This is a genomic window from Clostridium sp. 'White wine YQ' (assembly GCF_028728205.1).
Lineage (GTDB): Bacteria > Bacillota > Clostridia > Clostridiales > Clostridiaceae > Clostridium_T.
Window position 1 is genome coordinate 57,672 of the sequence record NZ_JAQYUU010000001.1, and the last position, 57,671, is coordinate 115,342.

The following is a 57,671-nucleotide window of genomic DNA, read 5'->3' on the forward strand; positions in this document are numbered from 1 at the left end:
ACAATATGTACATGCGGCAAAAAAGCTATATTCAATGGAAGAAAAGTAAATGGTAAATTTGTGTTTAAAGGTGAACAAATTGCTATAGATGAAGTTGATAATGTTCAATATCAGTCTTTATGCGGGGAATGTTATTTTAAATATAAAAAAGAAAATAATACTTAAAGGAATGATTATATGAAGAAAATAGATGTAGGTGGTCAAGCTGTAATTGAAGGCGTAATGATGAGAGGAACAAAAGGAATTGCAACTGCAGTAAGAACATCTGAAGGAAAAATAGAAGTAGATTTTTTAAATCAAGTTCCAATTACTAAAAAATATTCAATTTTAAATATTCCGTTTATTAGAGGATTCTTCGTTTTCTTGGATTCGCTAGTGTTAGGAATTAAATCTCTTAATTTTTCAGCTAGTTTTTTTGAGGATACAGAACCTTCAAAATTTGAGGCGTGGTTTGAAAAAAAATTCGGAGATAAAAGTAATGATATATTAATGTATATTAGTCTATTTATATCATTTATTTTTGCCATGGGTTTATTTGTATTATTACCTACATTTATTGCTTCATTATTTAGAGGAATTGTACAGTCTTCTGTTATATTAAATGTAATTGAGGCTATAATTAGGATAGTTGTTCTTTTAGCCTATATGATAGGGGTAGGGCAGCTTGAAGATATAAAAAGGTTATATCAATATCATGGAGCAGAGCACAAGACAATATTCTGTTATGAATGTGGAGAAGATTTAACTGTAGATAATGTAAGAAAATTTTCTAGATTTCATCCAAGATGCGGTACAAATTTTATTTTCTTAATTATGTTTACTAGTATTGCAGTATTTTCATTTACTTCTTTTGGTTCTGTTGGAGAAAGATTAATTATAAGATTGGTGCTATTACCTGTTATTACTGGAATAACATACGAATTAATCAAATGGTTAGGAAGAAATGAAGGGAATTTATCAAGGATAGTAGCAAGTCCAGGGTTGCAATTACAGAAACTTACAACCAAGGAACCTGATGATGATCAAATTGAAGTAGCGATAAGATCACTTAGAGAAGCAGAAGACATTAGAAAAAGTATCGGAAAATTATTAAAAGAAGCTACTGAGATATTTAAGAAAGCAGAGATTGATACAGCTGTACTTGATGCACAAATCTTACTTGCAAAAACATTGAATAAAGATAAACTTTATGTGATTACTAATAAAGAAGAACTTGTATCCTTTGAAAAAGAAGAAGAATTTTTTAAATATGTAAGGGAGAGAGAGTTAAAGAAACCAATAAGTTATATCACAGAAAATGTTGAATTTATGGGAATTGATTTTTATGTAAAAGAGGGCGTCCTAATTCCTAGAGGAGATACAGAAATCTTAGTTGAAGAGGTTCTAGATAATATAACTGAGGACTCAGAGATAGAAGTGTGTGATCTATGTACTGGTAGTGGAGCTATAGGACTTTCGCTTGCAAGTTTTAGAAAGAATATTCATGTGGATTGTATAGACATAGAACAGATTCCAGAAGAAGTTACAAAGGAAAATATAAGAAGATTAAACCTTCAAGATAGAGTTAATTTCTTAAAATCTAATTTACTTGAGAAACCTTTAGAGATTGAGAAAAAGTATAATGTAATAGTATCAAATCCACCATATATTAGAGAAGATATTATAGAAACATTAATGGAAGATGTAAAAAATTATGAACCACATGTTGCTTTAAGCGGTGGAGAGGATGGATTGTTATTCTATAGAAGAATAGTAGAGGAAAGTACTAAGGTTTTAGCTGAAAGAGGTATATTAGCGTTTGAAATAGGATACGACCAAGGAGATGAAGTAAAGGAAATTATGGAAGCAGCTGGTTTTAAAGATGTGAAAATTAAAAAGGATTTAGCAGGATTAGATAGAGTAGTTGTGGGTGGATTATAGCTATTTAGTATACAAATCACACATGAAAATGTTGATTGAGAAGAGTGTAATATGATATAATAATAAATCGTGAGAAAATATATATCATTTATTCATGAACAGAAGAAATAGTTGAAATTAAAGGTAGGTTGTTAAAATGTTATTAGATAGATTAGATTTTATAGAAAATAAGTATGATGAATTATCAATTAAAATTAGTGATCCATCCATTATGGCAAATCAAAATGAATGGAGAAAGCTTTGTAAAGAACATGCAGATTTAGAGGTAGTAGTAAATAAGTATAGAGAGTATAAGGATGTTAAGGAAGAAGTTGAAACTAATAAGGAAATGCTTTCTATAGAAGAAGATAAAGAAATGAAAGAAATGATCCAAGAAGAAATTAAAGAGTTAGGATTAAGGGAAGAGACATTAGAAGGAGAACTTCAAATATTACTTTTACCTAAGGATCCTAATGATGATAAAAACGTATTTGTTGAAATAAGAGCAGGTGCTGGTGGAGATGAAGCAGCGTTATTTGCTTACAATTTATTTAGAATGTATACAAGATACTCAGAAACTCAAAGATGGAAAGTTGAGCTTATGAGTGCCAATGAAACAGATATTGGCGGTTTCAAAGAAGTTGTATTTATGATTAAAGGAAATGGAGCTTACTCTAAGTTAAAGTATGAAAGTGGTGCTCACAGAGTTCAAAGAGTTCCAGATACAGAATCTTCAGGTAGAATTCATACATCTACTGCAACTGTTGCAGTTCTACCAGAAGTAGATGATGTTGAAATAGAAATAAACGAAAAAGACATAAGGATAGATGTATTTAGAGCATCAGGAAATGGTGGTCAGTGTGTAAATACTACTGACTCAGCTGTAAGAATAACACATATGCCATCAGGTCTTGTGGTTTCTTGCCAAGATGAAAAATCACAACTTAAGAATAAAGAAAAGGCTATGAAAATACTAAGATCAAGATTGTTTGAACAAGCTGAAGCAGAGAGAGCAGCAGGAATTGCAGAAGATAGAAAGAGCCAAGTTGGTACAGGAGATAGATCAGAAAGAATTAGAACTTACAACTATCCACAAGGAAGAATAACTGATCATAGAATAGGTCTTACACTATATAAACTTGAAACTTTTATGAATGGTGACATTGAAGAAGTTATTCAAGCATTAATAACAGCTGATCAAGCTGAAAAGATGAAGGCTATGGGGAATACCGATACTTTAAGTTAATATTCTTTTAAAAGAAAATAAAACTCAGCCTGGCTGAGTTTTATTTATAACTTATATATTTAAAATAAGAAATACAGCTTACATTACGGCAAGGAGGGGTTATATGCACATTTCAAAAGCCATAAAAAAGCAAAAAAGTGCTTATCGAACATTTAAGGCTATGATGATGATAATCGCTGTGCTACTTCCCATTATGACGCTTCTTTTCGGAATGACCGAAATATTTTATATTGCATATTTAGTTATTATTGAAATGATGATTTTCTTCTCATTAATATATAGAGTAAACTGGGAAAGACTTGAATTTTCTTGTTATAATAATAGATTAAAATATAAAGCAGGATTGTTTAGCAAAGAGGGTCTAATTTTTTGCGATAAAGTTGCACTAGTACATACGGAGAAACTTGGAGAGGAAATGGACATAATTGTTATATCATCTGTAAATTTTAAAAATAGAAGTTTTAAATTAGTGACTAAAACATTTTTAAAGAAATATCCATTAGTTGCACATGAATATTTAAAGATTAAAGAGTTTGATCCAGAAAATACTTACTATTTTTTAGTTATGAAGAAAGGTGCTCTAAAAAAATACTTACTATTAGATATAATATTTAAGAATTGTGTAAAAGCAATATACACAAGTAATGCTATTGAGAATATTAAGATTTCAAGAGGACAAAAAGAATTGGTGAAATTATAAGTGAAAGAAGGAATTTACATGGATACCAAAATAGCTAGGGTGGAGGATGTCCAAGAAAACATAGATATTATATTAGAAGCAGCAGAGACAATAAAAAATGGAGGGATTGTAGCATTTCCTACAGAAACAGTATATGGATTAGGTGCGGATGCTTTGAATCCAAAGGCTGTTGAAAAAATATTTAAGGCTAAAGGAAGGCCGCAAGATAATCCACTGATTATTCATGTTTTTGATAAAAAGATTGATTGGTTGGTTGAAAGTGTTCCAGAAATAGGAATGAAGTTAATAGATGCTTTTTGGCCAGGTCCAATAACTTTAATTATGAAAAAGAAACCTGTTATCCCTAATATTACATCTGCATCATTAGATACAATAGGAATTAGAATGCCTGACAATGATATAGCACTAAAGTTAATTGAGCTATCAGGAACCCCTATTGCTGCACCTTCAGCAAATATATCAGGGAAACCTAGCCCTACTGATATAGAGAGATGTATTGAAGATTTAAGTGGTAAAGTAGATTTTATTATAGGTGGTTCAAAAAGTAATGTGGGAGTTGAATCAACAATTATAGATATAACTGTTGATCCTCCATGCATTTTAAGACCTGGTGGGATTACATTAGAAATGCTAAGAGAATATGATGAAAGAATTTATATAGATCCTTCCATAATGGAAAAAGGTGATTTAAATTCAAGGCCAAAGGCTCCAGGAATGAAGTATAAACACTATGCACCTAAGGCAAAAGTAAAAATTATAAAAGGAAATCGAGAAAAAACTATTGAAAAAATTAATGATTTAGTGCAAAATTATATAGAAAATGGATTAAAAGTTGGAATTATGACCTGCCATGAGCGAGTAAAGTGTTATAATAATGGTGCAGAGATAATTTCAATTGGTTCAGAAAATAATATGCAAGAAGTGGCTAGAAATCTATTTGAAGCATTAAGGTCCTTTGATGATAGAAGTGTAGATATTATATTATCAGAAGCTTTTATAGAAAAAGGAGTAGGAATTGCAATAATGAATAGATTAAAGAAAGCAGCTGCATATGATATTTTAGAATTGTGATGGAGGTAAGTATGAAGAGAGTTCTTTTTGTTTGTACAGGAAATACATGTAGAAGCCCTATGGCAGAAGCTATATTAAATAGTTTTGCTAAAGATGATAGCTCAATAAGTGCCTCTTCAGCTGGGATAAGTATTTTCCCGGGAAGCAAAACATCACCTAATTCAAGAGCAGTAGTATTAAAAAGTATAGGAATTGATTTGAAAGATAGAAATGCTGTTCAATTAAAAGAGTCTCATTTAGAGGAACAGGATCTAATTTTAACAATGACAGAGTCAATAAAATTGGCATTAACAAGTGCCTTTCCTTTCTATTCCAATAAAATCTTTTCACTTAGTGAATACGTTGAAGAGAAAGGTGATGTTGTTGACCCTTTTGGAGGGGAATTATTTCTATATGAAAAAACTTACTCTCAATTAGAAAAATTAATAGGTAAGTTAATTTTAAAAATTAAAGGAGAAGGTATTCTTTAAATACTATTCTTCTTTTTTTTGGGACATTTAATAAAACGGAGGTGCGTTAAATGAAAATAGCAATTGGGTCAGATCATGGTGGATTTAATTTAAAAGGTGAAGTGATAAAGTACTTAGAGCAAAAATCTATAGAGTACAAAGATTTTGGAACAACAAGTACTGATTCATGCGATTACCCAGATTATGCTCTAAAAGTTGCAGAAGCAGTAGCTGAGAAAGAATTTGAATTTGGAATACTTATTTGCGGAACAGGAATTGGCATAAGTATAGCTGCAAACAAAGTTCCAGGAATAAGGGCAGCTCTTTGTCATGATACTTTTAGTGCACATGCAACTCGTGAACATAATAATGCGAATATTTTAGCAATGGGAGAAAGAGTCATTGGTCCAGGACTAGCAATTGAAATTGTTGAAACCTTTTTAAATGCTAAATTCCAAGGGGACAGACATCAAAATAGAATAGATAAAATTAAAGCTATTGAAGAAAAATATAATAGATAGTAATTTTAGGAGGAGATAACATGAGTAAAGTAACACAAATAAACCATCCATTAATTCAGCACAAGTTGGCATTGATTAGAAGTAAAGATACAGGCTCAAAGGATTTTAGAGAATTAGTAGAGGAAGTATCAATGCTTATGGCATATGAGGTTACAAGAGATCTTCAAACTGAATTTGTAGAAATTGAAACGCCTATATGTAAGACAAAACATCAAGTTTTATCTGGTAAGAAGTTAGCTGTAGTTCCAATATTAAGAGCAGGGTTAGGTATGGTTGACGGAATGTTAAAGCTTATACCAGCAGCAAAAGTAGGTCACATAGGATTATATAGGGACGAGGAAACTCTTAAACCGGTTGAATACTTCTGCAAACTTCCACAAGATATTGCAGAGAGAGATATTATGGTAGTTGATCCAATGTTAGCTACTGGTGGTTCTGCTGCAGATGCTCTTACACTTTTAAAGGAAAAAGGAGCAAGAAGTTTAAAATTAGTTTGTTTAATATCAGCACCAGAAGGAATAAAATATGTTCAAGAAGCACATCCAGATGTAGATATCTATGTAAGTTCAATAGATGAAAGATTAAATGAAAATGGATATATAGTACCAGGTCTTGGTGATGCTGGAGATAGATTATTTGGAACAAAATAAATTAGTAGGAATATAAAATATAGGGTGCTTCTTAAGTCACCCTATAACATTATTATAAATAGCATTGGTTTACATACCTAGATAATTAAATTATAATAAATATAATACAAGAATCGTATTACATATCATTGTTAGTGATATGTAAATTCTATAAAGCATTATATATAAATTAAAAACTCCTGAGGTGTTAATATGGAACGAAGAGATAAATATAACTATTATTTAGATATAGCTGAGACTGTGTTAGAAAGAGGAACATGTTTAAGAAGAAACTATGGTTCTATCATAGTGAAAAATGATGAGATAATTTCGACTGGATATACAGGTGCACCTAGGGGAAGAATAAATTGTATTGATAGAGGAAGTTGTATAAGAGAACAACTTAATGTTCCTAGGGGAACTCACTATGAGTTGTGTAGAAGTGTTCATAGTGAGGCCAATGCAATAATTAGTGCAGCAAGAAGAGATATGATAGGTGCAACTCTATATTTAGTTGGAAGAGATGCAGTTTCGAGGGCTTATGTAGAAGATGCTAATTCTTGTTCTATGTGTAAAAGACTAATTATCAATGCTGGTATAGAGAAAGTTGTAATTAGAAATTCAAAGAATGAGTATAAAATTATTTATGTTGAAGAATGGATAAATAATGATGAATCTTTAGAATACCAAAGTAAAGGGTATTAATAAGTGGAGGTAAGGGATGAAAAAAATAAAGGTAATGACAATCTTTGGAACAAGACCGGAAGCTATAAAGATGGCTCCATTAGTTAAAGAATTGGAAAAAAGAGAAGGAATTGATTCAAAAGTATGCGTGACGGCTCAACATAGAGAGATGCTTGATCAAGTATTAGATTATTTTGAAATCGATACAGATTATGATTTAAATATAATGAAAAACAAGCAAACATTAACAGGAATTACTAGTAGAGTACTTGAAGGATTGGATGCTGTTTTTGAAGAAGAAAAACCTGATATGATATTAGTTCATGGAGATACAACTACTACATTTGGTGGTGCATTAGCAGCATTTTATAAGCAAATTAAGGTAGGACATGTAGAAGCAGGACTAAGAACTTTTGATAAGTACTTTCCATTCCCTGAAGAAATGAATAGAAAATTAACTGGATCATTAGCTGATCTTCACTTTGCACCAACTATTGGTTCTAAAGAGAATCTATTAAGAGAAGGCGTAAACGAAAAAGACATATATATAACAGGTAATACTGTAATTGATGCAATGGAACACACAGTAAAAGAAGATTACAAATTCGAAACTGAAGAGTTAAATCATATTGACTTTGAGAAGAAAAAGGTAATAATGATAACAGCTCATAGAAGAGAAAATTGGGGAGAAGGAATAGAAAATATTTGTACTGCTCTAAAGAAGATTGTAGAAGAAAATAAAGATGCAGAATTAGTGTATTTAGTTCACTTAAATCCTGTAGTTAAAGATGTAGTATTCAAACATCTAAATGATAAAGAAAGAGTACATTTATTACCACCACAAGATACCAAAGAAACTCATAACTTAATGAAAAAGTCATTTATGGTAATGACTGATTCTGGTGGATTACAGGAGGAAGCTCCTCACTTAGGAAAACCTGTTTTGGTATTAAGGGATGTTACAGAAAGACCAGAAGCTGTTGCAGCAGGAACAGTTAAATTAGTTGGTACAGATGTTGAAAAAATTATTACTGAAGCAAATAAATTGCTTAATGATAAAGATGAATATGAAAAAATGAGTAAAGCTGTTAATCCTTATGGAGACGGAAAAGCTTCAACAAGAATAGTAGATGCAATTGAGAATTATTTCGGATTAAGTGATAAGAAAATTGAAGAATTTAAATAAAAAATAAGAGTAGAAGCCTCGCTTCTACTCTTATTTTTTATAGTAAACCAATAATAATATGTTAAAATTATAATTATACTCAAACAATGCTGAGGAGGTTATATGAAAACACAAAAAGTTTTGTTTTACATTCTAGCATACATCATGCTTATTGGGGGGATTATGGGTATTGTAAAGGGATTAATTCCACATATGACATGGTTCAATTTTCGTTATTTATTAGGAATGGGTAGCACGTTTAACAAAGATAATACTCCAATTTATTCTATTGTATATGGGGTTTTTATGGCTGTGTTTGAAATAATATCTTCAATGTTATTATTAACTAGAAAAAGAATTGGAATAAAGTTTGCCATAACGACACTTTCTATTAATGCTTTGGGGTGTATTATTTCAATTTTGCTTGGAGATATATTGGCTATGGGTAGCTTGTTAACTAGATTTTTCGCAATTTATATTTTGATAAAAGCAAAAAGTTTTTATTGTTAAGTTTAAGGGGGATTTCCTAGCGTTAATCTATACCATAGAAAAGATTGTTATTTTTTTATCAAAAAACCATTGATTATGTTAATGAAAGTAGATATAATAAAGAAGATGAAAGTGTTTTAAATTAACTTAAAATATATCCTAGGAGGTTACAAAATGAAAGAAGTTGTTATCGTAAGTGCTGTAAGAACTGCATTAGGATCCTTTGGTGGAGGTCTAAAAGATGTTTCAGCAGCTGATTTAGGAGCTACAGTAGTAAAGGAAGCTTTAAACAGAGCAGGATTAAAGGGTGAACAAGTAGATGAAGTTATTTTAGGAAATGTTATCCAAGCTGGTTTAGGACAAAATGTTGCTAGACAAGTAGTTGTTAAAGCTGGTTTACCTGTTGAAGTTCCAGCAACAACAATTAACATAGTTTGTGGTTCAGGATTAAAATCAGTAGCATTAGCTGCTCAAATGATAAAAGCAGGGGATGCTGATGTAGTAATAGCTGGTGGTATGGAAAATATGTCACAAGCACCTTACCTATTAAAGACTTCAAGATGGGGTCAAAGAATGGGCGATGGAAAAATGGTTGACTCAATGATAAATGATGCTTTATGGGATGCATTTAACAACTATCACATGGGAGTTACTGCTGAAAATATAGCAAAAGAATGGAACTTATCAAGAGAAGAATTAGATGCATTTTCTGCTTCATCTCAGCAAAAAGCAGAAGCTGCTATAAAAGCTGGTAAATTTAAGGACGAAATAGTTCCAGTTGTTATTCCTCAAAGAAAAGGTGAACCAAAAGTATTTGACACAGATGAATTCCCAAGATTTGGAACAACTACAGAATCATTAGGAAAATTAAAACCAGCATTTATTAAAGATGGTGTTGTTACTGCAGGTAATGCTTCTGGAATAAATGATGGAGCAGCTGCTATAATAGTTATGAGTGCTGATAAAGCTAAAGAATTAGGAATAAAACCATTAGCTAAGATACTTTCTTACGGAACTAAGGGATTAGATCCATCAATAATGGGATATGGTCCATTCCATGCTACTAAAAAAGCACTTGAAGGTACTGGTTTAACTGTAGCAGATTTAGATTTAATTGAATCAAATGAAGCTTTTGCAGCACAAAGTGTAGCTGTTGCTAAAGATTTAAATTTTGATATGGAAAAAGTAAATGTAAATGGTGGAGCTATAGCTCTTGGACATCCTGTTGGAGCATCAGGTGCAAGAATCCTTGTTACATTACTTCACGAAATGCAAAAAAGAGATGCTAAAAAAGGTTTAGCTACTTTATGTATTGGTGGAGGAATGGGTACAGCTCTTATAGTTGAAAGAGAATAGTATTAAATAGAGAATCCATATATATAAATACCAATTTTGAATATTATTCAAGATTGGTATTTTTTATTCTTTAGAAATAAATATTTTGCTCATAAAAATGCAAAACTTATGAATTTTTATGTTAAACTAAAGAAGTTTTTTAATAAAATAATTCGAAGGAATAATATTTATAAAAAAAAGTACAATAAACCATGAGGAAAAAGTACGAAATAACATAAAAATTATAGAAATATAGTGAATTTAAGGTGAATTTTTTATTAATATTATGCAATTTTTTAAAAAAATATGAAATATGTTAATGTGGGCTATTCAATTGTATTAAGATGATATTCTATTGCGAAATAAAATAAAAAAAATATTTTGTCAAATAGTTAAATAAATCTCAAAATATTACGAAATTAATATAAATGATACTTTTGAAAATGTTGACATTTTAACAAATGATTTTGAAGTTTAAAAATGAATTTTCAGACAATTGAATAGCTTGCAAAAAAATAGTTATTTTATAAGGAAATTAAAGAATCAGCAAGCTATGGGCATGGTGAGAATAATAAACTAATATATTGGAAGAATATCGATTAATAACGACATTTTTTAATGGATATAAGATTTTGTTAATTTTTTTATGAGTTATATAATAACTACATGAATTAAACTAAGGAGTCATTATAATGGAAAAATCCCTTAAGGAACTAATAGTTAAAAACTCCAAGTTGGATATAATAGTTATGAGTGTAATCACATTAAGCTTATTTATTTTTATAAATAGCAAAGTCGCTACTGTTTATTTCATAGGGGCAATGGTTAGTGTGATTAATTTTATTATAAGTGGCTATTTTATGTCAAAGTTTTTGACAAAGAACAGTCTGTTTTATGGAATAGCATATGCCCTAAGGATATTCCTAATATTACTAATTGGTATGGCATTTGCAAATGAATTTATTTTGCTTTCAGCGTATATAGGTGGGTATGCTACTCATCATGTATGTTTGATAATTTACTGGATTTTCATAAAGAAAGGAAGTGAGTAAGTTGATGGAGAAAGTAGAACCACTGGTATCTTTTTATTTGGGAAATTTTAAAGTAGACATTACTATTCAAGTAGTAATTGAATGGATTGTAATGATATTAATTATTGCTTTAGCTATTTGGTCTACTAATAGTCTAAAGAAAAAACCAAGTAAAAAGCAAACAGTGGTGGAAATGGCATATGAAGCTTTATCCGGAATGGTAAAAGACAATATGGGCGAAGGATATCAAGGATTTGTACCATTTATCGGTACATTAGGTGCATTCATATTATTAATGAATCTAACAGGTCTTGTTGGAATAGCGCCACCAACTTCAAACTATAGTGTTACAATTGCTTTTGCAGTAATGACATTTTTAATTGTTAATGCAAATGCTCTTAAAAAAGTTGGAGTAAAACACTATTTAGGTGGACTTTGTGAGCCTTTTCCAGTTATGTTACCCATAAATATCATAGAAAGATTGATGTTACCAGTATCTCTTTCACTGAGACTTTTTGGTAACATTCTAGCAGGAACAGTACTACTAGATCTAGTTTATATGGCACTAGGAAGTGTACTCGCAGGTGTATTCAAGCTGGGTGTTCCTGTATTCTTACATGCATATTTTGACTTGTTTGATGGGTTAATCCAAGCATTCATATTTATGATGCTTACAATGATAAATACAAAAATCACAGCAGAACATTAATCGATAAAAGGAGGATTTTAAAATGGATTTAGCATTAGCAATGAGAGCATTAGGTGCAGGTATCGCTGCAATAGCTGGTATAGGTGCCGGTGTAGGTATAGGTATAGCTACAGGTAAAGCAATAGAAGGAATTTCAAGACAACCAGAGTTAAGTGGTAGACTTACTACAACATTATTTATAGGTTGTGCTCTTGCAGAAACAACTGCATTATACGGTCTTCTAGTTTCCTTAATCTTAATATTCGTTGGAGTAAAATAGTAAGTAACAAAAATATTAAATTACTGACTCCAGAAGGGAGGCATGGGCTAACATATGGATATAAATGTTTCAACGATTATATTTACAATAATTAACTTTATCATTTTACTTTTAGTTTTAAGACATTTCTTTTTTGACAAGGTTAAAAACATAATTCAAGAAAGAAGAGTTGAAATTGAAGATAAGATGACTAAGGCTGATGAAGATCTTGAAAAAGCAAGATTATTTAAAGTTGAAAATGAAAGAATATTAAAATCAGCTAAGGATGAAGGAAAAGGAATTACTGAATCTTATAAACAAAAAGCTGATAAGATATACAATGAAATAGTACAGGACGCAAATAAAGAAGCTAGTATTATAATGGATAGAGCTAAACTTGAAGTGGAGAGAGAAAAGCAAAAAGCAGAAGCAGAAATAAAGAAACAAGTTGTTGATTTAGCTGTTATGCTTTCTGAGAAAGCTCTTGAAGAGAGCATAGATGAGGAGAAACATAGAAAACTTATCAATGATTTTATAGCTAAGGTAGGTATTTAATTATGTATGAATACTTAGATAGGCGTTATGCTCTAGCTCTTTACCAAATTGCTGAAGAAAAAGGCAAGGTTGATGAATATTTAGCTGATTTAAGAGAAATTTGCTCATATGTTTATAATGAGAGTAGCTTTTTCGAGGTTATTAAACATCCTCAAATAAGCACATCAAAGAAAAAAGAAGTGTTTACTAATATTTTTAAAGGTAAAGTTGATGAAGAACTATTATCATTCTTATTAATATTAGTTGAGAAAGACAGAATATCATATTTAAAAGAGAAACTTAATGAGATGGAAAAAATTCATCTTGAAAGAAATAATACTCTTATGGCAACAGTTCAAACTGTTATCCCTCTAGAGAGAGGACAATTTGATGAGCTAAAGGGAAACTTAGAAAAAAAATATGATAAGAAAATTATCCTTCGAGAAGAAATAAATGAGAGCATTATCGGAGGAGTTTATGTGAGAGTTGGAAATGAAATAATTGACGGTACAGTTAAATCCAAACTCGAGGAAATGAAGGCTCTTATGCTTAAGAGAGAATAGGGGTGAATCTATGAACATCAGACCAGAAGAAATTACTTCTATTATTAAAAATGAAATAGAAAAGTATGAAAAACACTTAAAAACTGAAGATTCTGGTACTATTATACAAATAGGTGACGGTGTTGCTAGAGTTTACGGCCTTGATGATTGTATGGAAGGTGAACTTTTAGAGTTCCCTAATAATGTATTCGGAATGGCATTAAACCTTGAGCAGGACAACGTTGGTTGTGTTCTTTTAGGATCTGAAGAAGGTATAAAAGAAGGCGACATTGTAAAAAGAACAGGAAAAATAGTTGAAGTTCCAGTAGGAGATGCTTTGGTAGGTAGAGTAGTTAATGCTCTTGGAGAAGCTATCGATGGAAAAGGACCTATAATTAATGATGGATATAGAGCAATTGAAGAACCAGCTCCAAGTATCATTGACAGAAGTTCAGTTAATGAACCTATGCAAACTGGTATAAAGGCTATTGACTCTATGATTCCAATAGGTAGAGGTCAAAGAGAACTTATAATAGGAGATAGACAAACAGGAAAAACTGCTATTGCTCTAGATGCTATTATTAATCAAAAAGGAAAAGATGTTATTTGTATATATGTAGCTATAGGACAAAAACAATCTACAGTAGCTCATATAGTTAATACATTAACAGAAATGGGTGCGATGGATTATACTACTATTGTTAGTTCATCAGCTTCTGATACAGCACCATTACAATATCTAGCTCCATATGCTGGATGTGCAATAGGTGAATATTTCATGCATAAAGGAAAAGATGTCTTAATTATATATGATGATTTGACTAAGCACGCGGTTGCTTATAGAACAATGTCACTATTACTTAGGAGACCACCAGGCAGAGAAGCATACCCAGGAGATGTATTCTATATACATTCAAGACTTCTTGAGAGAGCAGCTAAGCTTTCAAAAGAACTTGGAAGTGGTTCAATAACAGCACTTCCAATAATTGAAACATTGGCTGGTGACGTAACAGCATACATACCAACCAACGTTATTTCAATAACAGATGGTCAAATATTCCTTGAATCAGAATTATTCTTCTCAGGACAAAGACCAGCTGTTAATGCAGGTATATCAGTATCAAGAGTTGGTGGAAATGCGCAAATTAAAGCAATGAAACAAGTTTCTGGTACATTAAGATTAGAACTTGCTCAATATAGAGAACTTGCAGCTTTCGCTCAATTTGGTTCTGACTTAGATAAAGACTCAAAAATGAGACTAGAAAAAGGTAAGAGATTAGTTGAAGTACTTAAACAAGATCAATACACTCCTATGAATGTAGAAGAACAAGTAATGATCTTATATGCAGCAGTTAATGATTTCTTATCTGATATAAAAGTAAATGATATAATCAAATTTGAGAAAGAATTCTTAGAATTCATGGATACTCACCATAGAGAAGTAGGTAAAGCAATAGTTGAGAAAAAAGTACTTGATGACGAAGTGAAATCTCAATTAGAAGCATCTATTATTGAATTCAAGAAAATATTCTTACAAGGAGCATAGCTTTTAAAAGCTATGCCATCTTTTAGGAGGTGGATATATGGCAGGAGCAGGACTTCTTGATATAAAAAGAAGAATAAAGTCTGTTAACAACACCAGAAAAATAACAAAAGCCATGGGACTTGTTGCCACTTCTAAACTTAGAAAGACAAGACAACAACTTTCTCTTAATGATAGTTATTTAGAATCTGTGAATAAATTAACAGAAAGTTTGGTAGGTTCAGTAGAGGATATAAATAATAATATTTATTTTAATCCTAAAAGTGAAGGAGCCATTTTATACATTCTTATGACATCAGACTCAGGTTTGTGTGGAGGATATAATGGAAATACTGTATCTTTCTTTGCAAGTGAGGCTTCAAGAGTACCTGATGCAAAAGTTATGGTTGTAGGTCAAAAAGGCTTAGGCTATTTAAAGAAATACAGCTATGAGACAGTAGCAGAATACGTTGAAATACCTGATGTGCCAACTGTTAAGGAAGCTAAAATAGTATATGAACATGCTATAAAGCTTTATAGAGAAGGAAAAATATCAGGAATAAGAATGATATACACTGATTTCATTTCTCCGGTTAAGCAGGAATTAAAAAATATAAAGTTACTTCCATTGGAGAAAAGTAGCAAAGGCAATTTAACTTTATTGGCAGAACCTAGTATAGATGAAGTTTTAGAAGGAACTTTGGAAGTCTACTTAAAATCATTAATTCTTAATTGCATGCTTAATTCAAAAGCGAGTGAACAAAGCTTAAGAATGAGTGCAATGGATGGAGCAACTAAGAATGCAGATGATTTATTAGATGCACTAAATACAAAATATAATAGAATTAGACAAGGCGCTATAACTCAGGAAATATCCGAAATTGTTGGAGGAGCTGAAGCGCAAAAATAGTAAGGAGGTAATCTAATGCCTGGTACTATCGGGAAAGTGGTTCAAGTAATTGGACCAGTAGTAGATATAAAATTCGATACCGATGCCCTTCCGAACATATACAATGCAATTGAGATTGTAAGTGGGGATCATAAGGTAATAGCAGAAGTTGAACAACATACAGGCGACGATATCGTAAGAGCTATAGCTTTAGAAGCTACAGAAGGCTTAAGAAGAGGTATGGATGCTTATGATACTGGAAAGCCAATAAGCGTTCCTGTAGGTGAGAAAGTTTTAGGAAGACTATTTAACGTTTTAGGTAAAACAATCGATAATGAAGGTGATGTAAGTTCAGAGAATTTATACCCAATTCATAGACCAGCTCCAACATTCCAAGAACAATCTGTAGAACCAGAAATGTTTGAAACAGGAATAAAAGTAATAGATTTAATTGCTCCATATCAAAGAGGTGGAAAAATAGGTCTATTTGGAGGAGCTGGAGTTGGTAAAACAGTTCTAATCCAAGAACTTATAAACAACATAGCTAAACAACACGGTGGTTTATCTGTGTTTACAGGAGTTGGAGAAAGATCAAGAGAAGGTAATGACCTTTATCATGAAATGAAGGATTCAGGGGTTATTAATAAAACTGCATTAGTATTTGGACAAATGAATGAACCACCTGGTGCTAGAATGAGAGTTGCGTTAACAGGACTTACAATGGCAGAATACTTCAGAGATCAAGGCCAAGACGTTTTACTATTCATAGATAATATATTTAGATTTACACAAGCTGGATCAGAAGTTTCAGCGTTACTTGGAAGAATACCTTCAGCAGTTGGTTACCAACCAACATTAGCTACTGAAATGGGTGCTTTACAAGAAAGAATCACTTCAACAAAAAGTGGATCTATTACATCAGTTCAAGCAGTATATGTACCTGCAGATGATTTAACAGACCCAGCTCCAGCAACAACATTTACTCACTTGGATGCAACTACAGTTCTTTCAAGAAGTATATCAGAGCTTGGTATTTATCCAGCAGTTGATCCACTAGATTCAACATCAAGAATTCTTGATCCAAGAGTTGTTGGTAAAGAACATTACGAAGTATCTTCAAAAGTTAAACATATTCTTGAAAGATATAAAGAACTTCAAGATATTATAGCAATACTTGGAGTAGATGAACTTTCAGAAGAAGATAAACTTGTTGTTGGTAGAGCAAGAAAAGTTCAAAGATTCTTATCTCAACCATTTACAGTTGCTGAGCAATTTACTGGTATGGTAGGTAAATATGTTCCAGTATCTGAAACAGTTAGAGGCTTTAAAGAAATCTTAGAAGGAAAACATGATGATCTTCCTGAATCAGCATTCTTATTTGTTGGAACAATTGAAGAGGCAGTAGAAAAGGCTAAAGAGATTGCTAGCAAATAGTAATCTGTAAAGGGGCGAAGTATTATGTCAACTAATTATACTTTAAAAATAGTAACTCCTGATAAAATTATGTATGAGGGAGAAGCATCTAAAACTCTTATAGCAACTAGCAATGGTAGCTTAGAGATGTATGCTAATCATACCCCTATAGTGGTTGTTACTGTTCCAAGCAAAACTGTATTTTATGATGAATCAGGAAAAGAAAGAGAACTATTTACATCTAGTGGTGTTGTTTCATTCGAAAATAACCAACTGATTTTTTGCTGTGATGCAGCAGAATGGCCAGAAGATATAGATGTAGAAAGAGCTGAAAGAGCTAAAGAAAGAGCAGAAAACAGATTAGATGAATCTGAAGAATATGATAAACATAGAGCTGAGGTTTCATTACAAAGAGCGTTAATAAGATTAAGCATAAAAAAATAATTAGATGATACTTTATTCTAATTATTATATAGGACTTACTTATTTGTCTATAGTATTATAATTTGAAAATCTTGCAGGTTTTCTTTAGAAAAGATACCCCCAGAACAGGAATTGTTCTGGGGGTGTTTTTTTACTTTTTATTAATTTAATATTTTTACAGCATATATATGTGATGTTTATGGAAAATATTCACATATATTGAGAGTGTTAATATACTGTAATATATAATAAATTAATCTTTTTATTAATATACAAAAAAATTGAATAGGAAATGAATACCTTGACCATAATTTAGAAGAAAGGTAGGGGGTATCATGAAGTGCAAGAATAAAATAAAGTTATTGGTGCTTTTCCTAACTTCTCTCTTAACCTTTTTAAATTTTTATAATTTAAAATGTCAGGGTTTTCAAAGTTTACAAAATGTGTTTTTAGAGAGTCATAATGAAGTTGAGAGAAGCTTAGTGATTGAAGGAAAAAGCAATGAAAAGTATGAGACTTTAAGTGAGTATCTATTTAAAAATATCTCAAATGATTATAATGGTACATTAACAAGTGAAAAATCAGCTAATTCTAAGATTTTAAAAATCAATTCCCAAAACTTCGATATGGAAATACAAGTTTTTAATGAAAATAAAAGTAGTTTTAGAATAATATTTTCGACTAAGAATAAAAAGGAAAACTTAGAAGCAGTTAAAAAAAATATAAACTATCTCCTAAAGGAAAAAGCATTTGATTTGAGATATTTTCAAGAAATTAAGGGTAGAATAGAAATAGAAGAAGATATGAAAAAAACATTAAATATGCAGTTGAAATCTCTAGGAATCAAGGAATATTCGTTATTGAAAATTAATAATGGATATACAGGGGAAGCAGAATTAGGAAATAGTACTATAAACTTCGCTATTTGCACATATGAAAAAAAATCCTACATTATTATTGGTGAACCAATAATAATATCAACATATTAACAATAATTCATGGAGGATAATATGGAAAAAATCAGAGTAAAAGGTGGAAGTACTTTAGAAGGTGAAGTTGAAATAAGTTCTGCGAAGAATTCTGTTCTCCCAATAATTGTAGCATGTATACTATGTGGAGATAAAAATATAATAAAGGAAGCACCTTTATTAGAAGATGTTTATGTAATATGTGATGTTTTAAAAGAATTAAATGCATCAGTAGAAATAAATGAAGTAAAAAGAGAGTTAACTATTGATACAAAGAATCTTATACCAAATAGTGCAAATAGTGAACTAATAAAAAAGATGAGGGCATCCTTTCTAATAATGGGTCCAATGTTAACTAAGTTTGGTCATGCAAAATTATCACATCCAGGTGGATGTAATATAGGTACAAGACCAATAGACCTTCATTTAAAAGGGTTTAAGGCTTTAGGTGCTGATATTTCTATAGGACATGGATTTGTAGAGGCAAAAGCATCAAAATTAATAGGGAATAGAATATATTTGGATTTTCCATCTGTTGGAGCAACAGAAAATATAATGATGGCAGCAGTGTATGCAAAAGGCACTACAATAATTGAAAATGCTGCAGAAGAACCAGAAATATGGGATTTAGCGAATTTCTTAAATTCAATGGGTGCTAAAATATATGGTGCAGGTCAAGGAAAAATTACCATTGATGGGGTAGATGAATTACGACCAGTAGTGTATAGACCTATATATGATAGGATTGAAGCAGGAACATTTATGGTAGCAGCAGCAATAACTAAAAGTAAGATTAAAATCAATGGAGTAAATGAAGAACATTTACGACCTATAATAGAAAAATTAAAAGAGTGTGGAGTTAGTATAGACATTCTTGAAAATGAAAAAATGATAGTAGATGGAAGAGGAATACTAAAGCCAGTAGATATAAAAACTTTACCATATCCAGGATTCCCAACAGATATGCAGGCGCAAATGATGAGTTTGTTAACATTGATTAAAGGATCGAGTATTATATCAGAAACAGTTTTCGAAAATAGATTTATGCATGTACAAGAACTAATAAGAATGGGTGCAAGTATTAAAATTGATGGGAGAACAGCTATTATTGAAGGTGTAGAAAGATTAACCGGAGCAGAAGTTAAAGCAACAGATTTAAGAGCGGGCGCTGCAATGATTTTGGCAGGATTAGCTGCAGATGGCTATACAGATATAAGTGATATATATCATATTGATAGGGGCTATGTTAACATTGAAGAGAAGCTTAGAAAATTAGGGGCAAACATAGAAAGAATTAATATATAATTACTAAAGAGTATGTTTTTAAAATAGAATATAAAATTTATATAGACTTTTATTAATTATGAAATGAAAAAGTGGTATTTAATAAAAATCTTTAGAAATTTTAATCTTATAGAAAAGGCTGATTAGGCCTTTTTTATTTTCAATATGAAGAATTAATATTTGAATAAAAGTAGACTCTACCGCGTATATTTATTATGTAAAACAATATATAGGTGGGGGTTATGAGATTTAAAAAAATAAATATTGAAATATCAAAAAAAATAATGATTTTCCTTTTACCAATACTAGTTTTAATATTTGTTCCTAGTATAATTCTTGTATGGGGGAAGATTCCTTTAAATTCTTTAAATTTTGATAAGTTTGGCAAAGAAGAATATAAACAAGTTGAAGGTAAAGATTTCTCAAAAATAACTGTATATAAAACTAAGACAGGAACAACTGAAAAAGTTGATTTAGAGGACTATGTCTTAGGCGTTTTATCAGGAGAAATGCCAGCAGCATTCGATGAAGAAGCGTTAAAAGCTCAAGCTGTAGCGGCAAGAACTTTTGCGATGAAACGGATTTTATATCCTTGCACTGAAGCAAAAGGAGCAGATGTATGTGATACTGTTCATTGTCAAGTCTTTATGAGTAAAGAAGATAGAGTAAGTAAATGGGACAAAGATAAATCAGAAGAATACTGGAAGAAACTTCAGGATGCAGTTTCTGCTACAAAAGGAAAAGTGTTAACATACAATGGAGAGTTAGTACTATATCCACAATTTTTTTCTACAAGTTGGGGAAAGACTGAGGATGCTGAAGCAGTTCTCTCAACAGCTTTACCATATCTTCAATCGGTAGATTCTCCAGGGGAAGAAGTAGCACCAAAGTTTAAATCAAGTACTATTATTAACAGTAAAGAATTTGTGGAGAAAATTAATAACAAGTATAAAGATGCTAAACTAACTATTAATAATATAAAAGATGCAGTAAAAATTATTAGCAAAAATCCGGGAGGTTCGGTAAATGAAATAAAAGTAGGGGGAGTAACTATAAAGGGCACTGAGTTTAGAAGTTTGCTATCTTTAAATTCAGCCAATTTCACCATTTCATTTTCAAGTAAAGGAATAGAAATACAGAACTTTGGATATGGACATGGAGTCGGTATGAGTCAATGGGGTGCAAATGTGATGGCGAAGAGCGGAGTGAAATATGAAGAGATTTTAAAACATTATTATAAAGGAATAGAATTAAAGCACGTATCTGAAGTTAAAATAAGTAAATAAACGATAAGTAAGTTTATTCAATATAAAAAGTGTAAATAATTAGGTTGATAAGAGATTTAATTAAGCTCTATAAATTGAGTTTCGTTAAAGGTTTTATCAGCCTTTTTATTTTGGAGAAAAATGTAGAAAAAAGAGGAAAATATTTACTGGAATAAATGTATTTTTTTATGTATATAAGGACAGACTACGAAATGGAGGTGTTCATATTGGATAAACAAAGTAAATTTCAAAAATTAAAAAACCTACTTAGAAAGGAGAGTTTTTACGTAGTCCTTTTTGTGTGTTTATGTGTTATTGCTAGTGCAGCTGCAATATCAATTAGAAAAGCTAAGGAGAATACTAATCCTCCAGTAGCTGAAAATTCTCAAGATCTGCCTATTAACATAAATAATTCTGGTGGAACTAATAAAATTGATAATGCTGAACAAGTTAAGAATACTCAAGATACAAAAAGTCAAACCAATAAAGGTACTACAGGAAAAACTCAAAATGTATCATCTACAAGTAGTGTTCAGTTTGTTAAACCACTAGATGGAACTTTATTAAGAAAATTTACTTATGGAGTTTCACTAGTAAAGGTTGATACAAACAAATATGACAGCATTAAGGGAATAGATATTGCAGGAAAAGTTGGTAGTACTGTAGTTGCTGCAGCTGATGGTGTTGTAGATGAAATTGGAAATGAAGATGGAGATTTAAGTGGTTGGTATGTTGTGATTAAGCATTCAAATGGATTAAAGAGTAAATATGCTAACTTAGATTCTGATATTAAAGTTAAGAAAAATGATAAAGTCACTCAAGGAAGTGTAATTGGTAAAGTTGGCGATACAGCTAAAAAACTTACTAATAAAGAAGAGGGCGATCATTTACAATTTCAGATAATAGATTCAAAAGGTGAACAAGTGGATCCATTAAAGTATATAACTTTAAAAAGCTAGTAAAACTTTACCTAATGTGAAATCAGTCATTTTATCTATGAAAATGGCTGATTTCTAAGGAATTTAAAGAAAAAATAATGCATATTAATAAATATATCGAATTAAGGAGGAGCCTCGTTTTGAAAGACTACATTGAAGAAAGAGTACTAGAGGTGGCGCAATATATAATTGATTCAAAAGCGACAATTAGAAAAACAGCTAAGGTGTTTGGTGTGAGCAAAAGTACTATTCATAAGGATATGACAGAACGTTTGCCTAAAATAAATCCTACTATAGCGTTAGAAGCGAAAAATATTTTAGATTTAAATAAAGCAGAAAGACATATAAGAGGTGGAAAAGCTACAAAATTAAAGTACAAGGCTATTGAATAAAAACATAATTCCATATTATAATTAGAATGGGTATAAATTGTAGAAAAATAATACAAGTTATATAATCAAATCATTTTAGGAGTGAATATGGAATGTGGTTTTGGAGAATGGGAACTGATCTTGCTATTGACCTAGGTACAGCAACAGTTCTAGTTTATATGGCGGGAAAAGGAATAATATTAAAAGAGCCTTCAGTTGTGGCAGTAGATAAAAATACAAATAAAGTTTTAGCTGTAGGAGAAGATGCAAGAAAAATGATAGGTCGTACACCTGGTAATATAGTTGCAGTACGTCCACTAAGAAATGGTGTAATTTCTGATTATGATATTACTGAGAAAATGTTAAGACATTTTATTCAAAAGAGTTGTGGAAAAAGAAAAATCTCTGCTCCAAAGGTTATGGTGTGTATACCATCACAGGCAACAGAGGTAGAAAAGAGAGCTGTTATTGATGCAGCAAAAAATTCAGGAGCAAAATCTGTTTATCTAATAGAGGAACCACTTGCAGCTGCAGTAGGTGCAGGTTTGGATATTTCTGAACCAAGTGGCTCTATGGTTATAGATATAGGTGGAGGAACAACTGATATCGCTGTAATATCTCTAAAGGGAGTAGTTGTAAGAGCATCAATTAAAGTAGCTGGAGATAGATTTGATGAAGCTATTATTAGGTATATAAGAAATAAATTCAAATTAATGATTGGAGAAAAAACAGCAGAAGAAGTTAAAATCTTGGCAGCATCAGCTTTAAAAGGTGCTAGAAACGAAACAGCAACTGTAAGGGGTAGAAATCTTGTTACTGGATTACCAGATAACATAGAAGTTACAACTGAGGAGTTAGTTAGTGCACTTGAAGAGCCTGTCAGATTAATAGTTGATAAAATTCATGATGTTTTAGAAAAAACTCCACCAGAGTTGGCAGCAGATATTATTGACAAGGGAATATTAATGACCGGCGGAGGAGCTTTATTACATGGATTAGATAAGTTAATAGAGTTTGAGACTGGAGTTAGAGTATACATTGCAAATGATACTGTAGAATGTGTTGTATTAGGATCGGGAAAGGTTCTTGCAAGTATAAACAAGAATAATACAGAAGCTATCGAAAATGAAGTGCAAAGAGCATAGTAATATACTAAAATGAAAGATTAAGGATGATTAAAGGGTTTTAGCAATATCAGTACTATATTCTTTTTTGACGATTTTTTAACCATCCTTTAAGTTTTTTAAAATTTTTGAGGTTAATAGTTAAAGTAATAACTAATAATTTAGTACTTTAACTATTAACTTTTTTTACTTTTTAGACCATTTTTTATTTTGTGCTTGATGAAAGATAATAACTATGAACAATTCCTTTAACAATAACTTTACACATTTCAAATATAAGGGATAGTCGAATTGATCTATTTGAAAAAATTTCGGAATTATTACTTGTATCGACTATACCAATAATTGAGACGTCCCCTACTTTAGGAAGTTTTTTTCCTACGCCTTTCCCAGGATGAATCGGGTAATCTCTCACGTGTATTTCACCCACAGAATCAGTATCACCAAGACAGGCATCAATACCTATAATTAAGGCGTTAGGATGCTTTACATATATCTCCTGAAGCTTGTCGTCTATATTTAATGCATGAATAGGTGAGTTTAAGGTTCCGTATACAGGGATAGGAAGTAAGGTGTCAATTAATAGGGTTCCAACCATTGGGCCAAGGCAATCCCCAATACATTTATCTGTACCTATACATATTATTATGGTTTCATTATTAATATAATCTTTTAAAAAGTATGCCAGTTCATAATAGGACATAGGGTCTTTATATGAGACTTTAACCTTATTCAAAGAAATTCCCCTTTCTTAAAACTGAAATAAAAGTATAACCTAAGTAGAAATTTAAAAGGTACTATACTATATATGAAGGGAATATTAAATTTATTAAAAAAAGTATAAATACATAAAAAAGTGGCAATAAAACTAAATAGTGTGAGGTGATTAAATGAATAAAAAGATTCTAACTATAATTGTTATTATTGCTACAGCTGTTAGTGTGTATTTTATATTGAAGCCTTTAAATAACGAAAATGAAAAAGGTAGCAGTGTACAAGTGAATAAGCAAACTTCAGAAAAAAAGGTAGCAAATTCTGAAAAAAGTACTAAACAAGAAACAAAAAAGGAAGATGTTAAAACACAAGAGGAACCAGCTAAAAAAGCAGAAAAAGAGGACAAAGATGACAAAGATGACAAAGGGGAAGTAATACCTGAAAAAAGCTACACAGATAATAGTAAGAAAGTAAAAGATAATGAAGATGATGCTTTAACAGCAGCAATGATATTTAAAGTTGATAAGAGTACAATTGAAAGTAAGATGTCTTTGACAAGCAAAGCTAAATTATTATTTTATGCAAAACGCTTATCTAGCTTTGATTTTGCAAGGATTAAACAGATACTAGCATCTGACGATGAAGTTAATGGAGCAAAAGAAATTTTTAGGATACTTAAAAGTAGACTAAATTCTAATGAATATAACGAAGTTAAGGGGATTCTTAATCCATATATAAATACAGACAAGATTGAGCAATACATTGATACATAAAATGCTATTTTAATAGTTGGGTTTTATAATTTCTATGCTGAAGCTTGAACTTATTGTAGAAATGTGAGATTATTGATATAGTAGATATATTACAAGGATAATAAAGGATAATGAAGGAATAGAGAGTTAATTTTGCTATATGAGTAAATATAGGGGTTGAAACTTATTTGTTATCCCCTTATACTATTCATTGTCGGTCAACGTAGTTAGGTAAATAATGAATAGTATATAATTTGTAAATAGTATTCATAATAAAGTGTATAATGATTAATTAATAATATGCTGGCATGGCTCAACGGTAGAGCAGCTGACTTGTAATCAGCAGGTTGAATGTACGATTCCTATTGCCAGCTCCATTATATGGAGGAGTTCCCGAGTGGACCAAGGGGGCAGACTGTAAATCTGTTGCGTTATCGCTTCGATGTTTCGAATCCGTCCTCCTCCACCAAATAATTAATCATTTTTTACAAATAAGGGCGCATAGCTCAGCTGGGAGAGCACCTGCCTTACAAGCAGGGGGTCACAGGTTCGAACCCTGTTGTGCCCACCATTATAACTATAAAAAATTAATAATATGCTGGCATGGCTCAACGGTAGAGCAGCTGACTTGTAATCAGCAGGTTGTAGGTTCGATTCCTATTGCCAGCTCCATTATATGGAGGAGTTCCCGAGTGGCCAAAGGGGGCAGACTGTAAATCTGTTGCGTGATCGCTTCGATGGTTCGAATCCGTCCTCCTCCACCAAAAGTAGACATTTGTCTACTTTTTTTATTTAAAAGAATAATAAAATAAGTTATTAAAAATAATTTTTATATAGACTTATTTTATATTGACATACATAATATAAAGTGTTAGAATCATATAGCGTAAAAATAAATAACTCTTATCAAGAGAGGCGGAGGGAAAGGGCCCGATGAAACCCGGCAACCTGTGTGTACACAAGGTGCCAATTCCTGCAGGATTTATATTTCTGCGAGATAAGAGAGAGAATAGTATTATTAGTCTCTTCTTATCGAGGAGACTTTATTTTTTGGAAAAATAAAGTCTGAGTATTGTTTTAAATGAAAGGAGAAAAAAATGAAAAGATTATTTACTTCAGAATCAGTTACAGAAGGACATCCAGATAAAATCTGTGATCAAATTTCGGATTCAATATTAGACGACATTATCTCTAAAGATCCATATGCAAGAGTAGCTTGTGAAACTACTGTTACTACAGGTATGGTTATGGTAATGGGAGAAATATCTACATCATGTTATGTGGACATTCCTAAAATCGTAAGAAAAACAGTAAAAGAGATTGGATATGATAGAGCAAAATTTGGCTTTGACTGCGAAACATGTGCAGTATTAACTACAATAGACGAACAATCTTCAGATATAGCACAAGGTGTTGATGAGGCTCTTGAATCAAGAGAAGGGGATATGGACAAGATTGATGCAGTTGGTGCTGGAGACCAAGGTATGATGTTTGGATTTGCAACAAATGAAACTCCAGAATTTATGCCTGCACCGATAGCAATGGCTCATAGACTTTCAAGAAGATTATCAGAAGTAAGAAAGAATGGTACATTAGAATATTTAAGACCAGATGGAAAGACTCAAGTAACAGTTGAGTATGATGGAGATAAAGTTAAAAGAATTGATGCAATAGTTATTTCAACTCAACATGGACCAGAGGTAACTCAAGAACAAATAAAAACAGATATGATTGAACATGTAATTAAAGCTGTTATACCTGCTGAATTATTAGACGGTGAAACAAAATATTACATAAATCCAACTGGAAGATTTGTTATTGGAGGACCACAAGGAGATTCTGGGCTAACAGGAAGAAAAATTATTGTTGATACCTATGGTGGATACGGAAGACACGGTGGTGGAGCATTCTCTGGTAAAGATCCAACTAAGGTTGATAGAAGTGCTGCTTATGCTGCAAGATGGGTAGCTAAAAACTTAGTTGCTGCAGGTGTAGCAACTAAATTGGAAATAGAATTAGCATATGCGATTGGAGTTGCAAAACCAGTTTCTATAGAAGTTGATACTTTTGGCACTGGAAAAATAGCTGATGATAAGATAGTAGAAATCATAAATAAGGTTTTCGACTTAAGACCAGCTGCTATAATAAGAGATCTAGACTTAAGAAGACCAATATTTAAGCAAACTGCTGCTTATGGTCACTTTGGAAGAACAGATTTAAACCTTCCATGGGAAGAATTAAACAGAGTTGAAGAAATAAAAACTTTACTATAATAAAAAATTAAAGTAATAGTTTTTTACAATGAAATACCCCCAGGATGTCACTGACATTCTGGGGGTATTTGTTTGTTATGCTTTAAATATAATTTTTCCGTTTACAATTGAATATTTAATATTAATATTATCATCAAATAAAACTAAATCTGCATCAAAACCTTCTTTGATTAAGCCTTTTTTATTATCAACTTTGCAGTGTCTAGCTGGATTATAAGTAGCCATTTTAACAACTTCATACAAAGGATAATTAGAATTATCAAAAACATTCTTAACAGCTTTATCAAGAGTTAAGATTGAACCTGCTAATGCTCCATTTTCAAGTCTAGCAGCACCATCCTTTACAAAAACAGGCTGACCTCCTAAGGAATATTCTCCTTCAGGCATACAACAAGCTTCCATTGCATCAGTAATTAATAAAACCTTATCTGTAGTTTTAGTTTTGTAAGCCACTCTTAGAGATGGGTAAGCAATGTGAATTCCATCAGAGATAGTTTCTGTAGTAATATCCGTATCAAAAATTGCACCAATAGCTCCTGGTTCTCTATGATGTAGTCCAGTCATTGCATTGAATAAATGAGTTGAATGAGAAATTCCAGCCTTGATACCAGAAACCACTTCATTATAAGTTGCTTTTGTATGACCAACTGAAACTCTTACTCCTTTAGAATTTAAGTAAGATATCAATTCAAGAGCACCATCAACTTCTGGTGCAACTGTAATAGAAGTAACTGCATCTTCAAATCCACTAACCATATTGTTATATGTTTCAATTGATGGTTTTTGTAAGAAGTTAGGATTTTGTGCACCTATAGCTTGTGGGCTAATAAAAGGCCCTTCTAAGTGAGCACCTAAGACATTTGCTCCATCAGTACCATGAGTCTTAGCATATGATATTGCTTCCATTGATTTATGAATATCTTCAACTGCTACTGTCATTGTGGTTGGAGTAAAGGATGTTGTTCCATGCTTTACTATATTTTTAGCTATTTCATTTATAGCTTCAAAGGTGCCGTTCATTGTGTCATAACCACCAGCACCATGGATATGAACATCTATAAATCCAGCAGATAGATATAATCCTTCGCCATCGATTATTTCATTAGTATCATAGCTTGAGGGATTTAGTGATTTTATTTTTCCGTCTTCAATAAGAACAGAACCTTTTTCAATTTTATCTAAGTAAATTATATTGACATTTTTAATTAACATTAATGTCACCCCCTAAAAATAGAATAGCTTCAAATACTATTTCAGTCAACTATTAAAGAGCGATTTAAATAGTATAAATTGTGGTATAATCTTAGTATATATAATTCTTTGATAAATAATATATAAGTTAAATAGTTGAATTATATAGGGTTTTATGTTTAATTAATAAATTAAGTTTCTCATGAAAAACCCTATAGTTATACTTAAGCAGGAGAGATGTTATGGAAGAAGTAAGTGGAGTTGTGGAAAGTATAGTTTTTCATAACGAAGATAATGGATATATGGTTGCAAAGCTTTCAAATGGAACCACAACTTTTACAGCAGTAGGTGTTGTACCTTATATTAAGGAAGGACAAAACTTAAAGATAAAAGGAGAGTGGGTCTTGCACCCGAGCTTTGGAAGACAAATAAAGATAGAGGAATGTGAAGAAATAGTGCCTAATACAGTTGAAGGCATTGAAAAATACTTATCTTCAGGTGTAATATATGGAATTGGGCCAATTACATCAAAGAAAATTATTGCTAAATTTGGTGAAGAGTCTTTAGATATTTTAGACAAGAATATAGATAGATTAAGAGAAATTGAAGGAATTGGAGAGAAAAAGTTTCTTCTAATAAAAGAGTCATATGAAGAGCAAAAGGAACTAAAGAATATAATTATTTTTTTTCAAAGTCATGGAGTTACTACCAATCAGTGTATTAAAATATATAAAACACTTGGAAGTGATTCTATTGCAGCAGTTAAGGAGAACCCATACCTGCTTTGTGAAGAAATTTCAGGAATAGGATTTAAAACAGCAGACAAAATTGCTAGAAGTATTGGAATTGAGGCAGATTCTCCATTTAGAATAGAGAGTGGAATAAAGTATGTAATTAATGAATTTTGTGCAAATGGAAATACATATATGCCAAAAGAAAAGTTGATAAAAGAGGGAAGGGAAGTTTTGACTGTTTCTGAGGAAGTGATAACTCAGAATTTAATTAATTCTTGTGCAGCTCAAAAGTTAGTTTTAGAAAAAATACAGGATAAGGAATGTGTTTTTACTCTACCTTATTATTATTGCGAAATAGGTATAACTAAAAGAATATTGACCCTGTCAGTTGCAAACTTCCAAAAAATAAATACAGATATAGAATATGAAATATCAAGATTTGAAAGCGCTAATGATATTAAATTCGCACCATCACAAAAAAATGCCATAATGGGGGCATTTACAAATGGAATAGAAATAATTACAGGGGGGCCAGGAACAGGAAAAACTACTATTATTAAATGTATAATTAGTATTTTTGAAAAGTCAGCATATAAAGTAGTATTAGGTGCCCCAACTGGCAGAGCCGCTAAAAGAATGAGTGAGTCTACTGGAAAGGAAGCTAAAACTATTCACAGACTATTGGAAATGGGTATTTCTGATGAAGAAGAAAGGAGCTTTTTTGGCAGAGATGAATCTAGTCCACTTGAAGCTGATGTAGTAATTATAGATGAAGCATCTATGATTGATGTAATGGTAATGAATTTATTATTAAAGGCTATTAAAGTTGGAACTAGAGTAATATTTGTTGGAGACGTAGATCAATTGCCTTCAGTAGGCCCTGGAAATGTACTTAAGGATTTAATTGAAAGTGAATTTACGGAAGTAATAAGACTTAAAGAGATATTTAGACAAGGAAATGAGAGCATGATAATAGTAAATGCTCACAAAATAAATCAAGGCGAAATGCCACTATTAAATGATAGGGATAAGGATTTCTTTTTTATAAAAGAAGAATCCTTAGATAAAGTGTTATCAACTTTAATAGAGCTTGTAAATGTAAGATTACCTAAATTTAATAGCGAATGGGATAAGCTTAAGCATCTTCAAATTCTTTCACCAATGAAAAAAGGATTATTGGGTGTTAGTAATTTAAATACACAGTTACAGCAAATACTAAATCCACCTGCTTTTAATAAAAAGGAAAAGGCATTAAAAGAAGGGGTTTTTCGCGTTGGTGACAAGGTGATGCAAACAAAGAATAACTACACTTTAAAATGGAAGAGGATAGGTGGAGCTGGGGAACCAGAAGGAGTAGGCGTTTTTAATGGGGATATGGGATTTATTCATTCAATAGATGAGGAAGAAAAAACTTTGACAGTAGTATTTGAAGAAGAAAGAAAAGTTGTATATGATTTTATATTTCTAGATGAACTGGATTTAGCATATTCAATTACAATTCATAAAAGTCAAGGAAGTGAATTCCCTGTAATAATAATACCTTCATATATGGGATCTCCATTTTTAATGAATAGAAATTTATTATATACAGGTATTACAAGGGCCAAAGAATTAGTAGTTATAGTAGGATCAGTTAAGGCCTTAAAGTTTATGATTGAAAATACTAAATCTATGGAAAGATTCTCATCTTTAAAATATAGAATTAAAGATATAATTTCTCATGAGGCGTTTATTAATACGTAGAGTAACTCAACATTAGGGTTTTAAGTTCAACTAATAACTTGAATATATTCAAGAGAGGATAAATAAGATGGAAGAAGAAAAAAAGAATTTGAAAGAATTGAATTTTGCTAAAAATAAAATTAATTCATGGTATGCCAGAGAAGGAAATAAAATGCTAAATATTATTTCTCGACCATATAATAGCTCCATCCTATTTTCAGAGATAATATTTAGTTTGTTAAAAAAGAATAAAAAGGTTGTTTATATCATTAATGGGTATGACAATAATTGGGAGTTAATTGAATATATTAAAGAACACTTAGGCGATATAAGATATTCTTATGTAAAAAAATTGAATGGAACAATAGAAAATGGGGTGCTGTATTTTATAAATTCTTCCAATATAGATGTATTAAAAGAAGAAATTGAGTTAATAATTTATGATGATATAACTAGCTTTTCAAATTGTTCAAAATTACAAATAACAGAGAGAATCGAAAGAATATATAGATTTACTAATAAAATTATTATCTATTCAATAGAGAATGTATTTAATAATATACAAAAGCTTGAATTAGGAGGTATTCTTAATTCTTATCCAATGATTGAACCGAGATTCATTACTACTCGAATTAATCTTGAAGAAGATATTCCCTACTTATTATATGAATATTTTAAATGGTTTAAAGAGAACGGAAGAAGAGTTGTAATCCATACTCCTAGTAAAGATACAGCGGATAAAGTTTATGAGCTTTATAAAAATAAAATTTCTATTTTCTCAGATGTAACTGTAATCAGGTTTAGCGAACAAGATGAAATAAAAAAATTTGAAAAGAGAATAACTAATCCAAAAGAACCGGTAATGATAATTACCGAATATATTGGGGAATCATTAAAAACCTTTGGGAATATTGATGTAATAGTATTGAAAGCTCATGAAAGCAGGTTTGATTATAAAAAAATAGTTTTTCTTTGTGGAAAAGTTGGTTATAGAAATTGTGAATTTGGTGAGATAATTTTAGTGGCCAATGAAATTACATCGTCAATGGAAAAAGCAAAGGAGATAACAAGAGAGTTAAATAAATTAGTATGGGAAAAGCAATAAAAGCTATACTAAAATACCTTTTTGAATGTCTTCTAATAGTTATTTATCCTAAAAATGATAAATGCCCTATTTGTGGAAGACTAGAAGAAGAGGAAGTTATATGTGATGTATGCAAAAAGAAATTAATAAAAGTAACTAGTCCTGAGATAAGGGAATATAGACAAAATATATATACTATCCATTCATGTGTATATTACACCAAAGAGTTAAAAACATTAATAATAAATTTTAAAGAGAAGAGAGAATTTTATACTGGAAATTTTTTAATAGGTTTATTAATAGAAGGTATGAAAGAATGGAATATCAAGGGAGATGTCATAACCTATGTGCCACTAAGCAAAGATAAAGAGAAAAAAAGAAGGTTTAATCAGTGCTTATACTTGGCCAAAGGCTTAGGAAAGTATTATTCCATACCTATTTCTCCATTATTAGCTAAGAAGAAAAATATAGGAGAACAAAAAAAGCTTACAAAAAAGGAACGCTTTAAAAATGTAGAAGGTGCCTTTTATACCAATGGTATAGATAATATTAAAGGAAAGAAAATAATTCTTATTGATGATATTTTTACAACAGGAGCAACTGTAATATCATGCGCTAGAGAATTGAAAAAAAGTGGGGCTAAAGAAGTAAAAATATTGACTATTGCAAAAAGCAAGCTATAATAGAAAGAGAATAAAGCTAGGTTTGTGGTTGAAAGTCGATGCCAGTCGCAGGCAAAACGATCCACGTAAGTTAAACAAAGTTTTAATGAGCATGGTGCGGTATAGAAGTAAGTCCTGCCAATTTTGAAATTGAGAGAGCTAGTAGTGAGAGGTTAATTCCGGGTAGCAAAAGTTCCAGCAGGCGAGTGTGGGGTCAAAGACCAGGTCAGCTAGCTTTATTACAATATATAATGTTAGATAACAGCCTATTAAAGGCTGTTTTTTTATTTAGTGTAATATACGTAAATAAATGTCCTATAAAGGGGAAAAAGCAAGAAAAAAGGAGATTTCACAACCTAAACTCACCAAATATTCTGTAAATTCAGAAAATTTGTATTGATATTATGTAAAAATAATTGTAAAATAATATTAACAAACAAGTACTTAATTCTTAATATAAGAGTTAAAGTATAAGAGGGGGTTGACCTTATGAAAGTAACTGTAATTGCAAAAAATATTGAATTAACACAAGCCTTAAAAGACACTGTTGAAAAGAAAATTTCCAAATTAGGAAAGTATTTTAATCCAGATGTTGAAGCTAGAGCAACCTTAAGTGTACAAAAGAATAGACAAACTATCGAAGTAACCATTCCTTTTAATGGAATTATACTTAGAGGAGAAGAATCAACAGATGATTTATATAGGTCAATAGATTTAGTTGAAGAGAAACTAGAAAGACAAATTAGAAAACAAAGAACTAAAATTTCTAGAAGAGCTCATGGTGGAGCTGACTCACTAAGATATGTTAGCTTTGAATCAATTCCAGAAGAAGATGAACAAGAATTTAAAGTTGTTAAGACAAAAAGGTTTAATGTTAAGCCAATGTCAACTGAAGAAGCTATCTTACAGATGGAACTATTAGGACATAATTTCTTTGTATATCAAGATGGAGAGACAAATGATATGAATGTTGTATATAAGAGAAAAGATGGACAATATGGTTTAATTGAAGCAGAATTTTAAAACATATGTAAAAAATTATATTTATAATAAAACTCAGCGAAAGCTGAGTTTTTAAATTATGATATGAAAATTATAAAATAATTATTGGATTGACCAAAACCTTGCAAAATGTGTAGTCAATGCTATAATATATAGGTAGAATTATAAAATAAATAGAAGATTGTGAGGATAAATATGGGGATAATTAGTAAAGTCTTTGGAAGCTATAGCGATAGGGAAGTAAAAAGAATTAAACCTATAGTTGACAAGATAGATGCATTAGGACCTGAGATGGAAGCACTAAGTAATGAAGAACTTAGAGCAAAAACTGATGAATTTAAAAAGAGAGTACAAGAAGATGGAGAATCTTTAGATCATATTTTACCAGAAGCTTTTGCAGTTGTAAGAGAAGCAGCTTGGAGAACAATTGGACTTAAACATTATAGAGAACAATTAATTGGTGGTATTGTATTACACCAAGGAAGAATTTCAGAAATGAAAACTGGTGAAGGTAAAACATTAGTGGCAACCTTACCTGCTTATTTAAACGCTTTAACTGGAAAAGGGGTTCATATAGTTACAGTAAATGATTACCTTGCAAAAAGAGATAGAGACTGGATGAGTAATGTATATGAATTTCTTGGATTAACAACTGGGGTTATTGTTCATGAACTTAATAATGATCAAAGAAGAGAAGCATATAATTCAGATATAACTTATGGAACAAACAATGAGTTTGGTTTTGATTACTTAAGAGATAATATGGTAATTTACAAAGAAGAAAGAGTTCAAAGAAAGTTAAACTTTGCTATTGTGGATGAGGTTGACTCAATTTTAATAGATGAAGCTAGAACTCCACTTATTATTTCAGGGGCAGGAGAAAAGTCTACTGAATTTTATAAGATAGCAGATTTCTTTGTTAAAAAGCTAAAGCATGAAGAGCACTATACAATTGATGAAAAGGCAAATGCTGCGATGTTAACAGAAGAAGGCGTTAAGATGGCAGAAGGTGCATTTCAAGTGCAAAACTATGCTGATGCAGAGAATATGGAATTACAGCACTATATAACTCAAGCCCTTAAAGCTAACTATGTAATGAAAAGAGATAAAGATTACATGGTTAAAGATGGAGAAGTTATAATAGTAGATGAATTTACAGGAAGACTTATGGAAGGTAGAAGATATTCTGATGGTCTTCACCAAGCTATAGAAGCAAAAGAGGGAGTTAAAGTTGAAAGAGAATCTAAAACTCTTGCAACAATAACATTCCAAAACTACTTTAGAATATATGAAAAACTTTCTGGTATGACAGGTACTGCATTAACAGAAGAAATAGAATTTAGAGAAATCTATGGTTTAGATGTTATAGTAATACCTACACATATGCCAATAGCAAGAATGGATCATCCAGATTTAGTATATAAAAGTGAACTAGGTAAGTTTATGGCAGTAGTTGAAGAAATTGCTGAAACTTATGAAGCAGGTCAGCCAGTTCTAGTAGGTACTGTAAGTATTGAAAAATCTGAACTACTTTCATCTTTATTAAAGAAAAGAGGAATTCCTCATCAAGTTCTTAATGCTAAGTATCACGAGCAAGAAGCGGAAATCATTACTCATGCTGGTGAAAGAGGAATGGTTACTATAGCAACTAACATGGCTGGTAGAGGTACAGATATTAAACTTGGTGAAGGTGTAACAGAACTTGGCGGTTTAAAAATAATAGGTACTGAAAGACATGAATCAAGAAGAATAGATAACCAGTTAAGAGGTAGATCTGGACGTCAAGGAGATCCTGGATCTTCAAGATTCTATATTTCTCTTGAAGATGATTTAATGAGAATATTTGGATCAGAAAGAATTGCACCAATGGTTGACAAACTTGGTCTAAAAGAAGATGAAGCTATAGAAAGTAAAATGGTTTCAAAATCTATAGAAAATGCTCAAAAGAAAGTAGAAGGAAATAACTTTGACATAAGAAAAACATTACTTGGATATGATGATGTTATGAATATGCAAAGAGAAATTATCTACAAACAAAGAGCTGAAGTTTTAGAAGGTGAAAATGTTAAGACTGAAGTTGTGGATATGACTAGAGAACTTATTCATGCTTCTGTGGATGCACATTTAACTAATGTAGAAGACGATATAGATACACAAGTTAAGAACTTATTAACATATCTAGAGGAAATATGTATTCCGCATGGAACATTTACTGTAGAGGAATTAGCTAAACTTTCAAATGATGAAATAAAAGAAGCTCTATTATCTAAAGCTAATGAGATATATGCTGGAAAAGAACTTGAATTTGGCGAAGAGCAAATGAGAGAAGTTGAAAGAATTATTTTATTAAGAGCAGTAGATACAAAGTGGATGGATCATATTGATAGTATGGATCACTTAAAACAAGGTATAGGATTAAGAGCATATAAGCAACAAGATCCTACACAAGCATATCAATTTGAAGGTTCTAATATGTTCGATGAAATGATCGAAAATATCAAACTTGAAACTGTTAGAATGTTATTCCATGTAAGAGTAGAAAAAGCACCAGAAAGAGAAAGAGTAGCAGAAGTTACAGGAGCTTCTCATGGTGGTGAAGAGGAAGAAACAAAGAAACAACCAGTTAAAAAGGAAAAGAAAGTTGGAAGAAATGATCTTTGTCCATGTGGTTCAGGAAAGAAATATAAAAATTGTCATGGAAGAACAAGTATATAAGAATATATAATTAGTATAAGAGACTCAGCTAAGCTGAGTTTCTTTAAATTATGTTGGAAAGCGGTGATGTAGATGATTTTAGAGTTAGAAAATGCTGTTTCAAAATTTAAAGTCATAAAAGAAATATTAGAGGAAATGGGGGCTTCACTTTGACCTTTCAGGTTTAAGTAAGAAGCTTCAGGAATTAGAATTAAATATGCAAGAAAAGGGCTTTTGGGATGATATAGCAAAAGCGGGAGAAATAACTCAAGAAGCTAAAAGAGTTAAGGACAAAATAGAATATTTTAATTCACTTTTTTCTAAGGTAGAAGATATAGAAGTATTAATAGAGCTCGTAGAAGAAGATGACGAAGAAACTATAAAAGAGACTATAAATGAAATTAATATGCTTAACAATGAAGTGGAAAAGTTGAAAATAGAAATACTTTTATCAGGAGAATATGATAGAAATAATGCAATTTTAACTTTACATACAGGAGTAGGTGGAACTGACGCTAATGACTGGACAGAAATGTTATTAAGAATGTATACTCGTTACTGTGAAGGTAGGGGATATAAGCTAGAGACACTAGATTACTTACCAGGAGATGAAGCTGGAGTTAAAAGTGTTACCCTAAGAGTTGAAGGTGAATTTGCATATGGATATCTTAAGGCTGAGAAAGGAATTCATAGATTGGTAAGAATTTCACCATATAACGCCAATGGTAAACGCCAAACTTCTTTTGCATCAGTAGAAGTATTACCAGAACTTACGAAGGAACAAGATATAGAAATAAATCCAGCTGATCTTAAGACAGATACTTATAGAGCTAGTGGAGCAGGTGGGCAGCACGTAAATAAAACAGAATCAGCTGTTAGAATTACGCATATACCAACAGGAATAGTAGTACAGTGCCAGAATGAAAGAAGTCAAATACAAAACAGAGAAACAGCAATGAATATGCTTAAAGCAAAGTTAATTGAATTAAAAGAAAGAGCTCATAAAGAAAAGATTGAAGACTTAACTGGAGAGCTTAAAGACATGGGATGGGGAAGTCAAATAAGATCATATGTATTCCACCCATATTCTATGGTAAAGGATCATAGAACTAACTACGAGACATCGAACGTTAATAGTGTAATGGATGGAAATCTTCAAGATTTTATTAACGTATATTTAAGTCAAAATTAAAAATGATAAAGAGTAAAAACGCTAGATTTAAATTTTCTAGCGTTTTTTATATTTACTCATAAACTTTGAAGTAAATCTTTTATATGGTATTCTATATGTAAAGAAAACATAAAAGAGGGTAGTAATTATGGAAGTTAAAAACACAAAGGCTTATGAAGTGGTTATAGATAGTATAAAAGATATGGTATTTAAAAGAGAATTAAGAAAAGGAGATAAACTTCCAACAGAAAGAGAACTTGCTGAAAGTCTTAAGGTATCAAGAACCTCTGTAAGGGAGGCAATTAGATCATTAGAAATAATTGGACTAGTTGAAAGCAAACAAGGGGCCGGGAATTATATAAAAGACGACTTTGCTACATCGTTATTTGAACCTTTATCAGTAATGTTTATGCTTCAGGAAAGTAGTCCAAAGGATATATTTCAATTAAGAGAAGTTCTAGAATTAGAATGTTGTAGGTTGGCAGCTAAAAACATAAGAGACTATGAAATGGATAGGTTGCTATCAATAATAAGCGAAATGAAAGAAACTGATAGCGAGGAAAGAAGCAGCATTTTAGATAAAGAATTTCATAACCTTATTACAACTACAAGTAGAAACAAGTTAATAATAAATGTTTTAAATGTTGTCTCTAAATTAATAGAAATATCAATTAAGGAATATAGAAGTCAAATTATAGATTTATTTAAAAATGACAGAAAATTAGTAGAAATACATGAAAGTATATACTTAGCATTAAGAAGCAGAGATGAAGAAAAGATAATTAAAGCAATGGAAGAACATTATACACTAATAAAACAATCTGTCAAAATGTAGTTAATCTTTTAACAGTCACTTTGATAAATTATTTAAAAAATGTAGGTATTTTTACTAGAATAGTAATTTTATTTATAAAACAAGACTTTTTAATAAAAAAATTAAAAAGTCTTGTTTTATTTTTATTTATTATTCCATTCACAGCAGAAAAGGTTTACAATATAAATGTAAGAATTGGTCAGACCAATTTCAATATTGGTAGAACCAATATTAGGGGGAGGAGTATATGAATAATTACGTATTATTTTTAATAGCCTTATTACCAATAATATGGCTAATGGTATCCTTAGGTAAATTAAAAATTCCAGGATATAAAGCAATCCCTATAGCATTAGTTATAACAATATTATTAGCAGTTTTAGTTTGGAAAGTTTCAATTACAAATGTATTTGGTGCAACCTTAGAAGGGTTTGCCATGGGTTTATGGCCTATTATGATTGTAATAATAGCCGCAGTATTTACTTATAACCTTACACTCCATACGGGAGGAATGGATGTCATAAAAAAAATCATGACAAGTATAACTACAGACAAAAGAATATTGGTGCTTATACTTGCCTGGGGATTCGGAGGATTTTTAGAGGCAGTAGCAGGATTTGGAACAGCAGTTGCAATACCAGCAAGTATAATGGTTGCCTTAGGATTTGAACCTGTATTTGCAGCTGTAATATGCCTTATGGCAAATACAACACCAACAGCTTTTGGAGCAGTTGGACTACCAGTATCTACACTAGCAAATGTAACTGGAATTCAGGTAGCACCTTTATCTTATGCAGTTTCAATGCAACTATTTGTGCTAATTGTTGTAGTGCCAATTGCATTAGTTATGATAACTGGTAAGAGTGTAAAGGCCATTAATGGAGTTTTAGGAATTTCTATAGTATCTGGACTAGCTTTTGCAGTTCCGCAAGTGATAGTAGCTAAATATTTAGGAGCAGAACTTCCAGCAATATTAGGATCAGTTGTTTCTATGGGTGCAACAATTCTTTGGGCAAAAATGTTTCATAAGGATAAAGCTCAAAAGAATACTGAAGCCATTGGTTTTAAAAAAGGGTTAATGGCATGGTTACCATTTATATTGGTATTTTCGTTTATATTATTAGCTTCGCCGCTAATTTCAGCAATAAATGGACCTTTAGCATCAATTAAAACATCAATAAAGATTTATCATGGATTAGGAGGAAAACCTTACACATTCCAATGGATTACAGCTCCAGGTACTTTAATTATAATAGCTACATATATAGCAGGATTTATTCAAGGATTTTCATTTAAAGAAATTACAAAGGTGTTATTTAAGACAATAAAACAAATGAGCATTTCTTTTATAACAATATTATCAATAGTAGCATTAGCAAAAGTAATGCAGTATAGCGGAATGATTAAATCCATCGCAGTAGTATTAGTTGCTATTACAGGTCCGTTATATCCACTGATTGCACCTATTATAGGAGCTTTAGGAACTTTTGTTACAGGTTCAGATACATCAGCCAATGTTTTATTTGGAGGCTTGCAGGTTGAAGCAGCTAAAGGATTAAATCTTGATCCCTATTGGCTTGCAGCAGCAAATACAGTTGGAGCAACTGCAGGCAAGATGATTTCACCACAGAGTATTGCAGTAGCAACAGCAGCAACTGGACTTAGTGGTAAAGAAGGAACAATATTAAATTCAACTTTAAAGTTCTGTTTAGTTTATGTAGTCGTTTTGGGACTCATAGTTTTTCTAGGGGGAAGACTTATAGGAGTATAAATACTAATTATATGGAGGAGATATAGAATGAATATTATTGTTTGTATTAAGCAAGTTCCGGGCACATCAAAAGTAGAGGTAGATCCTGTTACAGGCGTATTAAAAAGAGATGGAATAGATACTAAAATGAACCCTTATGATTTATATGCCTTAGAAACAGCAATAAGATTAAAAGAAGAATTAGGTGGAGTAATAAAAGTAATTTCAATGGGGCCACCTCAAGCAATGGATGTAATAAAAGAGGCCTATGCAATGGGAGCTGATGAAGGAACCATAATATCAGATAGAAAATTTGCAGGAGCAGATGTGTTAGCAACCTCTTATACAATTTCTCAAGGAGTAAGAAAATTAGGAGAGTTTGATATTATAATCTGTGGAAAGCAAACTACTGATGGAGATACTGCACAAGTAGGGCCAGAGATGGCAGAATATCTTGGATTGCCACATATATCAAATGTTAGAAAGATAAAAGAGACAAGAGAAGATTCCTTAATAGTTGAAATGGATATGCCAAATACTATTGAAGTTGCGGAAATAAAATTCCCATGTCTAATAACAGTTGAAAAAGATATTAATGAACCAAGGTTACCATCCTTTAAAAGAAAAGTAGCAACAAGAGATAAAGAGATAGGTATGATTTCACTTAAGGAATTTGAGGATCAAGATGAGATGAAATATGGATTAAATGGATCACCTACTCAAGTAGAAAGAATATTTCCACCAGAAGTAAATAGTCATAGAGAAATGTGGAAAGATGAAAGTGGACAAATAGTTAAAAAGATGGCGCAAACTCTTAAGGAATTGAGATTTATATAGGGGGAATGTATTATGGCAAAGTTAGTAGTTCATAATGAAAAGATTAATGATAAAAATGAAGTAATAAAGATGTGTCCTTTTGGAGCGATGGAAATTGTAAATGATAAGGTTGAAATAAATGCAAATTGTAAAATGTGTAGATTGTGCGTGAAAAAAGGGCCTGAAGGTGCTTTTGAATATGTAGAAGGTGAGAAAAAACCTGAAGTTGACAAGAGTTTATGGAAAGGAATAGGAGTGTATGTTGATCATGTCGAAGGAGATATACATCCAGTAACTTTTGAATTAATAGGAAAGGCAAGAGAACTCGCAGAGAAGATTAAACAAGAAGTATACTGCGTATTTATAGGAAATAATGTTGAAGATAAAGCACAAGAATTATTACATTATGGAGTTGATAAGGTTTTTGTGTATGATCATGATAGCTTAAGGGAATTTAGAATTGAACCATATTCAGCTGCATTTGAAGACTTTATAAACAATGTTAAACCAGCAGCTATTTTGGTGGGAGCAACTACTGTAGGCAGAAGCTTGGCACCGAGAATAGCAGCTAGATTTAGAACAGGGTTAACTGCTGATTGCACAATTCTTGATATTAAAGAGAATACTGATCTTGTTCAAATAAGACCAGCCTTTGGTGGAAACATAATGGCTCAAATAGTGACTCCAAATTCAAGACCACAATTAGCAACAGTAAGATACAAGGTTATGGTTGCACCAGAAAGAAATGAAGAATGTACAGGAGAAATTATATCTTGCAAAATAGGAGAAGAAAAGTTAAAATCAGCAATTAATGTTTTAGAAGTATTTAAAAAGGAAGCAGAAATTGGAATTTCAGATGCAGAGGTGTTAGTTGTAGCTGGAAGAGGAGTTAAATCTCAAAAAGATTTAAGTATGATAAAAGAATTGGCAGAGCTTTTAGGAGGAGAAGTTGCAGTAACAAGACCACTAATAGAATCAGGTTGGGCAGATGCAAAAATGCAGGTAGGATTAAGTGGAAGAACTGTAAGACCAAAATTAATTATAACTTGTGGAGTCTCAGGGGCAGTACAATTTACTGCAGGTATGAATAAGTCAGACGTTATATTTTCAATAAATAAGGATGAAAAAGCACCTATTTTTCAAGTTGCTCACTATGGAATAGTTGGAGATATGTATGAAATAGTGCCAGCGCTTATTGAAAATATAAAATCAGCAAAGGAGGCTTAATATCATGGAATATAAAAAAGTTGAAAACCAAGACTATTTAGAAATAAAAAGAATAATAAATGATGATGAGAGGGTTTTATATAAAGAAAATATAGGTGAAGATTATTCTCACGATGAATTAGGTGCAGTTAAAAAAATGCCTGATTTGGTAGTTCAAGCTATAACTACAGAAGATGTATCCAATGTTATGAAATACGCATACGAAAATAATATTGCAGTTACCCCAAGGGGTTCTGGAACTGGATTAGTTGGGGCAGCAGTCCCAATACATGGGGGGATAGTAATTGACTTATCTAGAATGAATAAAATACTTGAGCTTGACGAAGAGAATTTGACGCTTACATTAGAAACAGGTGTTTTATTAATGGAAATATCAAAATATGTTGAGGAATTTGATTTATTTTATCCACCAGATCCAGGTGAAAAAACTGCTACTATCGGAGGTAATATAAGCACAAATGCAGGTGGGATGAGAGCAGTAAAATATGGAGTAACAAGAGATTTTGTAAGAGGGTTAGAAGTAGTACTTCCAAATGGAGAAGTAGTAAACTTAGGAGGAAAGGTAGTAAAAAATAGTTCTGGATATGCATTGAAAGATCTTATAGTGGGGTCAGAGGGAACACTTGGAATAGTTACAAAAGCTATATTAAGATTATTACCATTACCTAAAAAAGCAATATCTCTACTTATACCTTTTCCTGATTTAGATAGGGCAATAGAAACAGTACCAAAGATAATAAAATCTAAAACTATTCCTACAGCAATCGAATTTATGCAAAGAGCTGCAATAGTAGCTGCAGAAGAATTCTTAGGAAAGAAGTTTCCAGATTCTCAATCAGATGCTTATTTATTATTAACTTTTGATGGTAATTCAAAGCAAGAAATAGAAGCCAGTTATGAAAAAGTAGCTAATATATGTCTAGAAAATGGAGCTTTAGATGTATTAATATCAGATACAGAAGAAAGACAAGAATCTATTTGGTCAGCAAGAGGTGCATTCCTTGAAGCAATAAAAGCATCTACTACAGAAATGGATGAAGTAGATGTGGTAGTTCCAAGAAATAAGGTTGCTGAATTTATAAAATATACACATCAATTAGAAGAAAAACATGAGATAAGAATAAGAAGCTTTGGTCATGCCGGAGATGGTAATTTACACATATATATTCTGAAGGATGAACTTGACGAAGTAACATGGAATAAAAAACTTAAAGATGTTATGGAAGATATGTATGCTAAAGGAAGAGAATTAAAAGGACAAGTTTCTGGAGAGCATGGTATTGGTTTAGCTAAGAGACCATATCTTAAAAAAGCAATACCTGAAGAAAACTTAATTATAATGAGGGGAATTAAACAAGCTTTTGATCCTAAGAATATCTTAAATCCAGGTAAAGTTATTTAGTTTATTAGTGTTAAAAAATGGAGGTGATACCTCCATTTTTTTATGTTAGTTTATATATTTGAATCTATGATGTTGCCGGTTGGTTATTTCCTCTTTGGAAGTTCCCCATAACCTTTTGCAAAACCTTATCGGCTTGATCTTGAGTGATAACTCCATCAGATACTAATTTACTTAATGGGTTAAATCTTTGTCTGTTTTTATTACCTTCTTGGGAATTATTATTGTTGTTAGAGTTATTATTATTATTATTATTATTATTATTATTATTATTATTATTATTATTATTAGAATTTTGACTACTATTGGATTGCCCATTTTGATTTCTTGTGTTTGAAGTTAAGGCATCCATTATCTTAGTACTTTGATCTTTGGTTATGGTTCCATCAGCTACTAATGCATCAATATTTGTTTGCATTTGTTTTTTTCTTTCTTCTGGATCCATTCTTTGTCCACCTTGCTTAAAATACCCCTTGTTTGTAGCTTGATTATTATTGCTTGAATTATTTTTTGATTGACATCCAGTTAAAATACCGGCAGTAATTCCTAACACAAGAACAGGAATTATAGCTTTCTTTAATATACTTTTATTTTTCATTATAACACTCCTTAATTTTATGATAGAACAGTTACTGCTTATAAATATAGTGGGTTATTGTGACAATATCGTGTTAAGAGTTTGAATAATTTGTTACATTTAGCTAAAATAATATATGAATAGAATTTTAAGGAGGACATATGAGTACTATTAGAGAAACGTTAAGTAAAGAGTTAAGAATAAGTTTACCTCAAGTTGAGAGTGTAATTGAATTATTAGATGGAGGTAATACAGTACCTTTCATTGCTAGATATAGAAAAGAAAAAACTGGTGGATTAACAGATGAAGTATTAAGAAAATTTGAAGAGAGATTAATATACTTAAGAAATTTAGAAGAAAGAAAATCAGATGTAATTAGGTTAATAGATGAAGGTGGAAACTTAACAGAGGAACTAAAAAACAAGATATTAAAAGCGGAAACGCAATCAGAAGTTGAAGATATTTATAGACCGTTTAAACCTAAAAAAAGAACAAGAGCAACTATTGCCTTAGAAAAAGGATTAAAACCACTAGCAGATGTAATTTCTTCAGGAGAATTTAGTGGAGATATTTTAGGTGAAGCAAGTAAATATATAGATGAGGAAAAACAAGTAAATACCGTAGAGGAAGCATTGCAAGGAGCAATGGATATTATCGCAGAAGAAATTTCTGATAATGCAGATTATAGAAAGTGGCTTAGAGAATTTTTATTTAGAGAAGGTACTTTAGAAACAAAAGGCTCATCAGATAGTCCAACACCATATGAAATGTATTATGAATATTCTGAAGCAGTTAAATTCATACCTTCACATAGAATATTAGCTATTAATAGAGGAGAAAAAGAAAAGATTCTTAGTGTAAAGGTTGTATCACCAGAAGAAAAAATCATAACGTATTTCAAAAATAGAATTCTTAAAGGAAATAAAACTACTGATAAATATTTAGAAGATGCAATAAAGGATTCAATTAAGAGACTTATATATCCATCAATTGAAAGAGAAATAAGAAGTGAACTTACAGATAAAGGTGAAGAGGGAGCAATAAGAATATTCAAGGAAAATCTCAAAGCATTGCTTATGCAGCCACCTATAAAAGGCAAAGTAGTAATGGGTTATGACCCAGGTTTTAGAACGGGATGTAAAGTCGCAGTATTAGATGATACAGGAAAGTTCTTAGAGAAGGCTACCGTATATCCAACAGTTCCTAGAAGTGATATTGAGGGAACTATAAAAACGCTTAAAGGACTTATTAATAAATATGGGGTAGAAGTTATATCCTTAGGGAATGGAACTGCATCTAGGGAATCGGAAGAAGTTATAGCTAGAATGATAACTGAAATAAAGAATGAAACTGGTAGGGAGCTATTTTATTGTATAGTTTCAGAGGCAGGGGCGTCAGTTTACTCAGCTTCAGAGTTAGCACAAAAGGAGTATCCAGATCTTGATGTTACTATTAGAGGAGCTATTTCTATAGGAAGAAGGTTACAGGATCCTCTAGCAGAATTAGTTAAGATAGATACAAAATCAATAGGAGTAGGACAATATCAACATGATGTTACTCCAAAAAAATTAGATGAGTCATTAAAGGGTGTAGTTGAGGATTCAGTTAATAAAGTAGGAGTAGATTTAAATATTGCTACCCCATCATTATTAAGCTATATTTCAGGAATTAATTCAAGTATAGCAGGAAATATTGTGGCTTATAGAGAAGAAAATGGTAAGTTCAAGAGTAGAAATGAATTACTTAAGGTAAAAAGGTTAGGACAAAAGGCATATGAACAGTGTGCAGGATTCTTAAGAGTTATGGAGAGCAAAGAACCTTTAGACAATACTTCAGTGCATCCAGAATCTTATAAAATAGCTAATGAACTAATAGTAGAATTAGGCTACAATAAAAATGAACTAAGAAATGGCCAATTAGCTGATATAGATGAAAGAGCTGAGAAAGTGGGTATAAAGGCTTTAGCAGAAAAATTGGAGGTTGGAGAACCTACTTTAAGAGACATAATTAAAGAACTTAAAAAACCAGGAAGAGATCCTAGAGAAGAACTACCAAAGCCAATATTCAAATCAGGAATTATTGACCTTAAGGATTTAAAACCAGGAATGGAGCTAATGGGAACTGTAAGAAATGTTTCAGACTTTGGAGCTTTCGTTGATATCGGAGTTCATCAAGATGGATTAGTCCATAAATCACAAATGGCAAATAGAAGGATAAATCATCCATTGGACGTAGTAAAATTAGGAGATATTATTAAAGTCAAAATTTTAGAAGTTGATGAGAAAAGAAAGAGAATATCATTAACAATGAAAGATGTGGATCAATAATATAGGGTTTTTGATAGGAAACTTAACTTATACTTACATAAATAAGTTAATAGTTGAACTTAAAACCCTATATAAAAAGCTTGTCAAAAATGAAACAAAGTTATATAATAAAGTTAAGAAAAAAATTAATATCTTCAGGGCGGGGCGTAATTCCCCACCGGCGGTATAGCCCGCGACCCTTATAAATTTAAGGTTGATTCGGTGAAACTCCGAAGCCGACAGTATAGTCTGGATGGAAGAAGGTAATATTTAGGTAACTATGTTTATTTCGCCCTGAGTCATTTTGATTCAGGGTTTTTTAGTTTATCTTAATATTGCCCCGAAGAAATTTAGGAGGCGTATTATTAATGAATAATTCCAAATTAAACAAACAAATAAAAATAGCATTGTTAGCTGGATTGGCATTTGTACTAATGTATTTTGATTTTCCAATACCAGGATTTCCACCATTTCTAAAAATTGATTTATCAGATATTCCAGCATTAATAGGTTCATTTGCTTTAGGACCAATAGCAGGTGTAGTAATAGAATTAATTAAAAATATATTATATACACTAATAAAAGGAAGCCAATCTGCATTTATCGGAGAATTTGCTAATTTTGCAATTGGAGGAACTTGGGTATTAGTAGCAGGATTAATTTACAAATATAAGAGAACATTTAGTGGTGCTTTAATTGGACTAATTGTTTCAGTAATTTCAATGACAGTTGTAGCGATTTTACTAAACTATTTTATACTACTACCAATGTATGTTAATGTATTTAAAGTTCCAATAGGCGATTTAGGAGCATTTATAGCAACTGCAACATTGCCTTTTAACTTAATAAAAGGAGCAGCAGCTTCAGTTCCAACATTGCTTTTATATAAGCAAGTATCTGCTTTATTAAATAGTGAAGCTAGAAAAACAGAATACAGATAATATAGGGTTTTTATAGGAAACTTAATTTATTCTTGTTTGAAAATGTTGGTTTCTGGACATTTTCAGGCATGAATAAATTGTTAGTTGAACTTAAAACCCTAAAATAAAGGTCTAGATTTAAATGAAATCTAGACCTTCTTTTTATTATATTAATTAATCGATAATTTCTCTTTTCCACATGATAATTGCATCCTCACCATTATCCTGATAGTATTTTTTTCTAACGCCATCTTCTACAAAACCATATTTTTTATATAAATTTTGGGCAATGACATTAGATCTTCTAACTTCTAAGGTAATATCTTTTGCACCTTTGTCATAGGATTTTTTTATAAGTGCTTTCATCAAAATATCACCTATTCCTAAGCTGCGATGATCAGGATGAACAGCTATATTAGTTATATGAGATTCATCAAAGATAACCCATATGCCACCAAAGCCAACAACTTTTTCATTGTTTATTGCAACTACATAAGCTGCAAGTTTGTTATTTAATTCGTTGCTAAACGAGTCGTAACTCCAAGGTATTGGAAAAGAAAAAATTGCAATTTCGCAAACATCAGCTATATGTGTTGATTTCATTTCAATAATCTCAATATTTTCAGTTATATCCTCCATTAATCCAACCTCAATTTACTTTCATACTCTCTTTCAGCTTGGGATTTTCTTAGATATAAAGGGGTTGAGTTATTTATATCATCCTTTTCGCCGAGTAATAATTTTTCTAATCCAAGTTCACCTAAGGAAGATGCTCTTGTATAATTTAGATGCTTAGGTGGAAAATGAACATTTTTTCTTAAGTTTATTAGTTCTTTTTCATATTTATAAGTACCATCGCCTACAAATATAACTGATTCATCATATTTGTCTAGCAAATTGCCTAATTCCTCAAGAGATATTATAAGGTAATCACTTAACCTTTCTAGACTGCCGTTATTTGATTTATAAATTGCAGTATAAACATTTCCTCTTAATGCATCCATTATAGGACAAATTATTCCGCTATATGTAATTACATTGTATGCAAGACCATCTAAGTTTGATATTGAAACATAAGGCTTCTTAATTCCTTGGCTCATACCTTTTATAGTAGCAAGACCAATTCTAAGACCAGTAAATGAACCAGGTCCTTCTGAGATTACGAATCCATCTAGATCTTTTACAGAAAGTTCATTATCAGCTAATAATCTATCAATCATTGGTAGAAGTAGAACAGAATGCTGCTTTTTATCATTTAAACTATATTCTCCAATAACTTTAGTACTATCTAAAAGTGCGACAGTAGCAACAGAAGTGGAGGAATCAATACTTAAAATCTTCATAAAATTTTCTCCTCAAAATTTTTAAATCTTTGTCCAAAAGCTTTAATTCTAATCTTTCTAAAGTTTTCTCCAAGCTCAGGAACTTTTTTTATATTAATATGTACAAATTCTTCAGGAAGTATATCCTCTATGTAATTAGCCCATTCTATTAATGTAGCACCTTTCCCGAAAACATATTCATCAAACCCAATTGCCATAATTTCATCAGAATCACTTACTCTATATACATCAAAATGGAATAAAGGTATTCTACCACTATGATATTCATTTACTATATTAAAAGTAGGAGAGGTTATTTCCTCGCTTACTCCGAGTCCTTTTGCAAATCCTTTAGATATATGAGTTTTACCGGTACCTAAATCTCCAGTTAAACAAAAAACATCTCCAGCTTGAGCTAATTGACCTAATTTTTCGCCAAGGGATAGAGTTTTTTCTACAGAATCAATAATATATTCCATAATTGACTCCTTTCAAATATTTTATTTAATTATTATAGCTTATATTTTATCCAAATTATAGAGAAAATGAAAGGTAATATATTACATATTAGTTAAGAAAGTCTTACAACCAGTATATATCAATTGAAATTATACATATATTATTATAGAATATACTAGAAAACCATATGTTATAAGGAGGGAAAACAGTGAAAAAGGTAACTTTCGCCTTAATTATAGTAAACTTAATAATGTTTATAGGACTTTTTATTTTCCCGCAAACAGTGGTATCAAGTAAAGTTGATCATACAAGCAAGGAAAGAGCTCCTTATTTAAATATAATGGCGTCCAATAAACCAACTTATCTAATGATTAAAAAATTAGTCAAGGATAGACATAGTGTAGAATTTTTGCTAAAAAGTCAAGATGAGATAAAAAACTATACCATTAATGATGACATAGTAAATAATATTTCAAGAATGAATGTATTTGTTTATTCAGGTGATGCATTTGAACCATGGACTAAAGATCTTATTAGCAATCTTGATAAGGGGAAAACTGGAATAATTGATTTATCAAGAGGTACAAAGGGCTTGAAAGATTCAGACGGCAAACAAAATCCTTATTATTGGATGGATTTTGATAACTATAAAATAGCATTATTTAATGTAAAAAGTGAATTGCAGACTGATGATTTAGATAATAGAAATTATTATGAAGATAATTATAATAATATAGTAAGTAAATTTGAAAGTGACAATTCAAAGAATGTTGAAAGTATAAGAAAAATAAATGGTACAGATTTTTATTATGCTGATAATTCTTTGGAATACTATAGCAAGTATCTAAATTCTAAATCAAATATTTTGGACAGTGAAAAAGTAAGTAAGATTATTACCGAAAAAAAAGATATAAAACCATTTATAGTTTTTTATGAAAAAGATGAGACTATAGAAAGCTATAAAAATTCATTAATAACAAAAGGTGCGATGTTTATAAAAGTAAGCACATATAATGGAGATAAAGAATTTGCTGATCTTTTAACTGAAAACATTAATAACACCTATAATAGCTTAAAAACCTTAGAGATAAGTAATTAAATACAATACTTTATTTAATGTTGTATAAATTGATAATAGCAGAATATTAATTTCTGCTATTCAATATGTAAACAATTATAATTTTAAAACTCAAAAAAACTATTGCATCTTAAAAAAAAGTATGATAATATAAGTCTTGTGTTAAATATAGGGGTATGGCTCAACGGTAGAGTAGTGGTCTCCAAAACCATTGGTTGTGGGTTCAAATCCTACTGCCCCTGCCATAGAACAACAGAAATAGATTTCTGTTGTTCTTTTTTTTATGTCTAAAATTTATAAGGAAGCTTATATAATTGAAAAACAGAGTTCGATATAATATAATTTAAGTATTAGAGATTCATTAGAATTCAGAGATGAGGGATATTATGAGAAAGTTTACGAAAATTTATAGTTTGTCATTAGTGGCATTTTTACTGTTAAACACAAGAACAACTTTTGCAAGTGATATATATGAGAATAAATCTGTAAGTATTAATAGTAGTAATAAAGTTCATGACGACGTCATATGGGACAATGAAACAAAAGGAAATGAATTCATTTTTAAGGATACAACTCAACCAATTTGCACATATAAAGGGCCAAATGGCGTGGAAATAAGAAGTTATTCATCGGCATATAATACAATAGATAAATTAATGGCAGTTTATAACGAGCTGTTAAAAAATACAATAGGACCAGAAGTAAGCTATCTATCACATATTGATTTAATTGGTGATTATCCAATGGGAGCATATACAGCAGGTGTGTGGCATGGTATGTATGAAGAAGTTGGGGGAGTAAAAAGATTAGCTAAAGATAGATATATAGAACTTTTTGGATGTGATACTGTTTCATTTCAAGAATTAGCAGGAGTACTTTCTCATGAATATGGTCATCAATTTACAAACTATTATCTATTACTAAAAGAAGGAAAACTTTTTGATGATGATAGTAATAGCTATAATAAAGTGAGAAATTTATCTTCTTATAGCAGTGTTAACTCAGGATATCATGAATGGAACCCAGCAGAGATGGCAGCAGAAGATTATAAACAGCTTTATGGAAGTACGACTGGTAAAAACATTTATGAATTTAAGGATATAAAGGATAGAACAATAGCAGGAGATCAAACTAATTATTCATGGAATAGCTTAATGTATAATATATGGCCTCAAGAAAATATTTATTTGCCTCTAGCTTCTCAAGCTAATAATTTATATAACTATTGGGTGAGTATGTCAGGAAAGAGAGCTAGTAATGAGTTCGCTCCAACTATGCCATTACTTACAGTTACTGATGTAACAACTTTCCCTTATCCTTGGGGAGGAACTAAATCTACTGTAACTTTAAGTTGGACAAGCTCTGCAGATGATAATACTGATGATTTAAATTATGCAGTTGTTTGTTATAAGGGAGATATTAATAACCCTGGTAGTAGTTTTTATTACGGTGTAGTAAAAACTTCAAAAGATTCCACAGGAAGAACTGCTACAATAGGAACCTATAAATATGGAGATACATATGGCTCAGATGGTAATTTAGATTTAAATGCGAAATATAGAGTATTAGCAATGGATAAGGACGGAAAAGTTGTTGCTTCAAAGGATATATCAATAGACCCAAATAATTTAGCAAATTTAGTTACAAAGATTCCTAATAGAATCTCCGGTATTGATAGATATAAGACTGCTGTTAATATATCTAATACTGGATGGACAAGCACAAGTGATACTGTAATTTTAGCTACTGGTGATGATTTTCCAGACGCACTAAGTGCAGCACCACTAGCAAAAAAATATAATGCACCTATATTGTTAACTGAAAATAATACACTATCTGAGAGTACAAAAAATGAAATCAATAGACTTAAACCTAAAAATATAATAATTGTAGGTGGAATTGGAGCAGTTTCATCAGGCATTGAAAATCAGCTAGTTAATTCAGGATATAATTGTAGAAGAATTAGTGGAATAGATAGATACAGTACTTCATTATCTATTGCAAAAGAAATTGGCAATGTGAATGAAGTAGTACTAGCAACTGGAGAAGATTATCCTGACGCACTATCTATTGCTTCATATGCAGCTTCAAGAGGAATACCTATAATATTAACAGGAAAGAATAGTATACCTCAGAACTCAGAAAACTATATTAAGAGTTTAAACATTTCTAAAACCTACGTAGTAGGTGCTACAGGAGTTGTATCAGATAATGCGATTAGAAATATGAAGAATATAGTAAGATTAGGTGGAACAGACAGATACGATACTAATAGATTAATAGTTAATTATATAAAACCATTAATGAACCTTAATCAAGTATATGTTGCTACTGGGTTAGATTTCCCTGATGCGCTAGCAGGATCAGTTTTAGCTTCAAGTACAAGTTCACCTATTTTATTAGCAGATAAAATTAACTCTCAAAATGCTAAAAGTATGATAAGTACAAATAGTAGTAGTGTAAAGTCAGTAAATGTTCTTGGTGGCGTTGGAGTGGTTGATAATGATATATTAAAAAATTTAATTTCAAACTAAAGAGGTATGAAGTATACAAAAAAAGATAAATTTTAGTGTTTGAGGAAAATAATTATGAGAAAAATTAGTATTATGATAATTGGAATATTAATGTTTACTATAATGAATGGCTTTAACGTAAGTGCAATGGAATCAGTAAATATGGTCAGATACGGCGGAACGGATAGATATGAAACAGCAGTGGAAGTAAGCAAAGGGGGATGGGCCCAAGCTGAAAATGTAGTATTAGCTTATAGTGAAGGTTTCGCTGATGCGCTTACTGGAGTACCCTTTGCATATATTAAAGATGCGCCTATACTTTTAACAGATAAAGACTCTACTCCACAGGTAACTTTAGATGAGATAGAAAGATTAAAAGCAAAAAACATCTATTTGCTTGGAAGTAACGGAGTAATTTCTGATAAAGTTCAGAAGGAACTAATTGATAAAGGCTACAATGTTACAAGAATAGGTGGGATTGATAGATTTGAAACATCAATGAATATTAGTACTGAGGTGCTCAAGTATAATAAAAAAGTTGCGATATTAACAACAGCATATGATTTTCCAGATGCTCTTTCAATAAGTTCATATGCTGCCATAAATAATTATCCTATTTTATATACAGAAACACAAAAATTAAATACTAGGACAAAAGAGTATATAAGAAATAATAATATTACGAAAATAATAATACCAGGTGGAACAGGTGTTGTGTCAGATGGTATAGTAAATGAATTAAAAACTTTGGGAATTAGTTCAGATAGAATTTCTGGTATTGATAGGTATAGTACATCTTTAAATGTCGCTGCAAGTTTCAAGGATAGCTTAAACCAAGGAATAATGCTTGCAACAGGAAATGATTTCCCAGATGCACTTTCTGGAGGTGTTTTAGCTGCCAAAAGGAAAGAATCAATTTTATTAGTAGAAAGAAAAAATATGAAGAGTGAAATGGCAGACTTCATTAAAGAAAGTGGAAACACAACATTACACCTACTAGGTGGCACAGGTGTTATATCAAATGCTATAAAATACAATTTGGTTCCTGCAAATTTAGAAGTGGAAAAGTTATATGCAGCTGATACTAGTAGTCAAATTATAACTATAACTGCTCCTTCAACTAGTGGATATAGAGCAAAAGCAAATTATTATGAGAAACAGGATGGCGTATGGAAGCTAGTTTACAGCGATATGCCTGCAGTTACTGGAGAAAATGGATTAATGTATAATAGAAAGCAAAATACTAATACAAGCCCAATTGGAAACTTTGGATTTGTCTTTGCATTTGGTTATAGTAATAATCCTGGAGTGAAATATAATTATAGAAATATTGATAGCGAAAGTTATTGGGTAACAGATATGAATAATGCATACTATAATCGCTGGGTTGAAGGATATCAAGGATGGGAATGGGATGGAGCAGAGCATCTTATTAACTATAAACAGCAGTATAATTATGCTATGGCAATAGATTTTAATTATTACAATCCTGTGAAAGGTGATGGAGCAGCCATATTCCTTCATGTATCGCCTAGTAGCGGTGGAGGAACTGGTGGATGTATTGGGCTAAGTGAACCTGACTTATTAAATGTTATGAAAAGATTAGATCCAAGCAAAAATCCAAGAATAATTATATGTCCAGAAGGAGATTTATTAAATTATTAATGAAGCATGTTATTTAAAATTAAAATAAAAAAATATTTTTAAGAGGGATAAATATGAAAAAAAAGTTCGTATGGATACTGTTATTAAGTTTTGGTATAGCTAATATTACAATGCCTATATCTCAAAAAGTGTATGCTGCTCAAATAAACTATGATGTGGATGGAAACAATGTACTTAATTCAAATGACTTAGAAGCATTAAAAAAATACTATAATACATACAATGCAAGTTTTGATTATAATAATGATGGTATCATAGATATATACGATATGGTAATTTTAAGTAATGTTTTAGATACTAAAATGTATTCAGTAAAGAATTCAAGTGGTTCGGTTATTTCTTATTATTCATCGGGTGATTTAGCCTCTTCAGTATTAAAAGCACAAAGTATCAATGGTTCTGTTGTTATGACGAAAAGTGGACAAGTGGTTTGGAATAACAGTGGATATTATGTATTTCAAGGAGAAAAATTCTATAATAAATACTTAAACTCATTTGATGCGGTAAATGCGGCAAATTCAATTTCAAATGGACGAGCTTATAATAAATTTGGTCAAGAACTTATAAATAACACAACTGGATTTAAAGAGAAGCTTGCTGTAACGTCCACAGATGTTTACATAAGAACTCAGCCGTCAAATGATTATAAAACCACTGCTATAGTACCTAATAATACTTTGGTTGAAATAACTTCACTTACAAGAGGTTTTTATCAGTTTAAGTGGTATAAATCAGATAATACTATAGTGACAGGATATCTTCCTAATTATTTGGATTTTATTCAAGATGATAGAAATAATTCAATGTTTGGGAACATAGCTGGAAAATATGAATCAAATGGTGATCCAGGAGCAATATCAGATAATCCCGCAGATAAAGGCGGAGTATCTTGTGGTGTATTTCAGTTTGCAGCTAACACTGGTTCTTTAGCATCATTTATCTCTTGGCTAGCAGGAACTAAACCAGCTTTTTATAGTTTGTTAAATAGTGCATATATTGCAGATGGCAATACATACGGAACTAATTTTAAAGCTGCATGGACACAGATAGCAACTAATAACTATGATGAGTTTTATGCACTTCAATTTAGTTATACTAAGAGTGTTTATTATGATGGATTTATTACTAAAGCAAAAAATAGTGGATATGATATTAGTAAGCTTTCAGCATATAACTCAACAAGAAATATGATTTTTTCTACCTCAATACAACATGGAGTAACAGGAGCTTATAATATTATAGCACCGATAGATAAAACCTTAAGCATGACAGATTTTATAACAAGTGTATATACTGCTAGATTAGCTGTGATTGCTAAGACTTACCCAGTTGGAAGTTCGATATATAATGGGGTTAAGGTTAGATATGATAATGAGAGTACTGACATAAAAAGAAATTATCAAAGAGAAATATCATACTAGGAGAAAAAGTAGATGAATAAAAACTTAAAGATAATAATAGGCATTGTAGTGATGGCTGTAATAATTTCTTCGGTAGTTTATATAACTTTTAATAAGAATAATAATAAATCAAACAAAGACAAAGGCGATATAAGTGTAGATACTAATAAATCCACTGATGGAAAAAATAATACTTCAGATAATATAAAAGAATCGGATGATAAAAAAGAATCTAATGAAACCAAGAATAAAGAAGATAAGCCACAAAATAATAATGATGCTAAGCCTGAATCTAATAAAGAATCCGATCAAGTTGACAATGACAAAAGCGCATTAATTGAAGAATCTATAACTTCATTTAATATGATTTTTAAAAACATGGTTAATAATAAAGACTTGAATATTGATTTTTTAAAGGATGTTGTAGAAAAGGATAGCAAAGCATATAGTGATGTTAAAGCATTAATAGATGGCTACAGAGAAAGTAATACAAAAGTGGAAAAAATGGAGTTTTCACTAGATAGTGTAAAGAAAGTAGAAGAAAATATATACCAGGCCACTGTAAAAACAGATGAAATAAGAAGTATTAATAATCAAAGTAAAAATGAAAAGAAGGAAATTATTTATAAAGTTAAATTGGTAGATGGAGCTAAAATAATTGAAATAAGTAATTTAAATTAGAGAATATAATGAATTTATAATAAAATAACCCCAGAATACTTTAGGTATTCTGGGGTTATTTAATAATTATGAAAGCTTAGCTTCGCTAATAAGTTCATTCATAAGCTCACTTACAGTATACATTTTATTTATTCTATAAGCATTTTCGCCACAGAATATTAAAGCATTATCTAAATCACCTTTAACAGCATTGATTAGAGCTTTAGTTATGCAGTAAGGAGTTGTTTTAGGATCGCATGGAACTAAACAGTTATAACATTTGGTTACCTTTTCGCCTTCTAAGTTAACTCTTTCAACAAAAGCATTTTTAATAGCTCTACCAGGCATTCCTACTGGACTTTTAACAATAACAATATCTTCTTTCTTGCTATTTATGTAAGCATTTTTAAAATTAATATGAGCATCACATTCTTCAGTAGCAACAAATCTTGAAGCAATTTGAACTCCGCTTGCACCTAGCTTTAGATATTTAGCGATATCATGTCCGTCAAAAACACCTCCAGCCGCAATAACTGGTATTGATTTATTGTATTTTTCTTCGTAAGTTTTAACAAGTTCTATAATATCTACAACACTTTTATCGAAATCAATATCTCCGCTTTCTAAATCATCTTTAGAAAAACCAAGATGTCCTCCAGCCTTTGGACCTTCAACGACTACCATATCAGGAGACACTCCGTGATGTTTATCCCATAGCTTTAATATTACATTTGCACCTTTTAAAGAAGAAACGATAGGAGCAAGTTTTACATTAAAACCTTTAGCTATTTTAGGAAGATTTGTTGGAAGTCCAGCACCAGATATGATTATATCAACACCTGCTTCTATAGCAGCCTTAACATGCTCTTCATAATTTTTCATGGCAACCATAAGGTTTACACCAATAATTCCACCTTTTGCTGTTTCTTTAGCAACTTTTATGTGATTTTTTAAAGCTCTTAAATTAGCTTTAAGAGAATCTATTTCAAAGTCATCCTCAGTATAACCTATTTGAGCACCAGAAATTACCCCGATACCACCACAGGATGCAACGGCACCTGCTAGTTTAGATGAGGAAACTCCTACACCCATTCCACCTTGTATAATAGGAAGCTTTGCAATTAAATTTCCTATCTTTAATGGCTTTATATCCACAAAAAACAACTCCTTTTTTAAAATTTACTTTGATAATGAAATAATTTTATAATAAAAGTATTTTGTAGCTTAATTATAGTTGATTATTTTATTTTTAACAAGTAATTTTGTTATTATAATTAATAAAAGTTGATAATAGAGCCTATACTAAGGTATTATATAGTATACACAA

Annotated in this window: 54 protein-coding genes, 6 tRNA genes and 2 riboswitches (1 of these 62 only partly in view); of the genes, 53 read left to right on the forward strand and 7 right to left on the reverse strand. The window is 31.1% G+C overall.

The window, feature by feature from the left end; translation table 11 throughout:
• The 27 genes from PTZ02_RS00280 to PTZ02_RS00410 all read left to right on the forward strand — a co-directional run.
• A protein-coding gene (locus PTZ02_RS00280) for a thymidine kinase (RefSeq protein ID WP_274225840.1) crosses the window boundary here: on the forward strand, positions 1 to 165 show its end. Its footprint begins 429 nt before the window's first position; only the last 165 of its 594 coding nucleotides appear in the window; the start codon falls outside the window, past its left edge; the stop codon is at positions 163 to 165.
• Between the two features lie 12 nt (positions 166 to 177).
• The gene (gene prmC, locus PTZ02_RS00285; RefSeq protein ID WP_274225841.1) at positions 178 to 1,920 is read left to right on the forward strand and encodes a peptide chain release factor N(5)-glutamine methyltransferase; all 1,743 of its coding nucleotides are present in this window, start codon (positions 178 to 180) and stop codon (positions 1,918 to 1,920) included.
• Positions 1,921 to 2,056: 136 nt separating this feature from the next.
• Entirely contained in the window at positions 2,057 to 3,145 is a 1,089-nt protein-coding gene (prfA, locus tag PTZ02_RS00290) for a peptide chain release factor 1 (RefSeq protein ID WP_274225842.1), read from the forward strand.
• A gap of 103 nt (positions 3,146 to 3,248) precedes the next feature.
• Positions 3,249 to 3,845, forward strand: coding sequence for a hypothetical protein (locus PTZ02_RS00295; protein WP_274225843.1), 597 nt, complete (start codon positions 3,249 to 3,251; stop codon positions 3,843 to 3,845).
• Positions 3,846 to 3,863: 18 nt separating this feature from the next.
• On the forward strand, positions 3,864 to 4,916 hold the full coding sequence (locus tag PTZ02_RS00300; RefSeq protein WP_274225844.1) for an L-threonylcarbamoyladenylate synthase: 1,053 nt from the start codon (positions 3,864 to 3,866) through the stop codon (positions 4,914 to 4,916).
• Between the two features lie 11 nt (positions 4,917 to 4,927).
• Positions 4,928 to 5,386: a low molecular weight protein arginine phosphatase gene (locus tag PTZ02_RS00305; RefSeq protein WP_274225845.1), complete on the forward strand. Its 459-nt coding sequence runs from the start codon at positions 4,928 to 4,930 to the stop codon at positions 5,384 to 5,386.
• A gap of 50 nt (positions 5,387 to 5,436) precedes the next feature.
• A complete protein-coding gene (gene rpiB / locus PTZ02_RS00310) occupies positions 5,437 to 5,886 on the forward strand; it encodes a ribose 5-phosphate isomerase B (protein WP_274225846.1) in 450 nt (149 codons plus the stop codon).
• A 20-nt stretch (positions 5,887 to 5,906) separates the two neighbouring features.
• The gene (upp, locus tag PTZ02_RS00315; RefSeq protein ID WP_202768030.1) at positions 5,907 to 6,536 is read left to right on the forward strand and encodes a uracil phosphoribosyltransferase; all 630 of its coding nucleotides are present in this window, start codon (positions 5,907 to 5,909) and stop codon (positions 6,534 to 6,536) included.
• A gap of 192 nt (positions 6,537 to 6,728) precedes the next feature.
• The gene (locus tag PTZ02_RS00320) at positions 6,729 to 7,220 is read left to right on the forward strand and encodes a dCMP deaminase family protein (RefSeq protein WP_274225847.1); all 492 of its coding nucleotides are present in this window, start codon (positions 6,729 to 6,731) and stop codon (positions 7,218 to 7,220) included.
• A gap of 16 nt (positions 7,221 to 7,236) precedes the next feature.
• Positions 7,237 to 8,385 (forward strand): non-hydrolyzing UDP-N-acetylglucosamine 2-epimerase, encoded by a 1,149-nt coding sequence (gene wecB / locus PTZ02_RS00325; RefSeq protein ID WP_274225848.1) that lies wholly within the window; start codon positions 7,237 to 7,239, stop codon positions 8,383 to 8,385.
• Between the two features lie 102 nt (positions 8,386 to 8,487).
• Positions 8,488 to 8,874 (forward strand): hypothetical protein, encoded by a 387-nt coding sequence (locus PTZ02_RS00330; RefSeq protein WP_274225849.1) that lies wholly within the window; start codon positions 8,488 to 8,490, stop codon positions 8,872 to 8,874.
• Between the two features lie 153 nt (positions 8,875 to 9,027).
• Positions 9,028 to 10,209 carry an acetyl-CoA C-acetyltransferase gene (locus PTZ02_RS00335; protein ID WP_274225850.1) on the forward strand — a complete coding sequence of 394 codons (1,182 nt, stop codon included), beginning with the start codon at positions 9,028 to 9,030 and terminating at the stop codon, positions 10,207 to 10,209.
• Between the two features lie 671 nt (positions 10,210 to 10,880).
• Positions 10,881 to 11,240 carry a hypothetical protein gene (locus PTZ02_RS00340; protein ID WP_274225851.1) on the forward strand — a complete coding sequence of 120 codons (360 nt, stop codon included), beginning with the start codon at positions 10,881 to 10,883 and terminating at the stop codon, positions 11,238 to 11,240.
• Between the two features lie 4 nt (positions 11,241 to 11,244).
• Complete coding sequence (locus PTZ02_RS00345; protein WP_202768024.1) at positions 11,245 to 11,928, forward strand: F0F1 ATP synthase subunit A; 684 nt, start codon at positions 11,245 to 11,247, stop codon at positions 11,926 to 11,928.
• 22 nt (positions 11,929 to 11,950) lie between these two features.
• Entirely contained in the window at positions 11,951 to 12,187 is a 237-nt protein-coding gene (atpE, locus tag PTZ02_RS00350; protein ID WP_202768023.1) for an ATP synthase F0 subunit C, read from the forward strand.
• A gap of 54 nt (positions 12,188 to 12,241) precedes the next feature.
• Positions 12,242 to 12,721: a F0F1 ATP synthase subunit B gene (locus PTZ02_RS00355; protein ID WP_202768022.1), complete on the forward strand. Its 480-nt coding sequence runs from the start codon at positions 12,242 to 12,244 to the stop codon at positions 12,719 to 12,721.
• A gap of 2 nt (positions 12,722 to 12,723) precedes the next feature.
• Positions 12,724 to 13,263, forward strand: a complete 540-nt coding sequence (locus PTZ02_RS00360; protein ID WP_274225852.1) for a F0F1 ATP synthase subunit delta — start codon at positions 12,724 to 12,726, stop codon at positions 13,261 to 13,263.
• A 10-nt stretch (positions 13,264 to 13,273) separates the two neighbouring features.
• On the forward strand, positions 13,274 to 14,788 hold the full coding sequence (gene atpA, locus PTZ02_RS00365; protein WP_274225853.1) for a F0F1 ATP synthase subunit alpha: 1,515 nt from the start codon (positions 13,274 to 13,276) through the stop codon (positions 14,786 to 14,788).
• Positions 14,789 to 14,825: 37 nt separating this feature from the next.
• Positions 14,826 to 15,674, forward strand: coding sequence for an ATP synthase F1 subunit gamma (gene atpG, locus PTZ02_RS00370; RefSeq protein WP_274225854.1), 849 nt, complete (start codon positions 14,826 to 14,828; stop codon positions 15,672 to 15,674).
• Between the two features lie 15 nt (positions 15,675 to 15,689).
• Positions 15,690 to 17,087 (forward strand): F0F1 ATP synthase subunit beta, encoded by a 1,398-nt coding sequence (atpD, locus tag PTZ02_RS00375; RefSeq protein ID WP_274225855.1) that lies wholly within the window; start codon positions 15,690 to 15,692, stop codon positions 17,085 to 17,087.
• A gap of 24 nt (positions 17,088 to 17,111) precedes the next feature.
• Positions 17,112 to 17,510, forward strand: coding sequence for an ATP synthase F1 subunit epsilon (gene atpC / locus PTZ02_RS00380; RefSeq protein ID WP_274225856.1), 399 nt, complete (start codon positions 17,112 to 17,114; stop codon positions 17,508 to 17,510).
• A 314-nt stretch (positions 17,511 to 17,824) separates the two neighbouring features.
• Positions 17,825 to 18,478, forward strand: a complete 654-nt coding sequence (locus PTZ02_RS00385; protein ID WP_274225857.1) for a hypothetical protein — start codon at positions 17,825 to 17,827, stop codon at positions 18,476 to 18,478.
• Positions 18,479 to 18,499: 21 nt separating this feature from the next.
• Positions 18,500 to 19,762, forward strand: a complete 1,263-nt coding sequence (gene murA, locus PTZ02_RS00390; RefSeq protein ID WP_274225858.1) for a UDP-N-acetylglucosamine 1-carboxyvinyltransferase — start codon at positions 18,500 to 18,502, stop codon at positions 19,760 to 19,762.
• A 221-nt stretch (positions 19,763 to 19,983) separates the two neighbouring features.
• Positions 19,984 to 21,027: a stage II sporulation protein D gene (spoIID, locus tag PTZ02_RS00395; protein WP_274225859.1), complete on the forward strand. Its 1,044-nt coding sequence runs from the start codon at positions 19,984 to 19,986 to the stop codon at positions 21,025 to 21,027.
• Positions 21,028 to 21,233: 206 nt separating this feature from the next.
• On the forward strand, positions 21,234 to 21,965 hold the full coding sequence (locus PTZ02_RS00400) for a M23 family metallopeptidase (RefSeq protein ID WP_274225860.1): 732 nt from the start codon (positions 21,234 to 21,236) through the stop codon (positions 21,963 to 21,965).
• 119 nt (positions 21,966 to 22,084) lie between these two features.
• Positions 22,085 to 22,336 (forward strand): sporulation transcriptional regulator SpoIIID, encoded by a 252-nt coding sequence (gene spoIIID / locus PTZ02_RS00405; protein WP_202768012.1) that lies wholly within the window; start codon positions 22,085 to 22,087, stop codon positions 22,334 to 22,336.
• A gap of 92 nt (positions 22,337 to 22,428) precedes the next feature.
• Entirely contained in the window at positions 22,429 to 23,460 is a 1,032-nt protein-coding gene (locus tag PTZ02_RS00410; protein ID WP_274225861.1) for a rod shape-determining protein, read from the forward strand.
• Between the two features lie 184 nt (positions 23,461 to 23,644).
• On the opposite strand, the gene yyaC is transcribed toward PTZ02_RS00410, so the two are convergent.
• Positions 23,645 to 24,175, reverse strand: a complete 531-nt coding sequence (gene yyaC, locus PTZ02_RS00415) for a spore protease YyaC (protein ID WP_274225862.1) — start codon at positions 24,173 to 24,175, stop codon at positions 23,645 to 23,647.
• A 154-nt stretch (positions 24,176 to 24,329) separates the two neighbouring features.
• Here yyaC and PTZ02_RS00420 point away from each other — a divergent pair, with 154 nt between their 5' ends.
• The 7 genes from PTZ02_RS00420 (at position 24,330) to metK (ending at position 27,178) form a co-directional block, all read left to right on the forward strand.
• Positions 24,330 to 24,926, forward strand: coding sequence for a hypothetical protein (locus PTZ02_RS00420; protein ID WP_274225863.1), 597 nt, complete (start codon positions 24,330 to 24,332; stop codon positions 24,924 to 24,926).
• Positions 24,927 to 25,207: 281 nt separating this feature from the next.
• Positions 25,208 to 25,282, forward strand: a tRNA-Thr gene (locus PTZ02_RS00425).
• Between the two features lie 6 nt (positions 25,283 to 25,288).
• Positions 25,289 to 25,374 (forward strand) — tRNA-Tyr (locus tag PTZ02_RS00430).
• A 26-nt stretch (positions 25,375 to 25,400) separates the two neighbouring features.
• Positions 25,401 to 25,476, forward strand: a tRNA-Val gene (locus tag PTZ02_RS00435).
• A 26-nt stretch (positions 25,477 to 25,502) separates the two neighbouring features.
• Positions 25,503 to 25,577, forward strand: a tRNA-Thr gene (locus PTZ02_RS00440).
• 6 nt (positions 25,578 to 25,583) lie between these two features.
• Positions 25,584 to 25,669 (forward strand) — tRNA-Tyr (locus PTZ02_RS00445).
• A gap of 136 nt (positions 25,670 to 25,805) precedes the next feature.
• Positions 25,806 to 25,909, forward strand: a riboswitch (SAM riboswitch).
• A gap of 93 nt (positions 25,910 to 26,002) precedes the next feature.
• The gene (gene metK, locus PTZ02_RS00450; RefSeq protein WP_274225864.1) at positions 26,003 to 27,178 is read left to right on the forward strand and encodes a methionine adenosyltransferase; all 1,176 of its coding nucleotides are present in this window, start codon (positions 26,003 to 26,005) and stop codon (positions 27,176 to 27,178) included.
• Between the two features lie 75 nt (positions 27,179 to 27,253).
• Here metK and nagA read toward each other — a convergent pair whose 3' ends face one another.
• A complete protein-coding gene (gene nagA, locus PTZ02_RS00455) occupies positions 27,254 to 28,390 on the reverse strand; it encodes an N-acetylglucosamine-6-phosphate deacetylase (protein ID WP_274225865.1) in 1,137 nt (378 codons plus the stop codon).
• A 221-nt stretch (positions 28,391 to 28,611) separates the two neighbouring features.
• On the opposite strand from nagA, the gene recD2 reads away from it, so the two are divergent.
• The 11 genes from recD2 (at position 28,612) to PTZ02_RS00510 (ending at position 43,447) form a co-directional block, all read left to right on the forward strand.
• Positions 28,612 to 30,846: an SF1B family DNA helicase RecD2 gene (gene recD2 / locus PTZ02_RS00460; RefSeq protein WP_274225866.1), complete on the forward strand. Its 2,235-nt coding sequence runs from the start codon at positions 28,612 to 28,614 to the stop codon at positions 30,844 to 30,846.
• Positions 30,847 to 30,913: 67 nt separating this feature from the next.
• Positions 30,914 to 31,930 (forward strand): hypothetical protein, encoded by a 1,017-nt coding sequence (locus PTZ02_RS00465; RefSeq protein ID WP_274225867.1) that lies wholly within the window; start codon positions 30,914 to 30,916, stop codon positions 31,928 to 31,930.
• The gene (locus PTZ02_RS00470; protein WP_274225868.1) at positions 31,915 to 32,592 is read left to right on the forward strand and encodes a ComF family protein; all 678 of its coding nucleotides are present in this window, start codon (positions 31,915 to 31,917) and stop codon (positions 32,590 to 32,592) included. Before PTZ02_RS00465 ends, PTZ02_RS00470 begins: the two co-directional genes overlap by 16 nt.
• Positions 32,593 to 33,060: 468 nt before the next feature.
• Entirely contained in the window at positions 33,061 to 33,594 is a 534-nt protein-coding gene (hpf, locus tag PTZ02_RS00475) for a ribosome hibernation-promoting factor, HPF/YfiA family (protein ID WP_274225869.1), read from the forward strand.
• Between the two features lie 174 nt (positions 33,595 to 33,768).
• Complete coding sequence (secA, locus tag PTZ02_RS00480; protein WP_274225870.1) at positions 33,769 to 36,288, forward strand: preprotein translocase subunit SecA; 2,520 nt, start codon at positions 33,769 to 33,771, stop codon at positions 36,286 to 36,288.
• A 72-nt stretch (positions 36,289 to 36,360) separates the two neighbouring features.
• A protein-coding gene (gene prfB, locus PTZ02_RS00485; protein ID WP_274225871.1) for a peptide chain release factor 2 occupies positions 36,361 to 37,459 on the forward strand; the annotation gives its coding sequence in 2 pieces (ribosomal slippage) (positions 36,361 to 36,438 and positions 36,440 to 37,459; 1,098 coding nt in all).
• 127 nt (positions 37,460 to 37,586) lie between these two features.
• A complete protein-coding gene (locus PTZ02_RS00490) occupies positions 37,587 to 38,273 on the forward strand; it encodes a FadR/GntR family transcriptional regulator (protein ID WP_274225872.1) in 687 nt (228 codons plus the stop codon).
• Between the two features lie 226 nt (positions 38,274 to 38,499).
• A complete protein-coding gene (locus PTZ02_RS00495) occupies positions 38,500 to 40,023 on the forward strand; it encodes an L-lactate permease (RefSeq protein ID WP_274225873.1) in 1,524 nt (507 codons plus the stop codon).
• 27 nt (positions 40,024 to 40,050) lie between these two features.
• A complete protein-coding gene (locus tag PTZ02_RS00500) occupies positions 40,051 to 40,839 on the forward strand; it encodes an electron transfer flavoprotein subunit beta/FixA family protein (protein ID WP_274225874.1) in 789 nt (262 codons plus the stop codon).
• Positions 40,840 to 40,851: 12 nt separating this feature from the next.
• Positions 40,852 to 42,045, forward strand: a complete 1,194-nt coding sequence (locus tag PTZ02_RS00505) for an electron transfer flavoprotein subunit alpha/FixB family protein (RefSeq protein WP_274225875.1) — start codon at positions 40,852 to 40,854, stop codon at positions 42,043 to 42,045.
• Positions 42,046 to 42,049: 4 nt separating this feature from the next.
• Positions 42,050 to 43,447 (forward strand): FAD-binding oxidoreductase, encoded by a 1,398-nt coding sequence (locus PTZ02_RS00510; RefSeq protein ID WP_274225876.1) that lies wholly within the window; start codon positions 42,050 to 42,052, stop codon positions 43,445 to 43,447.
• Between the two features lie 64 nt (positions 43,448 to 43,511).
• On the opposite strand, the gene PTZ02_RS00515 is transcribed toward PTZ02_RS00510, so the two are convergent.
• Positions 43,512 to 44,042: a hypothetical protein gene (locus tag PTZ02_RS00515; protein WP_274225877.1), complete on the reverse strand. Its 531-nt coding sequence runs from the start codon at positions 44,040 to 44,042 to the stop codon at positions 43,512 to 43,514.
• A 140-nt stretch (positions 44,043 to 44,182) separates the two neighbouring features.
• On the opposite strand from PTZ02_RS00515, the gene PTZ02_RS00520 reads away from it, so the two are divergent.
• Together PTZ02_RS00520 and PTZ02_RS00525 are read left to right on the forward strand one after the other, a co-directional pair.
• On the forward strand, positions 44,183 to 46,348 hold the full coding sequence (locus PTZ02_RS00520; protein ID WP_274225878.1) for a Tex family protein: 2,166 nt from the start codon (positions 44,183 to 44,185) through the stop codon (positions 46,346 to 46,348).
• Positions 46,349 to 46,474: 126 nt separating this feature from the next.
• Positions 46,475 to 46,596, forward strand: a riboswitch (FMN riboswitch).
• Positions 46,597 to 46,695: 99 nt separating this feature from the next.
• Positions 46,696 to 47,268, forward strand: coding sequence for an ECF transporter S component (locus PTZ02_RS00525; protein WP_274225879.1), 573 nt, complete (start codon positions 46,696 to 46,698; stop codon positions 47,266 to 47,268).
• Positions 47,269 to 47,421: 153 nt separating this feature from the next.
• On the opposite strand, the gene rimI is transcribed toward PTZ02_RS00525, so the two are convergent.
• Genes rimI through tsaE form a run of 3 tightly spaced genes read right to left on the reverse strand, consistent with a single transcriptional unit; the run spans position 47,422 to position 49,048 of the window.
• Entirely contained in the window at positions 47,422 to 47,850 is a 429-nt protein-coding gene (rimI, locus tag PTZ02_RS00530) for a ribosomal protein S18-alanine N-acetyltransferase (protein ID WP_274225880.1), read from the reverse strand.
• A 35-nt stretch (positions 47,851 to 47,885) separates the two neighbouring features.
• Complete coding sequence (gene tsaB, locus PTZ02_RS00535; protein WP_274225881.1) at positions 47,886 to 48,590, reverse strand: tRNA (adenosine(37)-N6)-threonylcarbamoyltransferase complex dimerization subunit type 1 TsaB; 705 nt, start codon at positions 48,588 to 48,590, stop codon at positions 47,886 to 47,888.
• Positions 48,587 to 49,048: a tRNA (adenosine(37)-N6)-threonylcarbamoyltransferase complex ATPase subunit type 1 TsaE gene (gene tsaE / locus PTZ02_RS00540; RefSeq protein WP_274225882.1), complete on the reverse strand. Its 462-nt coding sequence runs from the start codon at positions 49,046 to 49,048 to the stop codon at positions 48,587 to 48,589. Before tsaE ends, tsaB begins: the two co-directional genes overlap by 4 nt.
• 188 nt (positions 49,049 to 49,236) lie before the next feature.
• On the opposite strand from tsaE, the gene PTZ02_RS00545 reads away from it, so the two are divergent.
• From PTZ02_RS00545 to PTZ02_RS00570, 6 genes are all read left to right on the forward strand, one after another.
• Positions 49,237 to 50,127, forward strand: a complete 891-nt coding sequence (locus tag PTZ02_RS00545; protein WP_274225883.1) for a metal ABC transporter substrate-binding protein — start codon at positions 49,237 to 49,239, stop codon at positions 50,125 to 50,127.
• A gap of 149 nt (positions 50,128 to 50,276) precedes the next feature.
• A tRNA-Trp gene (locus PTZ02_RS00550) sits at positions 50,277 to 50,351 on the forward strand.
• 141 nt (positions 50,352 to 50,492) lie between these two features.
• The gene (locus tag PTZ02_RS00555) at positions 50,493 to 52,640 is read left to right on the forward strand and encodes a cell wall-binding repeat-containing protein (protein WP_274225884.1); all 2,148 of its coding nucleotides are present in this window, start codon (positions 50,493 to 50,495) and stop codon (positions 52,638 to 52,640) included.
• Between the two features lie 54 nt (positions 52,641 to 52,694).
• Complete coding sequence (locus tag PTZ02_RS00560) at positions 52,695 to 54,284, forward strand: cell wall-binding repeat-containing protein (protein WP_274225885.1); 1,590 nt, start codon at positions 52,695 to 52,697, stop codon at positions 54,282 to 54,284.
• A gap of 53 nt (positions 54,285 to 54,337) precedes the next feature.
• Entirely contained in the window at positions 54,338 to 55,705 is a 1,368-nt protein-coding gene (locus tag PTZ02_RS00565; protein WP_274225886.1) for a hypothetical protein, read from the forward strand.
• Between the two features lie 12 nt (positions 55,706 to 55,717).
• Positions 55,718 to 56,365 carry a hypothetical protein gene (locus PTZ02_RS00570; RefSeq protein ID WP_274225887.1) on the forward strand — a complete coding sequence of 216 codons (648 nt, stop codon included), beginning with the start codon at positions 55,718 to 55,720 and terminating at the stop codon, positions 56,363 to 56,365.
• Positions 56,366 to 56,431: 66 nt separating this feature from the next.
• Here the strand turns inward: PTZ02_RS00570 and PTZ02_RS00575 are convergent, their stop codons facing one another.
• Positions 56,432 to 57,499, reverse strand: coding sequence for an NAD(P)H-dependent flavin oxidoreductase (locus tag PTZ02_RS00575; RefSeq protein ID WP_274225888.1), 1,068 nt, complete (start codon positions 57,497 to 57,499; stop codon positions 56,432 to 56,434).
• Between the last annotated feature and the right edge of the window lie 172 nt (positions 57,500 to 57,671).

Coding starts and splice junctions, on each gene's coding strand:
- prmC (WP_274225841.1), top strand. CDS start 178: ATGAAGAAAATAGATGTAGGTGGTCAAGCTGTAATTGAAGGCGTAATG.
- prfA (WP_274225842.1), top strand. CDS start 2,057: ATGTTATTAGATAGATTAGATTTTATAGAAAATAAGTATGATGAATTA.
- PTZ02_RS00295 (WP_274225843.1), top strand. CDS start 3,249: ATGCACATTTCAAAAGCCATAAAAAAGCAAAAAAGTGCTTATCGAACA.
- PTZ02_RS00300 (WP_274225844.1), top strand. CDS start 3,864: ATGGATACCAAAATAGCTAGGGTGGAGGATGTCCAAGAAAACATAGAT.
- PTZ02_RS00305 (WP_274225845.1), top strand. CDS start 4,928: ATGAAGAGAGTTCTTTTTGTTTGTACAGGAAATACATGTAGAAGCCCT.
- rpiB (WP_274225846.1), top strand. CDS start 5,437: ATGAAAATAGCAATTGGGTCAGATCATGGTGGATTTAATTTAAAAGGT.
- upp (WP_202768030.1), top strand. CDS start 5,907: ATGAGTAAAGTAACACAAATAAACCATCCATTAATTCAGCACAAGTTG.
- PTZ02_RS00320 (WP_274225847.1), top strand. CDS start 6,729: ATGGAACGAAGAGATAAATATAACTATTATTTAGATATAGCTGAGACT.
- wecB (WP_274225848.1), top strand. CDS start 7,237: ATGAAAAAAATAAAGGTAATGACAATCTTTGGAACAAGACCGGAAGCT.
- PTZ02_RS00330 (WP_274225849.1), top strand. CDS start 8,488: ATGAAAACACAAAAAGTTTTGTTTTACATTCTAGCATACATCATGCTT.
- PTZ02_RS00335 (WP_274225850.1), top strand. CDS start 9,028: ATGAAAGAAGTTGTTATCGTAAGTGCTGTAAGAACTGCATTAGGATCC.
- PTZ02_RS00340 (WP_274225851.1), top strand. CDS start 10,881: ATGGAAAAATCCCTTAAGGAACTAATAGTTAAAAACTCCAAGTTGGAT.
- PTZ02_RS00345 (WP_202768024.1), top strand. CDS start 11,245: ATGGAGAAAGTAGAACCACTGGTATCTTTTTATTTGGGAAATTTTAAA.
- atpE (WP_202768023.1), top strand. CDS start 11,951: ATGGATTTAGCATTAGCAATGAGAGCATTAGGTGCAGGTATCGCTGCA.
- PTZ02_RS00355 (WP_202768022.1), top strand. CDS start 12,242: ATGGATATAAATGTTTCAACGATTATATTTACAATAATTAACTTTATC.
- PTZ02_RS00360 (WP_274225852.1), top strand. CDS start 12,724: ATGTATGAATACTTAGATAGGCGTTATGCTCTAGCTCTTTACCAAATT.
- atpA (WP_274225853.1), top strand. CDS start 13,274: ATGAACATCAGACCAGAAGAAATTACTTCTATTATTAAAAATGAAATA.
- atpG (WP_274225854.1), top strand. CDS start 14,826: ATGGCAGGAGCAGGACTTCTTGATATAAAAAGAAGAATAAAGTCTGTT.
- atpD (WP_274225855.1), top strand. CDS start 15,690: ATGCCTGGTACTATCGGGAAAGTGGTTCAAGTAATTGGACCAGTAGTA.
- atpC (WP_274225856.1), top strand. CDS start 17,112: ATGTCAACTAATTATACTTTAAAAATAGTAACTCCTGATAAAATTATG.
- PTZ02_RS00385 (WP_274225857.1), top strand. CDS start 17,825: ATGAAGTGCAAGAATAAAATAAAGTTATTGGTGCTTTTCCTAACTTCT.
- murA (WP_274225858.1), top strand. CDS start 18,500: ATGGAAAAAATCAGAGTAAAAGGTGGAAGTACTTTAGAAGGTGAAGTT.
- spoIID (WP_274225859.1), top strand. CDS start 19,984: ATGAGATTTAAAAAAATAAATATTGAAATATCAAAAAAAATAATGATT.
- PTZ02_RS00410 (WP_274225861.1), top strand. CDS start 22,429: ATGTGGTTTTGGAGAATGGGAACTGATCTTGCTATTGACCTAGGTACA.
- PTZ02_RS00420 (WP_274225863.1), top strand. CDS start 24,330: ATGAATAAAAAGATTCTAACTATAATTGTTATTATTGCTACAGCTGTT.
- metK (WP_274225864.1), top strand. CDS start 26,003: ATGAAAAGATTATTTACTTCAGAATCAGTTACAGAAGGACATCCAGAT.
- nagA (WP_274225865.1), bottom strand. CDS start 28,390: ATGTTAATTAAAAATGTCAATATAATTTACTTAGATAAAATTGAAAAA.
- recD2 (WP_274225866.1), top strand. CDS start 28,612: ATGGAAGAAGTAAGTGGAGTTGTGGAAAGTATAGTTTTTCATAACGAA.
- PTZ02_RS00465 (WP_274225867.1), top strand. CDS start 30,914: ATGGAAGAAGAAAAAAAGAATTTGAAAGAATTGAATTTTGCTAAAAAT.
- PTZ02_RS00470 (WP_274225868.1), top strand. CDS start 31,915: ATGGGAAAAGCAATAAAAGCTATACTAAAATACCTTTTTGAATGTCTT.
- hpf (WP_274225869.1), top strand. CDS start 33,061: ATGAAAGTAACTGTAATTGCAAAAAATATTGAATTAACACAAGCCTTA.
- secA (WP_274225870.1), top strand. CDS start 33,769: ATGGGGATAATTAGTAAAGTCTTTGGAAGCTATAGCGATAGGGAAGTA.
- PTZ02_RS00490 (WP_274225872.1), top strand. CDS start 37,587: ATGGAAGTTAAAAACACAAAGGCTTATGAAGTGGTTATAGATAGTATA.
- PTZ02_RS00495 (WP_274225873.1), top strand. CDS start 38,500: ATGAATAATTACGTATTATTTTTAATAGCCTTATTACCAATAATATGG.
- PTZ02_RS00500 (WP_274225874.1), top strand. CDS start 40,051: ATGAATATTATTGTTTGTATTAAGCAAGTTCCGGGCACATCAAAAGTA.
- PTZ02_RS00505 (WP_274225875.1), top strand. CDS start 40,852: ATGGCAAAGTTAGTAGTTCATAATGAAAAGATTAATGATAAAAATGAA.
- PTZ02_RS00510 (WP_274225876.1), top strand. CDS start 42,050: ATGGAATATAAAAAAGTTGAAAACCAAGACTATTTAGAAATAAAAAGA.
- PTZ02_RS00515 (WP_274225877.1), bottom strand. CDS start 44,042: ATGAAAAATAAAAGTATATTAAAGAAAGCTATAATTCCTGTTCTTGTG.
- PTZ02_RS00520 (WP_274225878.1), top strand. CDS start 44,183: ATGAGTACTATTAGAGAAACGTTAAGTAAAGAGTTAAGAATAAGTTTA.
- PTZ02_RS00525 (WP_274225879.1), top strand. CDS start 46,696: ATGAATAATTCCAAATTAAACAAACAAATAAAAATAGCATTGTTAGCT.
- rimI (WP_274225880.1), bottom strand. CDS start 47,850: ATGAAATCAACACATATAGCTGATGTTTGCGAAATTGCAATTTTTTCT.
- tsaB (WP_274225881.1), bottom strand. CDS start 48,590: ATGAAGATTTTAAGTATTGATTCCTCCACTTCTGTTGCTACTGTCGCA.
- tsaE (WP_274225882.1), bottom strand. CDS start 49,048: ATGGAATATATTATTGATTCTGTAGAAAAAACTCTATCCCTTGGCGAA.
- PTZ02_RS00555 (WP_274225884.1), top strand. CDS start 50,493: ATGAGAAAGTTTACGAAAATTTATAGTTTGTCATTAGTGGCATTTTTA.
- PTZ02_RS00560 (WP_274225885.1), top strand. CDS start 52,695: ATGAGAAAAATTAGTATTATGATAATTGGAATATTAATGTTTACTATA.
- PTZ02_RS00565 (WP_274225886.1), top strand. CDS start 54,338: ATGAAAAAAAAGTTCGTATGGATACTGTTATTAAGTTTTGGTATAGCT.
- PTZ02_RS00570 (WP_274225887.1), top strand. CDS start 55,718: ATGAATAAAAACTTAAAGATAATAATAGGCATTGTAGTGATGGCTGTA.